This is a genomic window from Longimicrobium sp. (assembly GCA_036377595.1).
In the GTDB taxonomy this organism is placed as follows: domain Bacteria; phylum Gemmatimonadota; class Gemmatimonadetes; order Longimicrobiales; family Longimicrobiaceae; genus Longimicrobium.
Map to the genome: position 1 here is coordinate 1 of DASUYB010000068.1, position 56,350 is coordinate 56,350.

A 56,350-nucleotide genomic window follows, 5' to 3' on the forward strand; every position below is an offset into this window, starting at 1 on the left:
GTCGGGTCCGCTCGGGATCCGACGCACTCATGCACTCACGCACTTCCGCACTTCTGTTCCCTACGGCAACTGGATCTCAGGCTTCTCGGGGTGCCGGCGGTAGAGCACCGCGATGCGGCCGATGGTCTGCACCAGCTGGGCGTCGGCGATGCGCTGCTCCAGCTCGGCGCCGGCCTCGCGCACGTCCAGGGGCGAGGCCTCGAGCACCTTCACCTTGATCAGCTCGCGGGTGTTCAGCGCTTCCTGCACCGAGCGGATGGAGGCGTCGCCCACCCCCTCCTTGCCGATGTAGGCCACCGGCTTCAGGTGGTGCGCCAGGCTCTTCAGGTACGCGCGCTGCTTGGGGGTGATGGCCACGAATGCTCCGGTCAGCGGGGGTCGACAGCCTCGTTGCCGACAGGAAGCCGGATCACCTCGGGGGTGACCGTCGGCGCACGACCATCCGTATCCTTGGCGATGTCGCGGATCGTCTTCTCCGCGACCGCGTGGAATGCCTGCTCGCTCAACGAGTGGAGCCGCCCTTCGAGCACCTTGATCTGTGCAGCCAAGCCGGCGACTTCCTGCACGTGCCGGATCTCCATCGCGTGGAGCCGGTCCTCGAACCGCTGAAGCAGGGTCTTGAAGTCACCGAGTGTGATCGTCGTCGTCCGCTCCAGCGATTCGAACTTCGCGTTGTTCGAGATCACTTCCTGCGCGAGTTCGGCGATCTTGTTTCCCACTCCGCCGAAGACGCCCATCTAGGCACCCGCCGCGCTCGGTGCCGCCTCCAGTCGTTCCGCGACCCATGCGCGCATCTCCGCCAGCGTTCCCGCAAGCCGCTCCATCGCGGCACCGGTCCGCTTCTCGGAATCGATCGCGCAGTCCAGAAGCTCACCCAGCGCAGACTCGAGCTGACCGGCCTCCTCCGAAAGGAGATGCTCGTCCGACAGAGGATCGTCGCCGCCGCAGGAAGTGGACCCGCGTTTTCTCGCAAATACGTACTTCGGTACCAGGGACTTCTTCAGCCGCTCGACCGCCGAGAACCCGTATCGCCGTTCACCCAGGATCATCTCGAACGCAGTATCGCGTGCGCGCGGCAAGCCGACGAACCACCCGTACGTCAGGCGTCGTTCGAGCGCATCCCACACGTAACGATCTCCCTGAGCCTCCACGCTGGACGCGCTCGTCTCCTGGGAGCCACTCTCGGGAGCAGGGCTTTGGCGCGGCATCGATCACACCTCCGTCATGTGTGGCACATCACGAAAGCACGATAACGAATCGGGGCTGGTGAACCAAGTGGCGACGCGTGCTCACAACCAGAGGCCTACGCCTGCTCCACCCGGTTGCGGCCGTTGGCCTTGGCGGTGTAGAGGGCGCGGTCGGCGGCGCGGATGAGGGCGGAGATGTCCTTGCCGTCGTCGGGGAAGGCGGAGACGCCGAAGCTGGCCGTCAGCGAGCGCGGCACCTCGGCGTTGGGCGGGAGCGTCTCGATCAGCACGCGCAGCCGCTCGGCCAAGCGCACCCCCTCTTCCTTCCCGGTCTCAGGGAAGATCAGCGCGAACTCCTCGCCGCCGAAGCGGCAGGCGCTGTCGGTGTTGCGGAAGGTGTGGCGCACCGCGCGGCCGATGCGCTGCAGCGCGTTGTCGCCCACCTCGTGGCCGTACTGGTCGTTCACGGTCTTGAAGTGGTCGATGTCGAGCAGAACCAGCGACAGCGGCCGGCCGTACCGCTTGGCCCGCGCGAACTCCACCCCCAGGATCTCGTCGAAGCCGCGGCGGTTGTGGCAGCCGGTGAGCGGATCGATCGTCGCCTGCGCGCGCAGCCGGTCCAGCAGCTCCGCGTTGCGCAGCGCGATCGCGGACGAGTCGGCCAGCGCGCGCAGCAGCGCCAGGTCGTGCTGCTCGTAGGGCGCCTCGGTCATCCGCCGCCCCAGGATCAGCAGACCCGCGTCGCCGTCGCCGAAGTCGAGCGGGGCCACCACGGCCACCTCGGCGGGGACGTGGTCGCGGATCTCCGCGTCCTGCGGCGGGACGACCGGCGGCTGCCCGGGCATGGCCACGGAGCGGACCACGCGCGCGGGGATGGCGTAGGCCACCGACTCGCCGCGCAGCGAGCGCACCGCGCGGCAGGTGTACTGCTCGCCCTCGGTGTGGTAGAGCGCGGCCCACCAGGCGAAGAACACCTCGCCGACGGAGTCCAGCACCAGCCGCTCCGTCTCTTCCAGGCTGCGCACCACGGCCAGCGTGCGGGCCACCTGCTGCAGCGCGGTGAGGTGGAAGCGCAGCTGGTCGAGCTCCGCCGCCTGCCCGGCGCGCAGCTCCTGCACCTGCCAGACGCGGGTGAGGTGGCGCTCGAGCGCGGTCTTGACCTCGTCCGGCAGCGCGAGGTCCTCGGGCATCCACAGCTCGCCCTCGCCGCCGGGGGCGGGAAAGCGCAGTAGCGGCCGCAACCCCTCGCGCTCGTCGCCCACGGACAGGGGAACGGGGCGGGTGGGGACTGCGAGCGAGCAGCGGCAGCGCGCGACGGTGCGCACCGCCTCGACGCAGGCGCCGGCCACCTCGTCGGTGGGCGCCAGCAGCGGGATGGCGGCGAACAGGTCCGCGATGTCGGACGCGGCCGGCCAGGTTCCGGCGTCGGGCCGGAGCTCGGGGAGCTGCACGCTCGGTTGTGTGGCGACGTGCATGGTGGGTGGGCGTCGGGGCGTGATTATCCGGCGGAGGGCCGGCGCCCCGTAATCGTGCATTCGCTGTTCCAACGGCCATGTTCCCGTACGGGAACACCTGTCCAGCGTCACATCCGGATGGCCGTTACGCACTTCCGGCGCGCCGCGAGAGGCATGTTGGAGTGCGTGGAACCTCATTCCGCGCAAGCAGATCGAACGGGCGGCACCAAAATAACGTTTGCGGTCCGTTCGCGCAGGGGGTGCGCACCGCGAGGCCGAAACGTCGTCCGCCGCCCGTGCATCGCCGCGGGACGGATCGCATCGACTCCGTGCAACTTGCCCGCGGGCGCGCCGATCGCCGTTCGGCGTTTCGTCGTCTCGGGACGGGCGGCTGAAGCCGCGGCTGGAACACTGGGAAGCCTGCTGCGCAGGCTGGCGGCGGTGCGGTCGCTGCTTCAGCCGCCCGTCACCCATGCCATCCCGGGAGACTCAGTCGCCGAAGGAGATTCCGAGCTGGCGGCCGGAGACCACCAGGTCGTCGTCCAGCGGCACGCGCTTGATAGCGGAGATGGCCTCGGCCAGCGGCACGGCGCGCACGTGGGCGCCCTGCAGCGCCACCATCGTTCCCAGGCTCCCCTCCTTGATGCAGCGCACCGCCGCCGCCCCGAAGCGCATGGCCAGGTTGCGGTCGTAGGCGATGGGGCTGCCGCCGCGCTGGATGTGGCCCAGCACCAGCGGGCGCGTCTCCTTTCCCGTGAGCGCCTGGATGTCGGCCGCCAGCCGGTCGGCGATGCCGCCGTAGCGGCCGGTCGCGTCGGCGTAGCTGGGCTGCCCGCCGGCGGGGCTGGCCCCCTCGGCCGCCACCACGATGCTGAAGCGGCGCCCGTGGCGGTCGCGCTCGTGCACCTTCTCGGCGATGCTGTCCAGCTGGTAGGGGATCTCGGGGATGAGGATGACGTCGGCGCCGCCCGCCATCCCGCTCTCCAGCGCGATCCACCCGGTGTGGCGCCCCATCACCTCCACCACCATCACCCGCTGGTGCGACTCGGCGGTGCTGTGCAGGCGGCCGATGGCGTCGGTGGCCACCTCCACCGCGGTCTGGAAGCCAAAGCTGACGTCGGTGGAGCGCAGGTCGTTGTCGATGGTCTTGGGAACGCCGATCACCGGCAGCCCCTTGCGGTGCAGCGCGTGGGCGATGCCCAGCGAGCCGTCGCCGCCGATGGCGATGAGCGCGTCGATCTCCAGGCGGCGGAAGGCCTCGACGATCTCGTCGGAGCGGTCGACCTTGCCCCAGGTGCCGTCGGGCTGGCGGACCTCCAGACCGAAGGGGTTGCCGCGCGTGGTGGTGCCCAGGATGGTGCCGCCCAGGTGGGCGATGCCGCGCACGGCGTGGGCGTTGAGGGGAAAGACGCCGGCCTCGCCGTCGACCTCGGGCTCGAGCACGCCCATGTAGCCGCGGCGGATCCCCAGCACCTCCCACCCCTCGTGCAGCGCCGCCAGCGTGGCGGCGCGGATCACGGCGTTGAGCCCGGGCGCGTCGCCGCCCCCGGTGTTGATCGCGATGCGGCGGATGCCGCGTCCCTCGTTGGCCATCGTCGTTCCGAGCCGTCGGTCCCGATCCCGCCCGGTTGCGGGGTGTCACAAGATCGGCACCCCGCCCCGCGCCTGCAAGCGACGCTCCGCGCCGTTGCCGCTCCTGTCCACGCGGCGTATGCTGCAACCGCGTGCGAAGGGCGTGATCCGCATCGTATCGAGACGCGAGGGCGAGACTGTTCGTTGCGACGATGTCCGCCTTCGCGGACTTCGCCGGGGCCGGCGTCCGCTCCGATCCGCGGATGCGGTGTACAGAGGCCGACCGCGAGACGCACTCTCGCACTCTCGCACTTTCGCACTCACGCACCTGTTTTCGAGATGCCGACCGAAGCCGAGATCCGCAAAGCGCTGCGCACCGTGAAGGACCCGGAGCTGAACCTGGACCTGGTGGTGCTCGGCCTCATCTACGACATGAAGATCGACGGCGGGCGCGTGGAGGTGACCATGTCGCTCACCTCGCCGATGTGCCCCGTCGCCGGCGAGCTGGTCAACCAGGCGCGCGAGGCGGTGGAGGGCGTGCCCGGCGTGGAGAGCGCCGAGGTGGAGCTCACCTTCAGCCCGCCGTGGACGCCGGAGCGCATCCCCGCCACCATCCGGGCCGCGCTGGGGCTGTGACAGAGTGGGGATCTGCCCCGCCCGTGAGCCCGCGCCGGTACGGGTTTTCCCCACGCGGGTGCGGGGAGCTTCGCTGATTGTCGCGCTGGAGGGGGCGTGGTAGATTGGCGGGCTTTCCGGGGGGAATTCCTCCGGAGGTGCAGGACCCAATGAACGCAACTCTCGTGAGGAGACGTAGATGCGGATGACGAACCGGCTCCCGCTGCTCGGCGTCGTGGCGCTGCTGGCCGCGTGCGGCGGTGGGGACAACAACAACGGCGGCAACGCGGGGACCACCGACACCACCACCGCGGCCGCGGCTCCGGCCGCCGCGCCCGCCCCGGCGGCGGCGCCCGCGCCGGCTCCGGCAGGGAACGTGGTCGAGGTGCACATGGTCACCACGCCCGACGGCGCGTCGGGGCACTTCGAGCCCGCCGCGGTGACGGTGAAGAAGGGTGACACCGTGCGCTTCATCACCGACGGCAAGGCGGTGCACAACGTGTCGTTCGTGCCGGCGGAGAACCCGGGCAAGACCGGTCTTCCGCCCGCGCCGGGCACGTACCTGAGCACGGCCGGCCAGAACTTCGACGTGTCGACGGCGGGCATGGACGCCGGCACGTACAACTTCCAGTGCGACCCGCACGCCCCCTCGGGGATGAAGGGCACGCTGACGATCCAGTAAGCACGGATCGGGAAAGATCGTACGAGCCGCCGGAGCGATCCGGCGGCTCTTTTCGTTTATCCCGGCCTCTGAACAACAGGTCTCTCACAGAGGGCACAGAGGTCACGGAGGAGGGCTGGTGCGGCTCCCGTCTTTTTTCTCTGTGCCCTCTGTGAGAGATCAACGGGATGTCCGGCATCTCCCTACATCTCCCTGGCCTTTCGTGGTGGCGCTCCCTGCGGCGCGCGAGGGCTGGACCCACCACGCGTGCCGACGCTTCCCCGACAGATGTGGGGCCGCGCGCTCCGTAGCTTGGGGGCCGTTTGAGCGACCGACCAGCCCGGGCCCGTCCGCCGGGAAGAGACGGCGGCGCGGCCCTTTCAGATTTTCCAACGGAGCAGAGACCGATGTCGGAGACGATCAACCCCGGCCAGAACGAAGCCCCGGTCACGCGCTCGCGCCGCGACTTCCTGCGCGGCGCCGCGGTGGGCCTGGCGGTGCCCGCGGTGGCCAGCGCGCTGGCCGCCTGCAAGAACGCGGAAGGCGGCCGCACCCAGGCCCCCGCGCGGGCCGCGGGCGCCGCGCCGGCGGCCATGCACGACAGCGACGCCAGCGGCGGCACCATGGCGCCGCATCCCAAGAGCCCGGCCGAGATCCGCGCCGCGGCCGACGAGATGGACAAACACCACGAGGCGGGGATCAAGAGCTTTCCCGCGGCGACCAGGGGGAAGGGAAACCAGCCGCTGCAGCCGCGCATCGAGAACGGGGTGAAGGTCTACGACCTGACCGCCGAGAAGCTGCAGTGGGAAACGGCGCCGGGGCAGACGGTGGAGGCGTGGGCGTACAACGGCCAGGTGCCCGGCCCGCAGATCCGCGTGAAGGAGGGCGACCGGGTGAAGATCAACCTCACCAACAAGCTCGAGGAGAGCACCGCCATCCACTTCCACGGCGTGTCGCTGCCCAACGGGATGGACGGCGTGCCCTTCATCACCCAGCCGCCGGTGAAGCCGGGCGAGAGCTTCACCTACGAGTTCACGGTGCCGAACTCGGGGTCGCACATGTACCACTCGCACCACAACTCCTCGAAGCAGGTGCCGATGGGGCTGCTGGGCGCCTTCATCGTGGAGCCCCGCGGCGGCGAGACGCACCACGCCGACGTGGACTACGTGATGATCCTGAACGACGGGTCGCACGGCTACACGCTGAACGGCAAGGGCTTCCCGGCGACGGAGCCGATCGTGGCCAACAAGGGGCAGAAGGTGCGCGTGCGCTTCATGAACGAGGGGATGATGATCCACCCCATGCACCTGCACGGGATGCCGATGCTGGTGACGCACAAGGACGGCTATCCGCAGCCGCAGCCCTGGAAGTGCGACACGCTGAACATCGCCCCCGGCGAGCGCTGGGACGTGATCATCGACTGCGACAACCCCGGGACGTGGGCGTTCCACTGCCACATCCTCCCCCACGCCGAGACCCAGATGGGGATGTTCGGGATGGTGACGGCGCTGGTGGTGAAGTAACGAAGTGCTGAGTGCTGAATGCGGGCCCGCGGACGCATCGTCCGCGGGCCCGCCTGCGTCGTGGCGATCGGGTTCTCGACGGGCGGGTGAACCCGCGGCAACAACCACGAAAAGCCTCGCAAACCGCGCGAGGCTTCACCTGCACCATCGCCAGCCTGCGCAGCAGGCTTCCCAATCTTCCAGCCGCGGGTTTACCCGCCCGTCGCGAAACCCGTCCCGCCCGTCACCCGAGCGCCACTCCCGTCCTATCCCAACCGTCGGGAATCTCCCAATCTCCCTACACCGCCCACCGCCACCGCCCCACACGCATCCACCGAATCCCGATCCCCCATCCTCCCGCATCCTCCGAACGTGAGGGTGCGGCGAGCGCGGATTCTCGCGCACCCTCGCACTGACGCACTCACGCACTTCCCGGGCAGGAGCCGTCCCATGCTTCCGATCCGCACCATCCTGGCCGCCACCGACCTGACCGACGCGTGCGACGAGGTGCTCCGCGCCGCCGCCGCGCTGGCCCGCCGCTCGGGCGCCGCGCTGCACGTGGTCCACGCGTTCGACTTCCCGCAAACGCCGTACTTCGAAGCGCCGGTGGACCCCACCACCTTCCAGGCGCGCATCGACGACAGCGAGCGGGCGATGGCCGAGCAGATCGTGCGCACCGTCCCCGCCGGCGTGGAGGTGGCCTCGACCCGGCTGGACGTCTACGCCGCCTCGCGCGCCATCGCCGACTACGCGGCGGCCGTCAGGGCCGACGTGATCGTCCTGGGCGCGCACACCCGCCGGCGGCTGGAGATCGGGATGCTGGGCACCACCGCCGACCGCGTGATCCGCACCGTCGACGTCCCCGTGCTGATCGTCCGCGCGCCGCTGCGCACGCCGCTCCGGCGCGTCCTGGTGCCCATCGACCTCTCGGAGCGCAGCGGCGCGGTGCTCGACGTGGCGCTGGGGTGGGCCGCGGAGCTCGGCGGCCACGACGGCGCGCTCCCCCTCCCCACGGTGGAGATGGAGATCGTGCACGTGGTGCCGCGCGTCCTCGCGCCCACCGGCCTCCCCTTCGACCGCGCCACCGTGCTGCCGGGGATGAACCGCGAGGTGGAGGCGGCGCTCGGGCGCGCGGGCGGCGCGTCCGGCGTGCAGGTGTCCGAGGAGCTGCTCTTCGGCGACCGGCCGGACCGCGAGATCGTGCGCTGCGCCGGGCAGGGCGGCGCGGACTTGGTGGTGATGGCCACGCACGGCTACGGGATGGTCAAGCGCGCGCTCGTCGGCAGCACCGCCAGCGGCGTCGCCCGCAACGCGCCCTGCCCGGTGCTGCTCGTCCCGCCGCGCGTCTGGCGCGCCGAGCCGGCGGCGAAGCAGTCTCCCGCGGCCACGGCCGAGCCGGCGCTGCCCTGACCCGGCTCGCGGGCCGGTGATATTCTTCGGGGGAGACGATGTGCGTCGCCAGCGCGGGCGTCCGCGCTGGCGACGCGATCTTGCGGCTTCGGGAGATGGCGAGCGGATGACGGAGACGGGGACCGGGCGGGCGGAGATGTCCATCGCCGAGGTGGCGGCGCAGCTGCGGGCGCTGGGCGTGGAGCGCGGCGGCGTGCTTCTCGTCCACACCTCCTTCCGCGCGGTGCGGCCGGTGGAGGATGGGCCGCGCGGGCTGATCGCGGCGCTGCGGGATGCGCTCGGGCCGGACGGCACGCTGGCGATGCCGTCATGGACTGGCGACGACGAGCATCTGTTCGACCCCGCCACGACGCGCGCGGCGGAGGATCTCGGCGTCGTCGCCGACACCTTCTGGCGTCTCCCCGGCGTGCGGCGGAGCGATTACCTCTTCGCCTTCGCGGCGGCGGGCCCGCGCGCGGCGGAGATCGTGCGCGACCCGCTCCCCCTCCCGCCGCACATCCCCGAGAGCCCCGCCGGCCGCGTGCACGAGCTGGACGGGCAGGTGCTCCTCCTCGGCGTAAACCACGACGCGGACACCACGCTCCATCTCGCCGAATTGATCGCCGGCGTCCCCTACCGCGTGCCGAAGGCGTGCACGGTGCTGCGCGACGGGCGGCCCGCGCGCATCGAGTACGGCGAGAACGACCACTGCTGCGAGCGCTTCGCGATGATGGACGGATGGCTGCGCGGGCGCGGCTTCCAGCGCGAGGGGCGCGTCGGCCACGCGCACGCGCGGCTTGCGCGCTCGCGCGAGATCGTGGAGGTTGCGCGCGAGCACCTGGCGCGCGATCGCTCGTCTTCCTCCATCCCCCCGGTCACGGCTGCGAGGAGTGCGACGCGGCACGCCGCAGCATCCCGGGCTGAACCCGGGATTCCGAAACACCTCCCGGTGTCATCCTGAGGGCGCGGAGCACTGAAATCGCGTTCGCACAAGGGCCTGCGCGCCCGAAGGATCTTGCGTGGCGGGCCGGATGTCCGCTCGAAGGGCCAAACTCTCCGCGAGGGTTGAGTAGATCCTTCGGTCGGCGCCCAACTCCCGTGCGGACACGAGCTCGACGCGGCGCCTCCCTCAGGATGACATACGGCTGGATGTCCCATTGATCAATGATGTGATGCCCGATTTCCCCGCCGCGGACTGGCACGCGCTGGAGCCGGCCGACGCGCTCGAGCGCCTCCGCACCGGCCGCGAGGGACTATCCCCGGCCGAGGCGGAGGCGCGGCTCGCCACGCACGGGCCCAACGAGCTGCGCGCCGCGCCGCCCGTCTCCGCGTGGCGCATCCTCGTGGCGCAGCTGCGCGGCGTGGTCATCTGGCTGCTGATCGCCGCGTCGGCCATCGCGCTGGTGATGGGCGACCGCGCGGAATCCATCGCCATCTTCGTCGTCCTGGTCCTCAACGCCGCGCTCGGCTTCGTGATGGAGCTGCGCGCCAACCGGGCGATGGAGGCGCTCCTCTCCCTCGAAGTCCCCCACGCGGTGGTGATCCGCGGCGGGCGCCGCATCGAGCTCGGCGCGCGCGAGGTCGTCCCCGGCGACGTGCTGGCGCTGGAGGCGGGGGCGATGGTCGCCGCCGACGCGTACCTGCTGGACGCGGCGGAACTGGTCACCAGCGAGGCGCCGCTCACCGGCGAGTCGCTCCCCGTCCGCAAGCATCCCGGCCGCGCGCTCCCCCCGAAGACGCCGCTGGCCGAGCGCGCCAACCTCGTCTTCCGCTCCACCTTCGTCGCCGCGGGGAGCGGGCGCGCCGTCGTCTTCGCCACGGGGATGGGCACCGAGGTGGGAAAGATCGGCACGCTCGTGGCCGGCGTCTCCATCGAGCCGACGCCGCTGGAACGCCGGCTCGACGAGCTGGGGAAGCGCCTGGTCTGGATCGCGCTGGCCGCGGCGGCCGCGGTGGCGCTCCTCGACTGGCTGCAGGGCGCGGCGCTGGCGGAAACGCTGGAGACGGGGATCGCGCTCGCCATCGCCGCGGTGCCGGAGGGGCTGCCGGCGGTCTCCACCATCGCCCTGGCCGTCGGCGTGCGGCGGATGGCGCGGCGGCACGCGCTGATCCGCCGCCTTCCGGTGGTCGAATCCCTCGGCTCGGCGACGGTCGTCTGCACCGACAAGACGGGAACGCTCACCCGCGGCGAGATGACCGTCACCGAGCTGCGCGCGCCGGGGCGGCGGTGGGCGGTGACGGGGATCGGCTACGCGCCCGAGGGGGAGATTCAAGGGGATGGGGATGGAGATGCCGACCCCGTCCTCCGCCGCCTCCTCGCAGCCGCCGTGCTCGCGAACCGCGCCGAGCTGGTGCGGGGTGACGAGGGATGGATCGTCCGCGGCGACCCCACCGAAGGCGCGCTCCTGGCCGCCGCCGCGAAGGCCGGCGTCGACCGGCAGGCGCTGCGCGCGGAGACGCCGGAGACGGGCGAGGTCCCCTTCTCCAGCGAGCGCATGCTGATGGCGACGTTCCACCGCCGCGCGGACGGATCGGCGTTCGCCGCGGTGAAGGGCGCGCCGGGGCGGACGCTGGAGCGCTGCACCCGCCTCGCCACGGCGGACGGCGAGCGGGCGGTGGGCGACGACGAGCGGCGCCGCCTCCGCGAGGAGAACGAGGCGATGGCCGCTCAGGGGCTGCGCGTGCTGGCGATGGCGTGGAAGGATGGCGTCGCGGCGCCGGGCGCGGATGCGCTGCGCGAGCTCACCTTCCTGGGCTTCGCGGGGATGATGGACCCGCCGGCCGAGGGCGTCCCCGAGACCATCCGCACCCTGCGCGACGCGGGGATCCGCACGGTGATGATCACCGGCGACCAGCGCGCCACCGCCGAGGCCGTGGGCCGCGAGCTGGGGATCGTCGCGGGCGGCGAGGGGGTGTTCGACGGCGCGGCGATCAGCGCGCTGGAGGGCGACGAGTGGCTGGAGTGCGTGCGCCAGGCCGGCGCGTTCAGCCGCGTGAGCCCCGAGGACAAGCTGCGGCTGGTAGATGGCTACCGCCGCGCCGGCGAGGTCGTGGCCATGCTGGGCGACGGGGTGAACGACGCCGCAGCCCTCCGCCGCGCCGACGTCGGCGTCGCCATGGGGCTGCGGGGGACGGACGTGGCCAAGGAGGCGGCGAGCGTCGTCCTGCAGGACGACCGCTTCGCCACGGTGGCCGCGGCGGTGGAGGAGGGGCGCGTCGTGTACGCGAACATCCGCCGCTTCGTCTTCTACCTGTTCAGCTGCAACACGGCCGAGGTGCTGGTGCTGCTGATCGCGGGGCTCGCGGGATTGCCGGCGCCGCTCCTCGCACTGCCGATCCTGTGGCTGAACCTGGCGACCGACACCTTCCCCGCCCTCGCCCTGGCCGTGGAGCCCGCCGACGCCGACGTGATGCGCCGCCCGCCGCGCGATCCGCGCGCCGCCATCCTGTCGCGGCCGTTCCTCCTCTCCGTCGGCCTCTACGCATTACTGATCACCGCGTGCACGCTCGGCGCGTACTGGATCGCGCTCGGAACACTGCCGGTACCGCACGCGCGAACGGTGGCGTTCCAGACGCTGGCGCTGGGGCAGCTCTTCCACCTGGGCAACGCGCGCAGCAGCTCGCCCGTGCTCACCCGCGACGCCATCACGCGCAACAAGTGGGCGCTGGCGGCGGTGATCGGCGTGCTCGCGCTCCAACTCGCCGCGGCATACGTCCAGCCGTTGCCGTCCATCCTCCGCCTCCCCACCCCGAACGCGGCGGACTGGCTGCTGATCGTCCCCTTCGCCCTCGCCCCCGCCGTCATCGGCCAGGCGATCAAGTTCCTGCGCGGCCGCGCGATCGAGTAGAAGAAATCACACAGAGACACAGAGAGAAAAGAGAGCCACGGAGAACTCCTCCGTGCCTCTCTTTTTGTCTCTGTGCCTCTGTGTGAAACCCTGCCGAATGCAGCCTTTTACACCGGGTCCCAGGCGATGCGTGCGTAGCGGGTGCCGGTAAAGCGCTCGTGCAGCAGGCGGAGCGCGGCGCGGCGGGCATCGGCCTCCGCCTCCACGTCGACCGGGACGGTGGCGCGGAGGCGGTAGCGCACGGCGAACTCCTCCACGATGCGCGGCGCGGGATCGGTGCGCGCCACCTCCACGATCTCCACGCGCGCGCCGGGCCAGATCTCCCCCAGCTCCTTCTCCACCTGGTGCTCCGCGTCGGCGATGCCGTACGCGGCGAGCTCCACCCGTCCCCCGCCCCGCACCGCCACCTCTCGGCGCACGTTCGTCAGCGCGGCGGCGCGATGCGGATGGTGTCGCCCGGCTCGGGCGTCGTGGTGTCGGCGGGCGGCGGCGCCACGGTGTCGACCGGCGGTGGCGGCGGCGCGGGCGGCGCCAGCAGCGCGTCGAGCTTCTGCTGCGCGATGGCGCGGTCGCGCTGGTTGACGCTGATCTGCAGGAACTGCCGGAGCGCGACCACGGCCCCCATGGTGTCGCCCGTGGCCAGCCGCGCGTCGGCCAGGTGGCTGTACGACAGGTCGTAGTTGCGGTCGAGCCGGATGGCGTCCTCCAGCAGCGTGGCCGCCTCCTCGAACCGGCCCAGCTTGATCAGCGCGAACCCCAAGTGGTCCTTGTAGTCGGCGCGCGTGGGATCGAGCTCCATCGCCTGCCGGAAGTAGTCCGCCGCCTGCTCGAACTGGTTCTGCTGCAGCAGCGCGCGTCCCTGCTGGTCCACGCGCGGCGCGTCGGCGGCGGTCAGCGTGTCGGCGTTGGTCGTGTCCTTCTGCGCCGAGTCGGGGAGCCCGGCCAGCGGGTTGTCGTCGGCGCCGCGGCCGCCCTGCGACGACGCGTACCACACGGCCGCGGCCGCGGTCACCAGCGCCAGCACCAGCAGCACCCACACCATCGGGTGCGTCCCCGTCCTCGGCTCGGGCTGGATGCGCCGGCGCGGAGGGGGGATCGCGGGCCCCGAGCGCGGCGGCACGCCCACCGGCGCGGGCGGCAGCGGGCGCGACGCGGCGGCCGCCCCCGCGCCGGCCATCGCCGCCGCGGCGCCGGCGACGGGGCGCGGGGCGAGCACCGTCCCCTCGTCCGCGGCCACGGCGGTGCGGTCGTCGTCCTCGTCCGTCGCGACCACCGGGCCGGACACAGCGGGGACGGCGGATGCGGCCGCGGTGCCCTCGATCCGCCGCAGCGCCGCCTCCACCGCATCGGCGAAGGCGCCGGCGTTGGGGTAGCGCGCGGACGGATCGTGGTCGAGCGCCTGCCGGATCACCGTCTCCACCTCGGCGGGGACGGCCGGGTTGCGCGTGCGCAGCGAGGGGAGCGGCACCGACTGGCCGATGGAGAGTCGGTTGCGGTCCGCCTCGGTGTACGGCTTCTCCCCCGTCAGCAGCTGCCAGCCGACCGCGCCCAGGGAGAAGACGTCCGCCGCGGGGGTGAGGGTGTCGTCGCCGCGCAGCTGCTCGGGGCTGGCGTAGGCGGGGGAGAGGGGCGCGCGGCCGTCGCGGGTGAGCGCGGTCTGCGTGTCTTCCTCGTCCACCACCTTGGCGATGCCGAAGTCCAGCACCCGCACCTGCACCTCGCCGGGGTCGCCGTCCTCGGCCAGGAAGATGTTGCCCGGCTTCACGTCGCGGTGGATGACGCCCAGGCGGTGGCCCACGTTGATGCCGCGCGCGGCCTGCTGCAGGATGCGCAGCGCGAGCGACATGGGCGGCGGGCCGGAGCGCTGCAGGCGGGAGGCCAGGTCGTGGCCGCGCAGCAGCTCCATCACGATGTAGTCCAGCCCCAGCTCGGCGTCGGTGCCGTAGTCGTAGACGGGAACGACGTTGGGGTGATGCGGCAGGCGGGCGGCGGCGGCGGCCTCGCGGCGGAAGCGGGCGCGCATCCGTTCGCGGGTCTCCGCGTCGGCGGCCACGGCGGTGATGACCTTCACGGCCACGGGGCGCCCCAGCCGCTCGTCGGTGGCGCGGTACACGGCGCCCATCCCGCCGCGCCCGATCACCTCCTCCACGCGGTAGCGGTCGCCCAGCACGCGCCCACGGAGCAGCGATTCTATGCCTGCCATCTCACCTGGCTCTGCGAGTCCGAGACGATGTTGTCGTTCCTCTGAGTGTCTGCGACTGCTGAACTGCCCGGATCTACGAAAAACGGCGCGGACGCGGCATCCGCGCCCCCCTCCCCGCGCTTCGCGCGACCCTCCCCCCAAAACCGACTGGGGGGAGGGTGAAGAAACGAGTTTCCCGCGAGCGCCGAAGCCAGTCACCGTGCTGAGGTCTCCCCCTCCCCCAGTCGGTTTTGGGGGAGGGGGCCGGGGGGAGAGGGCTTCCGCGCCGCGTAGGCGCCGGCGTCAGTTCCCCGCGACGATCCCAGTCCCGCCCGGTCGTCACCCGAACCGCGTGGCGTCCGGATCGATCTCCACCTCGCGCTGCCCCGCGTCGTCCGCCGCCTCGCGCGTGTCGACGATGCGCAGCACCGGGCCGTGCTCGCCGATCACCATCTCCGCGCCGGGGGCCACCCACTCGGTGTGGTTCATCATCAGGTCGCCCAGCTCCAGCTCGCCCTTGGCGTTGGCGCCGGGCACCTCGCGCTCGCCCACGTGCAGCGGGTTCAGCCCCACGTTGTACACGGTGAAGCCCACGCGGTCCCCCCGCGGCGCCCAGACCAGCGCCAGCTGGCGGCGGCTCACGTGCGGCGCGTCGGTGATGGCCACGTCGCTGCGCAGCGCGGGGTTGTCCGTCTGACGCCCCACCGTGGTCAGTGGCTTGGGGATGCCGAAGCGCTCCTTCTCCTCGCCCTCCTCGCTCTCGACCACGACCGCGAAGCGATCCGCCACGAAGCGCGTCCCCGCCCCCGCGTCGGCGCCCGGATGCGCGGGCTCGGGCGGCGCCGCGATCCCGTCCAGCCGCGTGGCGTCGGGGTCGATCGACGGCCCGGCCGGCTGCTCGCGCGGCGCGGCGGGCGTGGGCGGCGGCGGCTCGGCGGGGCGCGGGGCGATCACCGTCGCGTTCTCCGCCGCCGCCGCGGCCACGGCGGAGGTGGACGGGCCGCTGGGGACGGAGGCGATCTGCGTGGCCGGCTCCGGCTCGCTCTTCCGGGCGACGAACAGCTCCGGCTCGGGCTCGTCGCCGCGACGGGCGGCCACGCGGAAGAGCGGCGCGCCGGGGTTGGGCGCCGCGCGCAAACGGACCTTGTAGAAGCGGTCGTACAGCGAGCCGTGGCGCATGCAGCTGTCCGTCAGCTCGCGCTCCAGCTCGGCCGCCACCGGCTGCACCGCCTCGGCCGCGTCGGGGCGCAGCGTCACCACCAGCGTGCTCTCGGGGAGCATCTTCTGGTAGCGGTCGGGGATGGCGCGCTGGTTCTCGCGGTCGATCAGGTCGCCCAGCGCCAGCTTGATCTCGGGCACCGCCTCGCGCAGCAGCGTGTCCAGCAGCGGCTCGGTGTCGGCGGCGGCGGAGCCGGGGAGGAGCTCGCTCATCGTCCAGTGGGGGTGCGGGGAGCCGGCGGCGGCGCGGGGGGCGCGGCGGGCGGCGCCGCCTTCGCGCCGCTGTCGGCCGCGGTCACCGGCAGCCGGCCCGCGGTGTCGGGCGGCACGCGCGCCGCCAGCGAGTCCAGCGAGGCGCGCAGCGCGGCCGCCTCGGCGCGCGCGGCGGTGGCCTCGCCCCGCGCCTTCGCGCCGGTCATCGCGCCGTACAGGGCGGCCACCAGCGCCACCACGGCCACCCCGGCGCCGATGGCGCCCAGCGGCGAGCGTCCAGGTCTCACGTCGTCGGGAGGGTTGAAGGGTCCGCGCCGCGTCTCCGCCGCCACGGCGCGCGGGCGATCGACGGTCCGGTCCTCGGACGCCGCCGCGGCGGCCGGGCGGCCGGGGCTGGGAAGCGTGGCCTCGCCGGCGGGCGGTCCGCCGTCGTCCGGGAGCACGCGCACCACCACGGCGGTGTAGTTGTCGTCCGGCCCACGCTCCTCCACCTTGCGCGAGATGGCCTCGCACGCGGCGGAGGAGGAGCCCAGCGCCATCGCGTCGCCCAGCTCGTCCAGCCGCATGGCCTTGGTCACCCCGTCGCTGTGGACCAGGAAGGTCCATCCCGCGCGGACGGGGATCCAGGTCGTGTCGGCCTCGCCGCCGTGGCCCACGGCGCGCTGCAGCCGGTTGGCGCCCGGGCTGTCGGGGATCTCGTCCAGCGCGATGTCGCCCGCCTCCCAGCGCGCGAAGGCCGGCGTGTGGTCGCGCGTCTCCAGCCGCACCACGCCGTCGGGGGAGCGGCTGATCACCCGCACGTCGCCGACGTTGGCCACCAGCCAGCCGACGTCGCCCGCGCGGTCCTGCGTCAGCGCCATCACCGTCAGCGCCGCGCCCATCCCCTCCATCTGCGCGGGATCGCCGCCGGCCGTCTTCGCCACCGCGTCGTCGGCCGAGCGGATGGCGTAGCGCGCCGCGTCGAGCGAGCGGATGGGCGCGGCGCGCGTCACCGCGTCGATCGCCGTCTCCGCCGCGACGCGACCCGCGCGCTGCCCGCCCATCCCGTCCGCGACGGCGACGAGGCCCAGCTGGGGGAATTTCGCGACGGAGTAGGCGTCCTGGTTCTCGGCGCGCGGGCCCTGCGCGGTGGCGCCGGCCACGTCGAACACCATCCCGTACGCCCGCACCGGCCCCGGAGATTCCACGCTCATCGCACCCGTATCCCGTCCGCCTCCGCCCGCGCCCGCTCCTCGGGCGGCGCCAGCACCTCGGCCATGCGCGTCTCCTCCGTCCTCCTGTGGCTGATCCCCGCGATCACCCCCACGCCGAAGGCGCTGGCCAGCAGCTTGGCCCCGCCGTGCGCCGCGAAGGCCGCGGCCACGCCGGTCAGCGGGATGATGCGCATGTCGCCCAGCGCCGCCAGCCAGAACGGCACCGCGATCAGCATCGACAGCCCGGTGACGATGCAGCGCTCGAACGCGCCGCGCTCGCGCACCGCGGCGGTCAGCAGCTCCACCAGAAATACGGTGTAGACGAGCACCAGCGCCACCCCTCCCGCCCATCCCCACTGCGCGGCCACCAGGGTGAAGAAGCCGTCGTCGGCCGCGTTGGGCGCCGTCTCGCCGTGGCCGCGGCCGGGGCCGTCGCCCAGCCAGTCGCCCTCCAGCACGTTGGCGTCGAAGAGCTTGATCTGGTGCACCTTGTCCGCCCACTTCTGCTGCTCCGCCGGCGCCATCGTCGACAGCTCGCGGTAGGGATGGTACGCCAGCCCCGCGCGGATCTGCGAGCGCGTGTCCGTCCGGAACACGAGGAGGACCAGGACGATCCAGACCACCCCCAGCAGCGCCGCCCACCATCCCCGCCGCGTGCCGACCAGCAGCATCGCCGCGAACGACGTGGCCAGCACGATGCTGAGCCCCAGCTCGTGGATCAGCAGGAAGGGGATGATCGGCAGCCCGCCGTACAGCACCAGCATCCCCAGTCTTCGTGGAGAAACCACCGCACCGGGACGCGCGAGGTTGTACGCGTCGTCCGCCAGCACCGCCGCCCAGGTGGCAACGAGGAAGGGGAGGAGGAGCTCCCACGGCGTGGTCCCCGCCACCTTCCCCGTGGCCCGCGCGCTCGGCACCATCGCCAGCCCGAAGAAGAGGAGCATGGCGGGGATGAAGACGATCAGCCTGCGGTCGCGGATCCAGCGCAGGAGCCACGTCTGCCGCGCGATCACCAGGTAGCCCACCAGCACGATCAGCGGGGCGATGAAGACGGGGAAGTAGGTCATCGCCTTGGCGACGAACCCCCGCGTCTCCTGTCCCACCGCCGTCTTGAAGGGATCGGGAAGCGGCGGCGGCGTCCCCTGGTAGACGACCTCCTTGCGCTCCTCCGAGTAGGCGCGGTCGATCGTCGACAGGCGCGAGCGCGTGGCCTTCAAATCGTTCGCGTGCGCCCGCGCGGCGCCGCGCGCCTGGTACGCGGGGTCGGTGAACGCCTGGAACTGCGACGGACGGCTCAGGCAGAAGATGATCACCGGGAGGACCACGATCCCCCACGAGCCGCGGTAGTGCGCCTTGCGGAGGACCAGGATCACGATCCCCCACGCGGCCAGCGCCAGCAGGTCGCGCAGGAGGATGCCGCCCGCGCCGGGGCTCGTCCCATGCACGGGCCAGACGCCCCAGATGATGGAGAGGTGGGAGAGGACGTAGAACACCACCGCCAGCAGCAGCCCCCACCAGATCGGCGCCGGGAACACGCGCCCCGAGGCCTCGGCGCCGGGGACGTTGTGCGGCCTGACGTGCACGGCCACGCCCACCGGTCCGCCGGCCGCGGCCGTGCCGCCGGAGCGGCGGCGGAAGACGTCGCGCAGCGCCATTACCGCCCTCCCCGGGTGAGCACGGAATCGGACTCCTCCGTCGGCCGGACCGGCGTCGCGCGGGGGGACGGCGCGACGGGGGCGGCGGAGTCGCCGCGGGACTGCGCCCGCGCCTGGAGCGCGGTCTGCTGCGCCATCCACCGCGTCATCATGGCGGCCACGGGGGCGGCGGAGTGGCCGCCCTGCCCGCCGTTCCGCAGGTAGACGGTGACGCTGTAGCGCGGCTGCCCGGAGGGGTCGAACATCAGCCCCGCGAACCAGCCGTCGGGGATGTGGCCGCGCTGCACGTCGGCCGTCCCCGTCTTCCCGCCCATCGTCCACCCGCTCCCCTGCAGGATGGGGAGCGCGCGCACGCCGGTCCCCCGCTCCACCACCTCGCGCATCGCCCCCATCAGCTTCTGCGCGGTGGCGGGCTTCATGATCTGCCGCCCCTCGATCCGCCGCCCCTCGCCCACCTCGCGCAGCCGGTCCTGCTCCAGGGTCACGGGGAGCATCACCCCGTTGTTGCCGATGGCCGCCACGAAGCGCGAGATGGCGATGGGGGTCACGTCCACCGGCCCCTGCCCGATGGCCGTCTGCGCCCACTCGAACGCGTTGTAGCGGCGCCCCTGCCGGAGCTTCACCCGCGCCGGCGGGGGAGTCATGCGCCGGATCCACCCCTCGTCTTCCGAGTTCCAGAAGTCCAGCGGCTGCCGCGGCGCCTCGGTGTCGTAGACCGCGAAGCCCATCCGCTCCATCCCGTCGATGTACGCCTCGGGCCCGATCCGGCGCCTGAGCTCCATCGACATCATGATCGCCTCGGTGTTGCACGAGACCACCAGCATCTCGCGCGGCGCCTCGAGGCTGGCGTACTGGTGGCTCTCGAAGTTGTGGATGGGACGGCTGCTGGCCGAGACCTTGATCTCCGACGGGCAGGGCATGCGCTCGTCGGGCTGGCCGCTGTCCCACCAGAGCGCGCTCAACGCGAGCTTGAAGACGGAGCCCGGCGGCGCGTAGCGCTTGATGCCGAACGGCGCCTGGCTGGCCGTGCCGCTGGCCGCGTAGGCGACCAGCGCGCCGCTCTGCACATCCTGCACGATCACCGTCCCCTGGAGCCCGGTCGCCTCGAGGAGGCGGTAGGCCTGGAGGGTGGCCGGCGCGCAGAGGGTGAGCTGCAGGTCGGTTCCCGCGGGGTGCAGCTCGCCGCGCTCGGCGAAGTTCAGCGGCTGGCGCAGGCGCTTCGTGAACACGCGCTCCACGGTGTAGTCGCGCACCTCGGCGCTGTCGCCGCCGCCCACGAGGTTCGCGCCCGCCTCGCCCAGCGGATAGACGCGGCGCACCTCGCCCTCGCGCACGGCGTAGCGGGCGAGGGCGTTGCCGTCGGTGCCGCTGCAGTCGCGGATCCAGCCGCGCACCTCGGCGCGGTTGATCTCGGCGAGGCGGGGATCGCCGAAGCGCGCGTACATCATCCGGCCGCGCTCGATCTCGTCGCGGTTCCACAGCAGCCGCGCGTGGCCGAAGGCGTAGAGGAGCGCCAGGAGCACCATCCCCAGCGAGATGCGCTGCGCCCACTGCTCGCGGCGCTCGCGCGTGGCGGCGATCAGCCAGCGCGCCAGCCCCAGCACGGCCCCCACCCCAAACAGGAAGAAGAGGCCGCGCAGGACGTAGTTGAGCAGGGTGTCGGCGACCACGGCGCTAGTCGACGCGGGCCAGGCGGAGGACGGTGTTCCCCATGCGCACGGTGTCGCCGGGGCGCATCTCCACCTCCTGGTTGGGTGCGATGGGCTGCTCGTTCACGAAGGTGCGGTTCTTCGAGTCCAGGTCGGTCACGTACAGCCGCCCGGCGACGGTGCGGAAGCGCGCGTGGCGGCCGGACATGTAGCGGTCGCCCAGCGCGAACACCCCCGCGTCGGGCTTGCGCCCCACCGTCATCTCGCCGTCGATGCGCAGGGGATCGCGCCACACCTCGGAGCTGACCACCTCCAGCAGCGCGCCGCGGACGCCCGCGCCCGGCTGGGCGAAGGGCGCGGGCTGCGCGAGCGGGGCCGGCTGCGGCGCGTAGGGCTGCGGCGGCGGGGCGCGCGGCGGCTCGGGAACCAGCGCCCGCTCGCCGCCCGCGCTGGCGAAGAGGCGCTCGGCCTGCGGCTGCGCCTCTTCGACCAGGCCCAGCGGCTTGACGAAGGCGAACTCGCGCTTGGTGTCGAGCAGCACCATCTCCACGCGGATCCCCGCGCGGGCGATGCCGTTGTCCTGCGCCCACTGCGCGGCGAAGCGGCGCAGGTGGTCGGCCTCGTCGCGCGCGAACATCCCGGCGCTCATCCCTTCGGGCACCAGGTCGGTGGACACGTACACGCGCAGGTCGGGCGCGGTGCGGCGGTCGGCGTAGCGCCGGAGCGCCTCGCGCACGCCGTCCTCGAGCTGCTGGCGCAGCGTGGGGCGAAGCAGCTTGCGGAGCGAGTTGAACATCGGGTGGTTCCCGTTCGGGTCCGTCCAGAGCCGCGCGGTGGGTGCGCAATTTCAGGACCGGTGCGGACGGCGGCAAGGAGCGGTGAGGGTGGGTACGGCGCGGGGGGTAGCGTTGTTTCGACACAGCCGCAGCGGTTCCGCCCTGCGGCGGGTTACTTGCCCGAACTAGAGTTCCTAACAACCAGCGGGCGTTAGCGGACGCAGCCGGATGGAGAAAAGGTGCCGCCACGATCCTGTGCGATATAGATTTCCTCAGTTCGACAGGCACACCGTAGCCCAACCAATTCTCTGGGATCTCAACATGACCGAGAAACTGAGTGATGCTTTTGGAGTGTCGAATGAAGCGTGGATCGGTGAGGGGGCGTTCGATGCCTTTGTAGAGATAGATTCGCGTTTTCATGTTGATCCCCATCTTCTCGCCGTATCGGCTGTTCCAGAACTGCAAAGTGCCTATACGACCTTTACTCGATACTTTGAAGAAATCATACGACTCTTAGACGCCGCTCAGACGCGAACTGATCCAATGTTCAGAACGGCTGTTCGCAAATTGGTGTTCCGGGAGATACCCGGGGTGGCGCTGGGCTATTCGAAGGGAAACATTTCCGGCAGTGGCATCGGGATTGGCCTCGCGAAAGGCATAGCCGAGACAGCGCAAGAAATCGTTGCGGCTGGCATTAAAGATCCTGCTATTTTCGAACTTGTCGGATTATTTGAGGAGGGAATCGGTGCGGATAGAATTAGCGATATGACTATCCACATCATCTTGTCAAACCTGATAGACTTCTCACAACGCGTCGCTCAAAACTTGGGCCTCCGCACGAAATCTTATAAATGGCGCGATGGTTTGGTCTCCCTCCCGTATCTGCCTCAACGGGGGCAACTTACTATTCTTGTCCCATATGATATTCTGAGCAGCCTTCCCGTTGCCTTGGATTGGGATGATATCGACCTGGTGAGTACCTATAACGAAGCGCTGCGCCAGCAAGTGAACCGGACTATCGGAGAAACTTGGAAGAGAGAATCCAAACGGATCACAAAGCGACAGTTACGCGATGCTCTCCTTCGCAGTCCTCAGACATTGAGATCATTCCTCGACGAATACAAGGGTCGCCCAGCGGATCATTACGACTTCGCTCGAGATCCTGAAGGAGAGTTGGTCTGGCATGAGATAGCGAAGGAGTATTCTAAACGGTTCCCGCTTACGTTTCGTGAACATCGTGTTGCGCCTGAGAATATCCTCAAAGTTGTAACCACGATCTGCGACCACTTTGCAAATCTTATCGAGGCCAACGGTCTGTTCCATGTCTTCTACAATGATGATCAAGAACTTCGTAATGAGCGTTTCGCTCAGTTACTCTTCTACGGGATTGCCGACGCTTATTGTGCCGCGAATAATTTTGATCTGAATCGCGAACCGAATGCTGGGCGGGGACCGGTCGATTTTAAGATCAGCCATGGATATGCGGCGCGGGTCAATGTAGAGGTGAAATACAGCTCTAACCCAAGGCTAGTTACAGGCTATCAAAAACAGTTGCCGATTTATGATGCAGCAGAGCGTACAATGCACAGTATCTATTTAATTATCCGAACTACTCAATCAACGGGAGCGATTGAAGCCGTTCTGCAACTTGAAACAAAGCAACTGAACGCGGGAATGCGTGCACCTAAGGTCATCGTAGTGGATGGACGATTCAAACCCTCGGCGAGCAAGGCTTAAACTGAGGGCACCCAATCTCGTGATGATCGTGCGACACCTCGCGGACGGTGCCTTGTTGCTGATAATGCTTTCCATCGCCCAACGGGCGCCGTGACCCGGTGTCTACCTTCGCACGCCGAAGTAATGCTTGCGCCATGTCGCGACCGCGGAATACTTAGCCGACGCGGGGCAGCCCCGTTCCCCCCGCGTGATGCCGCTGCACCGAAGGAGAAGCGCATGCGCACTCACGCACCCAGCCCACAACTGAGGCCGGGCGATCAGGCACGCGCCGGCGCGGCCGTGGCGCGGGGCCGGGTTGCGCGCACGGACGCGCGCGCAACGTCGGAAGCTGCCGCGCCAGGCGCAAAACTCGACTTCTCCCGCATCCCCGTGTACCCCGGCGGGGCGGCGATCCGGCCGATGCATCCCAGCATCGCGGCGGATCACGCGGAGCTGGAGCAGCCGCCGGTCCGCATCAGCGCGCGCGTGCCCGATTCACTGCCCGCCGCGACGCCCGCGTGGACGCGGAACGGGGAGATCACCCTCGGCCCCGCCGGCCTGTTCCTGCCGCCGCGGGAGCAGCGGCGGATGGTGCGCCACGAAGCCTTCCACCGGCTGCATCAGCGCATCGCACCCGTCAGCGACGCGCCGGACGCGCGCCTCCGGGCCGAGCGGCTCGCGACGCGCGCGGAGACGGGCGCGACCATCCTTCCCATCACGCTGCCGCCCGCGCCCGCGCTGCTGGCCTTTCCGCCGCAGGCGCATGCGCCCTGGGACCGGGTCTGGATCGGCGACAACGAGATCATCGGCGAAGTCACGGAAGGGGGTGTCGCCGCGCGCATCCGGCTGACCTACAGCGACATCGGGATCACCACCGCGCCGGAGTCGCAGACCTACCACTGCGGCAAGCACGATCCGGCGCCGATCCCCGCGCTGGTCAAGCGGATGCGGGGCGCCGCGAAGCAGGCCGCCGCGCTCAACGCCAAGATCCCGCTGGGCACCTACGCGCTGAAGACCTCCGTCATCGCCATCTCGAAGGGCGCGAACAGCTCCTTCCGCGTGTTCGGCGGCCAGGGCGTGCTGGTGATCAAGGAGGAAGATTCCTGGGAGGGCACCATCGCCCACGAGGGATCGCACGGGATCTTCTCCTTCCACATGGGCGATCGTATCAAGGGCGGTGCGCCCGATCTCCTGGCGCAGGGAGTCGCCGAGCTGTTTCTCGAGCTGGAGCAAACCACGCCGGTCTCGATGCCCACGGCCCCGTTCGATGCGAAGCACCTGCCTCCGCTGAAGGACGACGGCATCACCGTGACCAAGCCGGCGGGGCTGCTGATGGTGATGGACACCCTGTGGGCCGGCGGCGGCGGGCATCCGTGGGAGAACGCGGACGAGTTCTTCGCGAGCGCGTACGGCATGTATCAGCAGAAGTCCCTGTTCGACAGGATCGTGGCCCACTACGGCAAGGCAGACGCGAAGATCCCGCCGCTGGCGAAGAAACTGTCCGCGCTGCTCGCCAAGGTTGGTGATCCGAAGGCCCTCGCCGGGCTCAAGGCGCCGGCGAACACGAAGGCGGTGGATGCGGAGCTGAAGCGGATCCAGCCGACGCCGGGAATCACCGCGGGCCTCGACTTCTTCGTCGACCTGCTGCTCGATCCCACCAGGCTGCGCGGACCCACGACGATCTCGTGCCCCGGCGCCAAGCCGGCCGGGACCGGAACGGGGACGGGGACGGGGACGGGGAGCGGGAGCGGGAGCGGGAGTGGGAAAGCGAAGAGCGAGGACGACAAGCCATCGAAGCGTTGACGATCATGGGGAGACACGACCATGCTGCCGATCGAGAATGGGATGCAGGCCACGCTGGTCGCCTTCTACGGACCGAAGCCCGCGGAATTTCTGAAGCTCATCCGCAGCGCGCATGCACGGATCGCGGCAACGCTCGGCGACGCGTTCATTCCGTATGCGCCCGAGCAGGTGCACGCGACCATCGTGGGGCTGGAAGGACGCCGCTTCGCGGACCGGATCATCAACCAGAACTACCTCGACCATCGTGGCGAGATCCGGCTCGTGAACCCCCAGACCGTACTCATGTGGGCGCAGGGCCTAGAGCTGACGGCCATCGTAGTCCGCATCGGCGGGTATGCAGCCGCGCGCGACTACGGGTTCACCAGCCGCGGCCAGCATCCATACGAGCGCTCCTTCGCCATCCGCGGTGGCATCGCCGTGGCGATGGGATGGCCGGCGACCCCGCTTCGGCTCGACGAGATCCGCCGCGAGTTCGGCGGTATCGGCGCTCTCCACAAGGAGCACCGCGCCGAGCAGGACGTCGACGACGACTTCTATTTCGTCCTTGGGCGCGTGGACGAATCCGCCGGCTCCGACCTGATCGAGCGGACGCAGCGGGACATGCGGGAGTGGCTCGCCAGCACGAATATCGCCCTGATAATCGACCCGGCGGCGCTCTCGATCGTGGGCTACACCGATCCATGCCTGCCGCCGGAAACGTCGTGTGCGTTCCGGGTCGCGGACACTGCCCTGTCCGGCGACGTCCTGCTGTGCCTCTACCCGCCAGTATGACTGCCTTCCGCGCAGGATCCGTGGCGAGCCGGGCCCCGGGCGGCGTACGATGCGCTCCGGGTGGTAATTTCCCCGGCCGACGCATTTGACCTGCTCCTGTCGCGGCGACTGATCTCACAGACCTTCGATGAACCCGGATTGCGTGTTCTGCCAGATCGTAGCCGGCCAGAGCCCGGTGAGCGCGTTCTACGAGGACGACCTCGTGCTCGGGCTGATGACGATCGGACCGGTCACCACCGGGCACGCGATGGTGATTCCGAAGGCGCACTTCGCATCCCTCGCCGAGATGGACGAGGCGACGGGGCGGCACCTCTGGACGGTGACGCAGCGGACCGCCGAGGCGCTCCGCCACTCGGGCGTGCGCTGCGAGGGAGTGAACCTGTTCCTCGCCGACGGCGAGGCGGCGTTCCAGGACGTCTTCCACGTGCACATGCACGTCTTCCCGCGTTTCCGGGGCGATCCGTTTCGCCTGGTGGCGGACTGGGACGTCCATCCCCCGCGCGAGGAGCTGGACCGCGTGGCCGGCCAGATCCGCGCGGCTTACGATGCGCTCTGGGCCGGCAGTCCGCCGGGCTGACGGGCGGCATCCCCACCTCCGACTCCATCACTTCTTACGCGAAGGCGATGGTCTGGACGGCCTCGGGATGACGTCGTAGCGGACGATGCACCCGCTGGATCGAACGTACGCTGATCGGCTTCCGTCGAAGCAGTTCGCCACCGAAACGCCCACCAGTCCAACGGCGGTGATCGATGACGAGCCCCATCCGGACACACGCGCAGAAGCCGGCGCAATCCCAACCGGAGACGTCGAAGCAGCCGGAACGCAAGCGCGAGCGGCCGCCGTCCGAGCGCCGCGCCGCCGCGGTGCCGCGCGCGGCCGGCGGCGCCGGTGAGGGCTCCGATCCGCGCGCCGGATCGGCGCCGGCAGGCGGCGCATCGTTCGAGTTCGGCCGCATTCCCGTGCACGCCCGCGCGCCGCTCCGCGTCCAGCCGAAGCTGCGGATCGGCGCGCCGGGCGACGCACACGAGCGGGAGGCGGACCGCGTCGCCGAGCTGGTCGCGCGCATGCCGTCACCCGACGCGCCGGGGAGATCCGGGGAGCGGGGTGATCGGGCGTCCGCGACCTCCGCGCCCCACGCCGCGGGGATCGCGGGCTCGGCGGGGCGGGCGCTGGACGCGGGGAGCCGGGCGTTCATGGAGTCGCGCTTCGGCCACGACTTCAGCCGCGTGCGCGTGCACACCGACGCGGACGCGGCGCGCGCGGCCGACGCGGTGCGGGCGCGCGCCTACACGGTGGGCCGCGACATCGTGTTCGGCCGCGGCGAGTACGCGCCGGCCAGCGCGGAGGGGCGCAGGCTGCTGGCGCACGAGCTGACGCACGTGGTGCAGCAGCGCACGGCGCCGGGGCTTCCGTCCCCCGCCGCGGCGCCGGTGGAGACGCGTACGGCCGGCGCAGAAGCCGTGCTGCAGCGCAGCGCCATCGCCACGTGGACGAACGCGTCCGACGCGGAGCGGCTCGCCACGCTCTCCGAGTCGCGCCAGAAGAAGTACCGGAAGCAGCAGGACCGCATCGCGCAGGGGAAGACGGTGAAGAAGCCCATCTCCCTGCCGCCGCTCGACAAGATCCTCACCCTCACCGCCAACTACCACCACTACGACCAGTATCCCACCCCCGAGGGGCCGATGCTGCTGTTCGACAAGGAGATCATCGAGGGGGTGCGGAAGCAGTTCCGCATCGGCGGCGCGCCGGACTTCTGGCCGGGGATCAAGTGGAAGAAGCAGGACGGGACCCTGGTCGACATCGGCGTGCGGTTCAACATCTCCTTCATCGAGCACAAGCTGAACCCGGGGTCGCCCGACTGGGAGAACTATCTCGGGAAGAGCATGGCGAAGGACCCCGCGGTACAATCCGATCCGAAGGAGAACCTGCTGATGATGCGGTCGATCGACGAGTTGACCGACAAGGACATCGACATCCCCGCGCTCATGGCCAAGGCGAAGAGCATCGGCCTCTCCAACTTCGTCTTCGACCCCTCCACCACCACCGTCATTTACACGCCCTCCGTCAGCGGCGGCGCGGTGCAGACGCTCGCCCTGCCCGACCAGGCCCTCACCGTCATCAAGCTGATCCGCGAGGAGGCCAAGCTGCAGGGCCTGGACGAGAAGCTGAAGAACGACGTGCTCGGCTACGCGGGGGAGTGGGCGGTCACCTTCGACCGGGAGAAGACGGCGCCCGCGGAAAAGAAGTTCAACACCTACGCGCCCGTGAGCCCGACCGCGAAGCTCACCCCGGGCGAGAAGAAGATGCTGGGCCGGACGACCACGCTGCGCTACTCCCTCGACGAGCAGCGCCGGCGCATGGTGGCGGTGGTCACCCACGAGATCGGGCACAACATCGGGATGGCCCACTCGGACTTCGGGATCATGGGAAAGGACGCGGAGACGGAGATGTGGCACCAGCAGCAGGTGACCACGGGGCTGATGGAGGTGAGCGTGGAGACGCGCCTTCCCGACCTGGCGCACGAGAACGTGCAGCTGCTGGTGCACCGCCTCCAGGCGATGACCAACTACGTGCTTCCCGTGCTCGCCGCGAACACCGCCGCCGAGAAGCCGCAGCTGCAGGACTTCACCGACGTGCCGGTGGACAAGGTGAAGGACCTGATGACGAACAAGGACTGGAAGAAGATCTTCGACGACGACCTGTACGCGTCGCTGGTCGCCGTCCCCTACACCAAGGCGCGGCAGGACGAGATGCTGGCCGCGGGGCAGCTCACCGCCACCGACCCGGGGATCATTGACGCCGCGATGAAGGCCCGCGGGCGCCTGACCTACGACGACTGGACGAAGCTTTCCGTGATCGCCCAGACGAACATCGAGGCCGCCACGCTCAAGCTGATCGGCGAGGCCTCCGCCGGCGTCACCTACTTCGCCTCGGCGACGGAGCAGACCGCGTACTGACGGGGGTGATGAAGATTCGCGCGGCGATCGCCCGCTTCGTGCGCGGGTTGCTGCGGTCGTCGAAGGCCGCCAACGCCCGGCGGATGCGGCGCCGCGGCGAGGACCCGTCCGCGTTCGCCATCCGCGACGCGCGCGAGGACGAGATCCCCGCGCTCGCGCGGCTGCACGTAATCACCTGGAACGACACCTACCCCGGCGTCCGCCGCCCGCCGACGGTGGCGCTGCGCGAGCGCCAGTGGCGCGAGAAGTTTGCGGCGGCCGAGCCCGGCTGGTTCTGCCTCGTCGCCGAGCGCGGCGACGGGGAGCTGGTCGGCTTCGCGCAGGGGAACCGCTACTCGTCCGCCGACCAGCCCGACTATGCCGGCCAGCTCAACAAGATCTACCTGCTGCGCGAGTACCAGCGCCTGGGGCTGGGCCGCAGGCTGATGGGCCACGCTGCGCGGCGGTTCCTGGCCGACGGCGTCGGCTCGATGCTCCTGTTCGCGGACGAGGGGAACCCGTCGCTGCGCTTCTACGCGGCGCTCGGCGGCGAGAACCTGGTCGCGCCCGACGGCACCGTCAGCCCCGCCAACTTCGGCTGGAAGGACCTGCGCGCGCTCGCGGAACGATGCCCGGTGGAATTCGATTGATGCATCCACGCCGAACCCAAGCTGACGTCATCCTGAGGCCGGTCAGACCGTAATCAGCGTCTGCGCAATCGTTTGCAGGCCGAAGGATCTATCATCGCGGCAGCACGAGATTCGGGGAGACGCACCAATACTTCACCCGGACTTGGATAACGATGACACCGTCCTCGGCATACACGCGCGTTTCATTACGCGAAGATGTCATTCCGAGTCGTACACCGCGCTGCGCGCGACCACGGAGGATGAAAGTCATAATCGCCTGCGCCACAACGACTTAGGCGATCTACTTTCTATTCAGCGGCGCCGATGCTCCGAGCCTTCAATCGCGCTGATGCCGGCGGCGCCCGAGGAATCTGTGGTATGCGTCCGAGCGACAGGCGGCCTGTGGCTCGGGAGCCGGCCACAGATTCCTCAGGCGCCACGGCTTCGGCATGGAGGACAGGGCGGCGCAGCGCCTTCGGAATGACATGCCTCTGCCTTATTCCTTCCTCCAAATGCACAGTCGATCCAGAGATTCGGTGAGGTACCTGCGCCTGTCCGCTTTTTGTTCGCCGGACGTTGTTGGGGGTGCGAGCCAGCGGACGTCCGCGCCGCGTCCGGACCAGCGCCACGCATCACCCTCCGCTGAACCATGATCTTCCACGCATCGAATCATCGCCGCCGCGGGTCCATCGCGGCGCTGTTCGTTGCGGCGCTCGCCATCGCGGGCTGCCGCGACCTCACCGGCGCGCTGCCGGAGGAGGGGCCGCCGGACGAGCTGGTGTTCTCGTTCGGCGGATTCGGCGTGGGCTCGACAACCATCGAGCTCCACGGCGACTCCGTGGTGATCACCCACACCCCGACGGACTTCCTGCCCACTGTTCCGCCCCCGCGCGTCAGCCGGGTCCCGTCGCCCGACGAGTGGCGCGCCTTCTGGGATGCCGCCCGGCGCGCGGGCGTGCACCGCTGGCGCCACGAGTACAGGGCCGAGGGCGTGGTGGACGGATCGGGGTGGGACCTGCGCATCGTGTCGGACGGGCGGACCCTCGAGTCGAGCGGGAGCAACGCCTATCCCGACCAGCTCGGCCGCGAGCACGAGCTGGAGATGACGGAGGCCTGGTTCGCCTTCCGCCTCGCCCTCGAGACACTGGCCGGGCAACCGTCCATCCTGCCGCGAGACTGACGCGGCGATCTCCGGACGTCGGATCGACAACGGGAGTGCGGGGCCGGCGCGCGAGTCTTGCGCGCGGCCACGCACTCCTGTCACTTTCGCCCCCTGCGGATGCGATCTCCACCCCCCGACGAGGACGGCGACGTGAGCCCGAACAAGCAGACCGTGCAGACCTACATGGAGGCATTCACCCGCACCGACCGCGCGACCATCCTCTCCTGCCTGACCGACGACGTGGAGTGGGTGATCCCCGGGATGGTGCACCTGCATGGCAAGGACGAGTTCAACGGCGAGATCGTGAACGACGCCTTCACCGGCAGCCCGGACATCACCGTCACCCGGATGGTGGAGGAGGACGACGTCGTGGTCGCCGAGGGACGCGTCCGCGCCTCGCGCAAGGACGGCGGCACGCTGCACGCGGTGTTCTGCGACGTGTTCGTGATGTGCGATGCGAAGATCCGCCAGCTCATCTCGTACCTGATGGAGGTGAAGCCGGACGCGGGCTGACCCGCCGTCTGTCCCGGCTCGGCCGGCGCGCCTTTTGTTTGCTTGTGGTGCGGTGGACTCCTCCCTATCTTCGGGACTCCTTCGGGTGTGGACGGCGAAATCGACGGTCGCCGGACGCGCTCTTTCCACTCCCACCCAGCCGGGAAGGACCGATGGCCATCACCCAACGCATCGTCCCCTGCCTCTGGTTCGACGACCAGGCCGAGGAGGCCGCACGGTTCTACACGGGGATCTTCCCCAACTCGCGCATCCGCACGACGACGCACTACGGCCCCGCGGGGTTCGAGATCCACCAGCGGCCGACGGGGAGCGTGATGACGGTGGAATTCGAGCTCGACGGGCAGGCGTTCACCGCGCTCAACGGCGGGCCCATCTTCACCTTCAACGAGGCGGTGTCGCTGCAGGTGATGTGCGAGACGCAGGAGGAGATCGACTCGTACTGGGAGAAGCTGGGCGCCGGCGGCGACCCCAACGCGCAGCAGTGCGGCTGGCTGAAGGACCGCTACGGCCTCTCCTGGAGGTGGTGCCCAGGGGGATGGAGGAGATGCTGGCCGACCCCGAGTCGCCCGGCGCGCAGCGGGCCATGAACGCGATGCTGCAGATGAAGAAGATCGACATGGCCACGCTGCAGCGCGCGTACGACGGCCAGTCGTGAGGGTGAACGAAGGAGGTGCGGGATGAGCGACACGATCCAGCCGCCGGTGGCCACCGCGCAGATGATGATCCGACGCCCCGCCGCGGAGGTGTTCGCGGCGATGGTGGACCCCGCCGTCACCACGCGCTTCTGGTTCTCGCGCGGCAGCGGCCGCATGCAGGCGGGGCGCCGCGTGCGGTGGGACTGGGAGATGTACGGCGCCGGCACGGACGTGGACGTGAAGGAGCTGGAGCAGGACCGGCGCGTCCTGTTCGAGTGGAACGGCCCGGACAATCCCAGCCAGGTCGAGTGGAAGTTCGAGCCGCTGGGCGACGACCGCACGATGGTCTCCGTCCGCAACTGGGGCTTCGGCGGCGACGCGGACGCGCAGGTGCGGGCGGCCGTCGACTCCGCGGGCGGCTACGCGTTCGTGCTCGCCGGCCTCAAGGCGTTCCTGGAGCACGGGATCGAGCTCGACCTGATCGCCGACCACGCCCCCGACGCGCTGGTCGAGGGCTGGGCGTCGCGGTCGCGGGAGTAACGTCGGTTGGCTCCACACGCCCTCCGGATCGACGTCATCCTGAGGCCGGCCACACCGTCGTGTCGTTGTGGACGATGGCGGCAGGCCGAAGGATCTATCGCTTCGGCCGCACGCGAGCCGAGGAGAACGCGCCGAAGCTTGACCCGCATCTGGAATGGGTGAGATCGAGATAAAGGTCGAAGGATGGACCGACCCGCCGCCGGACCGCGAGGTGCGTCGGTGGACGGGCCAGATCGTGCAGGTGATGGTCGATCCGCCGCGCCAGGAGGGGTGGATCCCGCTCGGCGCGTACCTCCGCTTCGCGCGCGTGCTCCGCGTCGAGCGGCGGCCGTGGTGGCGCCCCGAAGCCTGCCCGCGCTGCGAGGCGAAGCGTCCGCGCTTCCGCCTGCACGTGGAGTGGGAGAGCGGCTACGACGAGCCGGATTCCGGCGGCGTGATCTGCGAGGCCTGCACCTCCGGCCGCGTCGTCGAGGGCGGCGAGCTCGTCACCTTCGGCGGCGACGACCTCGGCGAGATGGAGGTCTCGTGGTCGCTCGATCTCCAGCCGTGACGGCCACGGCGGATTCCTGGAGACGCGAGCCGTTCACGAACGGCGTAGCGCTCCGTTACCGTGCCTCGTTCGACGAGGCGGAATTCGCGCGGCTGCGCGAGGGGCTGGTACCGGTGGTGATGGAGGACAAGTGGTTCGTCTACTACGACGAGCCGTACCTGTTCTTCCATCGCAGCTGGACGGGACTGCCGGTCTACCGCATCGAGTTGAAGGTCACGCCCGCCGGCGCCAAGGTCGTGGAAGCGCTCTGGTCGACGCAGCTGGCCGACGCGCCCGGCGCGGACCTGGAGTACGAGGCGAAGCTGCTGGACTTCCTGCTCCGCAATCTCCTGCTCGGCCAGTCACGGCCGTTCCCGCGCCCCGCGGGCCTGGTCGAGCCGATGCCGGGCGTGTTCCAGCATCACGTCTCCGGAACCGGCTACCCGGAGTCGCCGCCGCGGCAGGATAAACGCCTTCACAAGCCTTGGTGGCGTTTCTGGTAGCGGGCCGCGAATCGAATCTCGAGAGGCACGTATGGAGATCCGGGCAGCGGTGCGGAACCGGGGGCTGCAGCACACCGACCGCGTGGCGGAGGTGCACAACACCCTCCGCGCCGGCACCGCCGTCGAGCTGCAGCCCGCCGGCAGCTGACGCGCATGGGCATCCCGCTCACCGTCTTCACCCTCCACTGCTTCGCCGGCGTGAGCTGCGCGCACTATCTGCTGGTTCGCGTAGAGCAGCCTGAGTACAGCAACGCTGACGAGGGCGACTTCCTTCGTGCGGTCCTTGTGGCCGATGCCAAACGGGAGGCGCTGGTGCGCACCTATGAATCCGGCGTGCTGGCGAGCGAGTGCCCTGCGTCGCATGAGATCGGACTGATCGGCGAGCTGCAATCGTATCCGGTCGGTGAGGAGCTCATCGACAGCCCGGGCGGACGCTTCGTGGATCTGTGGGTCGCGGAGACGCGGCACGGCGCGCCGTGGGTGGTGATGGGCACCGCCGCGGATGAGGATGCCTTCTGGCGCGAGGTCGACGCCGACGAGGACCTGGCGAGTCTCGGCCCCCTTCGTCCGGCGGTTAGATGGCGCGCCTTCTTCGTCGCGGAGAGTGATCGCGCGGTGGCGCACGACGAGTGATACTGCATCCATCCCGCAGTTCTCCGCGCCTCCGCGTCTCCGCGTGAGCCAATGCAGTTCTCGGATCTCCGGGGGGAATCGCACGATGCTGGCGCACGAGGAAACAGCGCGTACATTCGTTCCCGGTTCGTCCACCCTCCGCGGTACTCTCCAGCCTGCGAGGTCGCCATGACGAAGCTCGCGCTCCTGCTCCTTCCCGCGCTCGCCGCATGCTCCACGGCCACGACGACGGCCGCCCCGCCCGCACCTCCGCCCGCGATGGCGGCATCGCCCGGCACCTTCCCGGCGGGCACGTACACCGCCACTCTCGTCGACGCCGACGTCCCCGCCTCCGCGCCGGCGGACATGCGCACGGGGATCGTGGGCCCGTGGGAGGTCACGTTCGACGGCAACGGCCACCTGACCGCGCGCTTCAACGGCAACGTGATGGTCGAGGGCCCGTACACGATCAACGGCAGCCAGATCAACTTCGGCGGCGATGACACGGGCGAGTACGCCTGCCACAGCGCGGCTACCTACAACTGGCACGCGGCGGGCAACGAGCTCCACTTCCAGAAGGTCAACGACAGCTGCGACGGCCGCGCCATGGCGATCACGTCGCACGCATGGACGAAGCGTCCATAAGCACTTCCCCGAGCCTCGCGTCCCGACCCGGTGGGACGCGAGGCCGTGATCCCCGCGACATCCTCTCCCCGCAGCCCCTCCCGATCTCCATGCATCGACCGATCACCGCTTCGCTGCTGGTGCTTGCTTCTCTTGCCGCGGCGCCGCGCCTGCGCGCGCAGGACGACGCGCCCGCGTTCCCCACGACGTCCGTGCCGGCGCGCGCTGCGCGGGTGGCGGCGTTCGTGCCGCGCGGCTGGGCCGCCGCCGCCGAGGTTTCCGGCGACCTGAACGGCGACGGCCGCCCCGACCGCGTGGTCCACCTCGTCCCCCAGGGCACGTACTATCGCCCCGGCGCCATCACCGCCGCGCCCGAATCGCAGGCGCTGCTGATCCTGCTGGCGGACGGCGGCAGATACCGGCGCGCGGGGCTGGCGACGCATCTCCTCCAGGAAATCGTGCCGCAGTGGGGGTTCGAGATGAACATCCGGCGCGGCGTGCTGATCATCCGGCAGAACTACGGGATGACGGAGGTGATGGACGTCACCCACCGCTTCCGCCTGGACCCGGCGAACGGGCGGTTCCTGCTGATCGGCGCGGACCGCTTCTTCTACACGCGGCCGCAGGAGGCGGCGGACTCGCGCAAGGTGAGCGAGAACTACCTCACCGGCGTGCGGCTGATCACCATCGGCCACTTCGACGACGCCGGCCGCTACAGCGAGCGCGAGCAGCGCGAGACGATCCCGCGCACGAAGACATACTTCGACGACATCGTCGAGGACGACGAGGGGTGATCGGCGGCGGCGGAGGAGCACCGGATGGAAATCTCATCTCGACGTGAGACGATGAAGTACAGGCTCGCGATCTTCGACTTCGACGGGACGCTGGCGGACTCGTTCCCGTGGTTCCTGCAGGTGCTGAACGAGGCCGCCGACACCTTCGGCTTCCTCCGCGCCTCCGACGTGGCCGACTACGACACGCTGCGCGGCCTCCACGCGCGCGACATCGGCCGGCGGCTGCAGGTGCCCGCGTGGAAGCAGCCGCTCGTCGCGCGCTGGATGCGGCGGCGGATGGCGCGCGACATCGGCACCATCTCCCTCTTCCCCGGCGCCGGCGAGATGCTGCACCGGCTGGACGCGGCGGGCGTGACCATCGCCATCGTCAGCTCCAACTCGGCGGCCAACATCCGCCGCGTGCTGGGGCCCGCGAACGCCGGGCTGGTGCGCTTCTACGGCTGCGGCGCGTCGCTGTTCGGCAAGCGCGTCAAGCTGCGCAAGGTGCTGCGCGACAGCGCGATCACCGCGGCCGAGGCGCTGTGCGTGGGCGACGAGGTGCGCGACCTGGAAGCCGCGCACGCCGAGGGAATCGCGTTCGGTGCCGTGGCGTGGGGATACACGCACGCCGACGCGCTCGCCGCGCACTCGCCCGCGGAGATGTTCACGCGCGTGGAGGAGATCGCCGAGCGGCTGGCGGACCTCCGCGCCTCCGCCGCCTGATCGCCATGGGCGAGATCGAGATCCGCAGGCTGGGAGAAGGTGACGCGGCGGTGCTCGGCCGCGTGCTGCCGGACGTCTTCGACCACGAGATCGATCCCGCGGCGGCCGCGGCGTTCCTTTCCGATCCCCATCATCACCTCGTCGTCGCGATCGAGGACGGCGCGGTGATCGGCTTCGCGTCCGCGATCGACTACTTCCACCCCGACAAGCCGCGGCCGGAGCTGTGGATCGACGAGGTCGGCGTCGCCCCCGAGCGGCACGGGCGCGGTGTCGGCAAGGCGGTGGTGCGTGGGATGCTGGACGTCGCGCGCGCCATCGGCTGCGGCGAGGCGTGGGTGCTGACCGATCGCGACAACGCCGCGGCGATGCGGCTCTACGCCTCCACCGGCGGCGAGGAGTCCGACGCGGTGATGTTCACATTCTCGCTGGACGAGGGCGGCGAGCGCTGAGCATCGGATTGTGCATTTCGAGTTTCGCATTCAGGATCACACGGAGGAAACGGAGGGAACGGAGGACTGACAGAAGTTCCTCCGTTCCCTCCGTTTCCTCCGTGTGATGCCCATTCTGTTGGGGAATTTCGGAGTGCACAGTCAATCGACCGAAGGGTACCAACATTCTCCCGGCGAGAGCGACATGGATGACTGGAGAGGAGCGGTATGGCGGCAGTTCGGCGCCGCCATCGACATGCTGGAGAACGCGGTCACCGCGTGCCCGGACGCGCTGTGGAACGACCGCTCGCGCCGGCCGGAGTTCTGGTATCTCGTCTTCCACACGCTGTTCTACCTGGACCTCTATCTCTCCCCCGCGCTCGAAGGGTGGGCGCCGCCGCCGCCGTTCACGCTCGGCGAGCTGGAGGACGGCATCCTCCCCGAGCGCGTGTACACGAAGGACGAGCTGCTCGGCTACCTCCGCTTCGGCCGCGACAAGTGCCGCGAATCCATCGCCGCCCTGACGGACGAGGCGGCGGGCGCGATTCGTGGCTACGGCTGGCGCGACATGAGCGCGTTCGAATGGCTGATCTACAATCTCCGCCACGTGCAGCATCACACCGCGCAGCTCAATCTCCTCCTGCGGCAGGAGACGGACGCCGCGCCGCGGTGGGTCGGGCAGACGCAGGCGCCGCTGCGCGACGGCGATCCATCCCCGTCCCCTTGACCCGCGAGGACGGGCCGCGCAGGCTGTCACGCTCCACGCAGGCCGCATCACCACTCGACGCGGAGCCGCCATGTCCATCTCCGACCTGCTGCTGCCGGAGCTCGAGAACGAGCTCGCCACCACCCGCCGCGTGCTGGAGCGCGTGCCGACCGAGAAGGGGGAGTGGAAGCCGCACGAGAAGTCCTTCCCCATGGGCCACCTGGCCCAGCTCGTGGCGCGCCTCCCCAGCTGGGTGCCGATGACGATGAGCCGCACCGAGCTCGACATCTCGCCGAAGGAGGGGCCGCGGTTCCCCGGCTACTCATACGAGACCACCGAGACGCTGCTGGCCGAATTCGATCGCAACGCAGCGGCCGCGCGCGAGACGATCGCGAAGGCGCGCGACGAGGACTTCGATGTGCCGTGGACGCTGAAGAAGGGCGGCGAGGTGGTGATGACGCAGAGCCGCTACCAGATCCTGCGCGGGATGGTGCTCAACCACCTGGTGCACCACCGCGCGCAGCTTGGCGTCTACCTGCGGCTGGTCGATCTTCCGGTGCCGCAGATGTACGGCCCGACGGCCGACGAGGGGAAGTAGCGGAGATGACGGAGGTCGCCGCGGGCGACGCGCGCTTCGCAGGCTCGGTCCCGGAGATGTACGACCGCCATCTCGGGCCGATGCTGTTCGCGCCGTACGCGGCGGAGCTGGCGGCGCGGCTGCGTCTCCCGCCCGCGGCCGCCGTGCTCGAGGTGGCCGCGGGGACGGGGATCCTGACCGAGCGGCTCGCCGCACTCCCCGGCGGCGCGTCGCTCACGGTGACGGACCTGAACGCGCCGATGCTGGAGATCGCCCGGCGCAAGCTCGACGGCGCCGCGGCGGGGCGCGAGGTCGCGTGGCGAACGGCGGACGCGCTGGATCTGCCGTTCGCCGACGGCTCGTTCGACGCGGTGGTGTGCCAGTTCGGGGCGATGTTCTTCCCCGACAAGCCGCGGGCAGCACGCGAGACCTTCCGCGTGCTGCGGCCCGGTGGGGAGTGGCTGTTCAGCGTCTGGGGCGCGCTGGGCGACAATCCCCACGGGCACGTGACCTACGAGGTCGGCGCGCGCTTCTTCCCCGACAGCCCGCCGGAGTTCTACCGCGTGCCGTTCAACTTCCACGATCCCGGCGCGCTGCGGCGCGTGGTGATGGAAGCGGGATTCGCGGAGCCGGAGATCGTCACGCTCGATCGCGTCGCCGAAGCCCCGTCCGCGATGGATGCGGCAGTCGGGCTGGTGCGCGGCAATCCGCTGATCGACACGATCCGCGAGCGCGGCACCGTCGCGCCGGAGGAGATCGAGCAGGCGCTGGCCGAGACGTTCGCGCGCGAGTTCGGCGACCACCCGCTGCGCCTCCCCACGCGCGCCCGCGTCGTCTCTACCCGCCGTCCGGGCTGATGCGTCTCCCGCGCGCGCTCACCCTCGCCGCATCCGCGCTGGCGTTCGCGGCGACGTCGGCGTGCGCGCAGCGCGGCGACGGGATGTCGGTCAGTCGGGAGACGTTCGATGGCGCGGAGTGGATCGTCGCGCGCGCGGACATGCATCGCGTGCGGCTGCGGATGCTGTCCGCGGGTGGCGCCATCGGCTCGTATCGCCAGGCAGAGGACGCGCTCCGCCGCCGCGGCGAGCGGATGCTGCTGGCCACGAACGGCGGGCTGTTCGACGGTGGCCCCATCGGCCTGCACGTCGAGGACGGGCGTGTCGTCCGCGCGCTGAACCTCGACACCGTGCCGCCGGCGGGGCAGAAGCCGGGCAACTTCTACTATCTCCCCAACGCGGTGCTGTACCAGGACCGCGCGGGGAACGTGGCCATCCGCGACGCGCGCCGGATGCACGGCCGCGAGTCCTCCGTCCGCGACGGCACGCAGTCCGGCCCCGCGCTGCTGCTGGACGGCGCCGTGCACCGCGTCGCGCGGCCGCCCAACCGCGGCGTGGCGCATCGCAACCGCCTGGCCGCGTGCGTCACCGGCCCGCGCGAGCTGGTGATCGTGTTCGCGCGGCAGCCGACGACGTTTCCGCAGCTCGCCCGCTTCCTGGCCGGCCTCGGCTGCCGCGACGCGGTGTTCCTGGACGCCAACGTCCCCGGGATCTACGTCCCCGGCGAGCGCATCGACGTGGCGCCGCAGAGCTTCGCGGGAATCCTCACCCTCACCGTGCCGAGCGATGACGCCGCGCGCCCGTAGTCATCCGTGCCGACGTCGGTTGCGCGGCCGCCTCCCTCAAGGAGGGCTCTTCCCATGAAGATCCAGCTTTTCGCGATCGCGATCCTCCTCGCCGCGCCGGCGCGGGCGCAGACGCCGCTCGCGGGCGTGTGGGAGGGTACGTCCATCTGCCTGGTGAACCGCGGCGTGTGCCACGACGAGCACGTCGTCTATCACATCGCCGCCGCGGCGCCCGCGGACAGCGCGGATTTCACCATCACCGCGAACAAGCTGGTGAACGGGCGGGAGGAGGATATGGGCACCCTGCGCTGCCGCCTCGCCGGCCATACGCTCACCTGCCCGATGCCGCCGCAGTTCCGCCCCGGCACGTGGTCGTTCACCCGCCACGGTGACGCGCTCGCCGGAGGGCTCACCGCGCCGGACGGCACGCGCATCCGCCGCGTCGACGTCCGCCGCCGCGGCTGAGGCGTCCGATCCCGCGCCGTCATACGTTCATCTCCTCGTCCCCCGTTTCCGACCGAACCATCGATGGAGATGAAGATGCGGCGACTGCTGCTGGCGGCGGCGATCGTGCTCGCGGGATGCGCGCGGACACAGGCCGGCTCCGCGCCCGCGCCGTCCGACGTCTCCGCGCTGGAGCAGGAGCTGGTCGCTGGGGTGAACCGCTATCGCGCGGAGAAGGGGCTGCCGCTGCTGCGGCCGAACGCGCGCATCGCCACCATCGCGCGGCGGCACAGCGAGGCCGCCGCGCGGGGCGAGACGCCGCTTTCCGACGGGCAGGGGCGGCTGCGCGCGCGGGCGGTGTCGGTGAGCATGCCGGTGCAGACGTGGGCGGAGGACGTGGTCGAGGGCCGCATCCCCGCCGCGGCCGACGTGGCGCAGCGGCTGACGGAGCGCCTGATCGCCACCGGCCGCGCGCACCTCGAGGACGCGCAGTTCGAGGACGTCGGCATCGGCATCGCGCGCGACCCGGCGGGCACGTACTACCTCACCCAACTGCTCATCCTCTCGCGCGGCGGCTACCAGCGGCCGTAGCCAGATCAGATCTGTCATTCCGAGTCGTACACCGCGCTGCGCGCGACCACGGAGGATGAAAGTTATAACCGCCTGTACCACAACGACTTAGGCGATCTATTTTCTATTCAGCGGCGCCGCTGCACCACACTCGCGTCTACGCGGTTGCCGGGCGGCGCCCGAGGAATCTGTGGCATGTGTCCGAGCGAAAGGCGGCCTGTCGCCTGGATGCCGGCGATGGATTCCCCGGGCTGCAGCCGACGGAGGGGTCGCATGGTTCGGTCTGGCCGCCCTCGGAATGACAGTCTCCTGTCGGGACGCAACGTCCGTCCGATGAAAGGCGCGCGATGCAACTGCTGCGGCACCTGCTCAGCATTCTCCTGCTGCCGTTCACGGTGACGGTGATCGTGCCCGCGTGGCTCGTTCGGAGCGCAGGTGGGGTGCGTCTCGGGTGGCGCCTTCCGGGCGCGGGAACGGGGCTCGCGGTCGCCGCCGGCGTGCTGCTGATCCTCGGCGGGGTGGCGATGCTGGCGCGCACCATCGCGCTCTTCGCCACGCGCGGGCGCGGCACGCTGGCGCCATGGGATCCGCCGCGGCGCCTCGTCGTCACCGGCGTCTATCGCCACGTGCGCAATCCGATGATCAGCGGCGTCATCGCCATCCTCGCGGGCGAGACCCTGCTCTGGGGGCTGCCGTCCGTCGCCTGGTGGGCGGCCATCTTCGCCGCCAGCAACCTCATCTACATCCCCCTGCTCGAAGAGCCCATGCTGCGCGACCGCTTCGGCGCGCCGTACGACGACTACCGCCGCAACGTCCCGCGCTGGGTCCCGCGGCTGCATCCGTGGACGCAGGACCAGGAGCCCTCATGACGCCACCGACGGACCGCCGTGCGCACCTGCTGCTGATCGAAGGCGTCACGGGCGTGGGGAAGAGCACCGTGCTCGACCACCTGCTCCGGCGCCACGTCACCGGCGCGCCGCAGAGGAAGCTGCGGACGGTGCTGCACCTGACGCAGGCGCACACCTACGGCCCGCTGGCGCCGGCCGAGGACGCCGGCACGCTCACGCGCGAGGCCAGCCTCGCGCACCTGGAGCGCATCGTGGCGATGCTGGAGTGGCTCGCCGCGACGGTGGCGGACGAGGCGGTGCCGAAGTGCTTCGCGCTGGTCGACGCGCTGCACCTGACCCATTGCGTACGCCCCGGCGTGCTCGAGTGGAACGACGTGGCGCCATTCGACGCGCGGCTGGCGGCGGCCGGGTGCCGGCTCCTGCTGCTGGACGCGAGCGACGCCACCATCCGCCGCCGCTCCGTGGCCGACCGCGCGGAGACGGAGTTCATCCGCGGCTACGCGCTGCGCCGCTTCGCGCCCGACCTGGCCGGCCTGGAGCGCTGGTTCATCGGCGAGCGCGACCGGTTCCGGGAGATGTTCGCGCGCTCCGCGATGGAGAAGCGCACCCTCGCCGCGGAGCTCCCCGAAGAGCACCTCGCGGTGGCCGCGTACGAGTTCTGGCTGGGCGACGCGGCGCGATAGGCGCGGCGCTTTTGGAATCATATTACTTCCGGCAATGCAGTTGATCCGGAGATTCAGTTCAGTCCTCCGTTCCCTCCGTTCCCTCCGTGTGAAATAAAAACGCCGAAGAGCCGGGACACCCGTCGTCTCGGCTCTTCATCTTCCTGACGCTTCCGAGAAGCGCGGGACGTGAACGGCAACGAATCTCAGTCCGCCGCCATCGGCTCGGGAAGGCGCGCGTCGTCGGCGGGGGAGAGGGCGCGCGCGGTGTAGGTGTCGTGGAAGGCGCGCGCCTCCTCCAGGTCGGCGGGGCAGAGGAAGGCGGGGCCCAGCGCCTCGGCGCCTTCCAGCGCCAGCGCGAACAGGTCGCGCGCCGCCGCCGCGATGCGCTCGTCGCGCAGGCCGGCGCGGCCGGCGTGGGCGAGCAGCGCGGGGTCGGGCGCGCCCACGATCTCCCGCGCGGCGGCGAACGACGGCTCGTGGTAGCACAGCCCGCCCAGGAGCACCACCGGCGCCGCGTACCACTCCGGCGGCACCGCGTCGGCCGAGCGCACCTCCACGAACCCCTTCGGCCGCACGTCGGGGAAGAGGGTGGTCAGGTGCGTGTGCCAGTCCTCCATCTCCACCACCCCCCGCTCGTTCCACTCGCCGAACGTCGGCCACCCGTCGTGGTCCTGGTGGATCAGGATCGCCGGCGCGTCGAGCGCGAACTGCAGATACTCGGGGACGGGGTCGGCGGCGCACGCGAAGATCCCCGTGCGGCCGCCGTCCAGCTCGCGCCAGACGCGCGCGCGGAAGCTGCGCTCGCCCGTGTCCTCGCCGCGGTAGACGGGCGAGTTGGCGAAGACGGCGACGAGGTACGGCGTCAGCGCGTTCAGGAAGCGCCACCGCGCGGGCGCGTCGGCGCCCCAGTCGAGGTTGCACTGGAAGGCCGCCGTCTGCCGCATCATCCGCGTGCCGCCGGTGCCGCAGTCTTCCAGGAAGCGCGTCAGCCGCACGTAGCGCTCGCCGGGAAGCTGCAGGGGGATGTCGCCCACCGCGTTCACGGGGTCGATCCCCACGCTCAACAGCTCCATCCCCTCGTCGCGCGCGGCGTCGATCAGCGGGCGGACGACGGTGCGCAGGCTCCGCAGCAGCGCACTCGCGGAGCGGAAGGGCGGCGCGCTGAGCTCGATCTGCCCGCCCGGCTCGAAGGTGATCGTCCCCCCGTCCGGCAGCAGCCAGTTGGGCATCCCGTAGACGGAAGCCGTCTCCTTCCACGCGTGCCGCTCCGCGAAGCGGCGGAGGAAGGGGAGGGTGGAGAGGCCTTCGGGCGAGATGATGGGGACGATGGCGCGCGTCTCCGTGTCCACCGGGATCAGCTCCACCTCGGCGCCGATGGACGGTGGGCGGAGCGACCGCCGGCGGCCGCCGAAGGCGTTGTCGCGGAGATCCGCGGCCAAGGCGCCCGGCTCCAGCATCACTCCGCCGCGGCCAGGAGGATGGCGTACAGCCCCTCGCCGTCCGTCTCCCACGCCGTCAGTCGCATCCCCGCGCCGCGCAGCATCTCCTCCACGCTGGCGCGGTCGTGCTTGCAGGAGATCTCGGTGCGGATCGTCTCTCCGGCGTCGACGGTGAACACGCCGGCGCCGGGGATGGTGACGGTCTGCGCCTCGCGCGCCACCAGGTGCATCTCGATGCGGTGCGCGGCGGTGTTGTAGAAGGCCAGGTGGTCGTACGCCGCGGGGTCGAAGTCCGCGCCGGCCAGCGAGTTGACCACGCGCAGCATGTTGCGGTTGAACTCCGCCGTCACCCCCGCCGCGTCGTTGTAGGCCAGCTCGATCACCTGCGGATCCTTGCGCAGGTCCACGCCCATCAGGAACACGTCGCCGCTCCACATGCGGTGGCGCACGCGGCGGAGCAATGCGACGGCCTCGTCCGGCGCGAAGTTGCCAATGGTGCTTCCCAGGAAGGCGTGCAGCACGGGATGCGGCAGCTCCGGCGGCAGCGCGAAGTCCGCCGTCATGTCCGCCACGACGGGGATCACGTCGAGCGTCGGGTACTCGGCCGAGAGGCGGAGCGCCGTCGCCTCGAGGAAGTCCGCGCTCACGTCCACGGGAACGTACGCGGCGAAGCCCACCGCGTCGCGGATGGCGTCGAGCACGATGCGCGTCTTCTCCGCGCTCCCCGCGCCCAGCTCCACCAGCGACTTCGGCTGCAGCGCCCAGATCCACTCGGGCATCCACCGGCGCAGCAGCACGCGCTCGGTGCGCGTCAGGTAGTACTCGGGGAGGCGCGTGATCTCCTCGAACAGCTCGGAGCCGCGCTCGTCGTAGAAGTACTTGGGCGGCAGCTCCTTCTGCGGACGGCCCAGGCCGTCGCGGATCTCCGCCAGCATTCCCGCCGCGGCGGGCGAGAGCGTGTCAGTCATCGCGCACGATCCTGAAGCCGCTGAAGATCTGCCGGCGGATGGGATAGTCCCAGTTGCGGAAGGTGCCGCGGATGGCGCCCGGGCGAGTGGCCCAGCTGCCGCCGCGCAGCACCTTGTACTCCGGCCCGAAGAAGACTTCGGAGTACTCCTTGTACGGAAAGGTCTCGTAGCCGGGATACCCCGCGAAGTCGCTCGACGTCCACTCCCACACGTCGCCGATCATCCCGTAGCAGCCGATGGGGCTGAGGTTGCGGGGATACGCGCCGACCTGCGCCGTCTCGAAGGCGAGCTGGTCGAGGTTGGCGTCGTACGCGGTCGCAGGCTCGTCGCCCCACGGGTAGTCGCGCTTCGCTCCCGTCGCCGGGTCCCACGACGCGGCGGCCTCCCACTCCTGCTCCGTCGGTAGCCGCCCGCCGGCCCAGCGCGCGTACGCGTCGGCCTCGTACCAGCAGACGTGGCAGACGGGGCGCTGGGGATCGACCTCCATCTCCCGGTCCATCGAGCGCGTCATCCACGTTCCGTCGTCCTCGCGCCGCCAGAACTGCGGGGCGAACAGGCCGGCCTCCTGGCGGTGCGCCCACCCGGCCTCGGTCCAAAGCTCCGGGCGGTCGTATCCCCCGTCGTCGATGAAGCGCTGGTACTCGCCGTTGGTCACCGGCCACGCGCCGATGCGGAAGGGGCGGAGGTCGACGGCGTGGCGCGGGCGCTCGTTGTCGTAGGCGGCGCCGCGGTCGCCGGTGCCGATTTCCACCCGCCCGCCGGGGAAGCGCACCATCCCGTCCCCGTCGGCGGCAACGGGGCGGCCCGGCGGCGTGGCGATGGCGCGCGGGGCGCGGTAGAAGGGATCTTCCTTCAGCTGCAGCGCCTGCAGGATCGTCTCGTTGTGCTGGTACTCGTGCTGGAGCACCATGCGGTACACGTAGCCGCCGCGCAGCAGCGGGTCGTCGCCGCGCGGGGCGCCGCCGTTCTCCAGGTGGCTGAGGACGCGCTGCCGCGTCTCGGCCATGTTGTCGAGCGACGCGCCCAGCCCGGGAAGCTGCAGCTGGCCGCGGACGGAGCGGGGGTTCTCGCACGGGTTGAAGATCCCCGGCATCTCGCCGAACTCCACGGGGCCGGAGAGGTTGCGGACCAGCCAGAGCTCCTCGAAGTGCGCGATGTGCCCCAGGTCCCACACGATGGGGCTCATCAGCCGGTTGTGCTGCGCCATCAGCTCCGCCTCGGGCACGGAGCCCACCAGCAGGAGCGTACGCGCGCGCGCATCCAGCAGCAGCTCCGCGATTTCGCGCGGGGAAGGCGCGTGGGTGGGGGTCATCTACGGGCGTGGAGGAGGGTTTCCGCGCGGACCGGCCGGGTGTAAGCTACGTAAGGGCCCACGGGTGCGCCACGAATCCGGCGCGTGCGAATGCCGCCGGTGCAGCGGCCACCGATGCAAGAAGCCCGCCGGGGACCCGAAGGTATGCAGAAGGCTGACACCTTGTTTACCCGACGGTGACGGTTCGCGCGCAGGGTGTTGCGGGCGAATGGATTCGCGGCGACAACTGCACAAAGTTCGCTCTCCGCGGACTCCCGGGCAGAGATCCGCGTGGAGGTGCCGTCCTCCGGCGACCGCGGGTGAAACCCGCGGCTGCAAAATCGGGAAGTCCGCCTTCGCGGACTCGCGAGGGCGGCGTCGTTGTGCTGCTCCGCATCGGTTCACCCGATCTCCACCTCGCGGGTGATGGGTTGCCGATGTTCGTGTTCGCAGCCCGCGAAGGCGGACTTCCCGAGGTTCCAGTGGCAGGCTTCAACCTGCCGGTATGCAGAATCTGCACACATTCACCCGAGGATTCGCGCGATCACCACCCCGCCATCCCCACCCCTGACGCCCTGATCGTATCGTTTGCAGGTTGGAGTCGGCGCGGGCGCTGCTGGTTACACGCGGGATGATACGGAGCTGCGGGCGGCGGCGGATCTCATCTCCAATCCTGGTCTTCCGATGACGGACGGACGGGTGGTGCTGGCGGCGGAGGGCGTGCTCAAGCGCTACGGCGAGGCCGCGGCGCTCGACGGCGTGTCGCTCGAGGTGCGGGCGGGGGAGTGCGTGGCGCTCGTCGGCGAGAGCGGGTCGGGGAAGACGACGCTGCTGCGCTGCTTCAATCGCATGACCGAGGTCGACGCCGGCACCGTGCGCGTGGACGGCGACGACGTGGCCGCGCTCGATCCGGTGGAGCTGCGGCGGCGCGTGGGCTACGTGCCGCAGGAGGGTGGGCTGCTGCCGCACTGGACGGTGCTGCGCAACGCCGCGCTCGTTCCCTGGCTGCGCGGTGACGGGCAGGCGGAGCGGCGCGCGGCCGAGGCGCTGGCGTGGGTAGGGCTGCCGGCGGAGCGCTTCGGCGGAAGATGGCCGCGCGAGCTTTCGGGCGGGCAGCGGCAGCGCGTGGCCATCGCGCGGGCGCTGGCGGCCAGCCCAAGCATCGTGTTGCTCGACGAGCCGTTCGGCGCGCTCGACGCCATCACCCGCGCGGAGCTGCAGACGGCGTTCGACGCGCTGCGCCGGCGCCTGGAGACCACCGCCGTGTTCGTCACCCACGACCTGCACGAGGCCGCGCTCCTGGCCGACCGCATCGCCGTGCTGCGCAGCGGCCGCATCGAGCAGGTGGCCGCGCCAGCCGAGCTCCTCGCCGCGCCCGCGACGGACTACGTGGGCGACCTGCTGGCGCGGGCGCGGATGGTGGCGGCGTGATTCCCTCCCGCGTTTCCGCGCGCCCGGCGATCCCCGGCGCGGCCGCGGCCGGCCCCCTCCCCCGGCCCCTCCCCCGCTCCGCAGGGGAGGGGAGAACTCAGTGCTATCCGCAGCGGATTCTGCGGAGCCCTGCCGCGCGCGCGGGGACTTCGTCGGCGCTGAAGCTGGTAGTCCGCGAAGGCGGACTTCGTGTGGTTGTTGCAGCGATTTCAATCGCCCTGCTAGCCCTCACCGCACCCCTCTCCGCGCAGCCATCATCATCCCCATCCCCCGCGACCTCCCGTCCGGTCGTCGTCGCGTCGAAACCGTTCGGGGAGAGCTACCTGCTGGCGGAGATGTTCGCGCAGGTGCTGGAGGCGCGCGGCATCCGCGCCGACCGCCGCCTGGGGCTGGGCGCGACGGAGATCGCGTTCGGGGCGCTGCGCACGGGGGCGATCGACCTCTACCCGGAGTACACGGGGACCGGGCTGACGGCCATCCTGCACGAGGAGCCGCGCGGCGACGCGGGCGCGGTGTTCGGCCGCGTGTCGCGCGAGTTCGAGGCGCGCTGGGGGGTGCACTGGCTGCCGCCGCTCGGCTTCGAGAACACCTACGCCATAGCCGTGCGGCGCGAGACGGCGCGGAGGTACGGGCTGCGCACGCTCACCGACCTGGCGCGGGCGTCGCCGCGGCTGACGGCGGGGTTCACGCCGGACTTCATCGGGCGGCCGGACGGGCTCCCCGGCCTCACGCGCGCGTACGGGCTGCACCCGCGCGAAGTCCGTTCGCTGGTGCAGGCGGTGAAGTACCGCGCGCTGGCCGAGGGCGCCGTCGACGTGGTGGACGGCTATTCGACCGACGGGCTGCTGGCGAAGTACGACCTCGTGGTGCTGGAGGACGACAAGCGCTTCTTTCCGCCGTACGAGGCCGCGGCGATGGTGGGCCCCCGCCTCTGGCGCGAATCCCCCGCCGCCGTCGCCGAGCTGGCGCGGCTGAGCGGACGGCTGGACGTGGCGCGGATGCGCGAGCTGAACCGCCGCGTGGAGGTCGACGGCCAGCCCGTCGCGCGCGTTGCGTCCGATGCGCTTCGGGAGATGAGACTGCTGCAGGGCGCCGCGTCGCCCCGCGCGGCGGCGGCGGATGCGACGGCGCGCGACGCGTCGCTCGCGGCGTACATGTGGGCGCGGCGCGGGGAGCTGCTGCGGCAGGGGCTGCGGCACCTGCTGCTGGTGCTGCTCTCGCTCGCCGCCGCGGTGGCCGTCGCGGTGCCGCTGGGGGTGATGCTGGAGCGGACGCGCGGCGCGGCCGAGGGCGCCATCCGCGGCGCGGGCGTGCTGCAGACCATCCCCAGCATCGCCCTGCTGGCGTTCATGATCCCGTTGCTGGGGATCGGGGTGGCACCGGCGCTGGTGGCGCTCTGGCTGTACTCGCTCTACCCCATCCTCCGCCACACCTACAGCGGCGTGCGCGACGCCGACCCCAACGCCGTCGAGGCCGCCCGCGCGCTGGGGATGAGCCCCGGCCAGGTGCTGCGCCACGTGCGCCTTCCCCTCGCCGCGCCGGCGATCATGGCCGGCGTCCGCACCGCCGCGGTGATCGACGTGGGCACGGCCACGCTGGCCGCGTTCATCGGCGCGGGCGGCCTGGGCGACCCGATCGTGGCGGGCCTCGCGCTCACCGACACGCGCATGATCCTCTCCGGCGCCATCCCCGCCGCGCTCCTGGCGCTGGGGGTGGACGCCGCGCTGGGCCTCGCCGAGCGCGCCGTCCGCCCGCGAGGGATCGGGTAAGGCCGGGGGACGCATCCCGGCGGCGGCGCGCGATCTCCCGCACGCCGCCGCCGGGATCATCCTAAGTACCGCTGTAGCCGGAGCCGTAGAGGTTGCGGGTCCAGGACTGCGACGTGGAGCAGTACTCCATCGTGGCGGCAGCCCACCAGTAGCTGTTGGTGGAGCAGGTCCACGGCCACTCCTCCCGGAACTCCGAGACCTGCACGGGGAAGGTGGCGGCGCCGTGGAACTCCGTCTCGCCGTCCACCAGCCGCATCCGGACGGTGTAGTCCGCGCCGAGCGGGGCCAGGGGCAGCCCGCCCACGAAGTCCTGGTCGTAGTTGAAGTGGTACACGAACTCGTTGCCGGACCGGTCGTCCCAGACGCGCATGTAGCTGACGGAGTGGTAGGACACGTTCGTGGACATCCGGCTGTACCACGCGTTGGTGAAGGGGAACTCGCCCGTGTGCGTGCACGCCGTCACCAGCACCCCCGTGGCGCCGTCCGAGCCGTAGCCGCAGAGATCGCCGCCGTAGTCGTAGGTGAGCGCCAGCTCGTACGCGCCGGAGACCACGGGCACTCCGCCGGACTCCTCCTCGACCTCCACCCGGGGAAGGCGGCTCATCCCCTTCTGGATGTAGCCGCTGGCCGAGGTGGTGCGGTTGGCGTAAACCGACCGCGTCTCGTCCCCGTATTCGTTGCCGCTCTGGCTTCCCACGCTGTCGCCGAACGTCCAGCTTTCGCGGGAGCGACGGTAGCTGTTCCCCTCGCTTCCGCTCACCACCGCTGAGTAGACCAGCTCGTTGCTGGTCTCGACCTCCACCTCCGCCGACGCGCTGTTGTCGGCCGGGTCGTCGTCGCGCGGCCACGCGCCGCCCAGCCGCACCTCCACGCGGTGGGTGCCCGCGCTACGGAAGGTCGGCCAGAAGAGGCAGGTGACCGCGTCGCCCGCGTCCACCCAGACCCCCTGCGCCCAGTCCTGGGCCACGCCGTCCAGGTACAGCTGGCAGCTGGTCACCGCGCCCAGGTCGCCGTTCGTTTCGGCCACCGTGGCGGTGACGAGCGCCGATCTCCCCTGGCGCACCCGCGCCGGCGCGGAGAGGTCGCGCACCGCCAGGTTGGGGCGCCGCCAGACGGTGCCCGTGATGGTGGGCACGTCGGTGCGGTTGCGGTCCGCGCCCGTGACCGTCGCCATCACCTGGAGCTGCGTTCCGCGCGCCAGCCCGCCGACGGTGGGCGAGGCCACGCTGCTGTCCGTGAGCCCGGGGCCGTACACGCGCGTGCCGATCATCCTCCCGTCGGGGGTGAGCGCCTTCAGCTGCAGGTGGGTGATCACGGGCCGCTGCAGCCAGTCCTGCGCGAACGCCCGCACCTCCATCTCGGTGCTGCCGTCGTGTCCCAGCAGCGCCTGCACGGCGAGCGACACCGAGCCGGAGCGGCCGGTGGCCGGGTGGTGCCCCAGGTCGCGGTACCGGACCGTGTTGGCGATCAGCGCCGGCCGGCGGAGGGTGGATGCCGTGGCGCCGTCGTGCCGCGGGGCGGGCTGCGCGATGCGAGAGGCGGTGGGTGCGTCGCCGCACGCCGCGGCGGCGCACAGGAGCAGGGGCAGGACGGGGGTGCGCCGGAGCGCGGTGCGGAGCGGGAGGTGCATGCTCGTGTTCCATGAAACAGGGGTGGGCAGCGCGTTCCGGGTGGGCCGCCTCGCGGAGCTGCGATGGCGGTGGAACGCGAATTGGCGCCCGGGGCACGGTGCGTGCCGCCACGTGTTTCCCGTCCGTAAGTGCTTCGTGTTGCAGAAGGGTAGAGGATGGAGAGGCGAAGATTGGATGGATCTTCATCCCAACAGATCGGGACGTATGCGCCCCAACTTTTGTTCCTTCGATGGGACAGCCCCCCGGAAAAACGGCGGCGGCGCGGGGGGATGGGACCCCCGCGCCGCCGCTTCTCCTGTCTATCCGCGCGTCAGGCCGCGCTGCGGGCGAAGTACATCAGGCTGCCGCCCTTGATCATGTTGATGACCCGGGTGCGGTTGGCCATCGACGTGGCGGGGCAGCCGTTGCTGCGCCCCTGGATCACCGCCTTGTCGTGCACGTAGTCGGCGCCGTGCACCACCACCGCGCGCACGCGCAGGTTCGAGTTGGTGTCCGACAGCCCGTCCAGCCGCAGCGAGAAGCCGTGCTTCCCCTCGTACGTCTCGGCCGTGCGCACGAATCCCAGCGAGCTGCAGTTGGAGCCCGGCACGTTGCTGAACTTGTGCGCGATGCCGTCGTGGTCCGGCTCCGAGCCCACGCCGTTGGCCATGTGGAACGACTCCACCTGCCCCGTGGCCATGTCGACGATGTGGAAGCGCGCCACGCTGGAGCTCTGCGAGTAGTCCAGCACCGAGATGTGGCCCTTGTTGGGGAACTTGTCCTGGTGCGCCTGGAAGAAGCCCAGCGCCTCGGCCAGCAGCTTCTTCGGAACGACGCCGTTTGGATCGAGATGCGCGAACGGCGTGGCCGCGATCTCCGTGATCCCCACCGCCGCGGCGGGGAACTGGCCGGGGAGCGCCGCGGCCTCGGCGATGCTCTCGGCGGACGCGGCCTCGAGGTCGCCGCCCTCGAGGAAGTCGAACGGATCGGGCAGCTTTTCCATGGTGTGCCTCCGGAAGGGGGGAACGGGGGTGCGATGGTGGGATGACGGACCGTGCGCGGGGACGGTGGAACGCGCGGGCAGCCCCATCAAGATGCACGCACATCCGTTTCCGCGAAATGCTCTTGCGTCGCAGTGGGGGATCGTACCGGCGGGGTGATACGGCCGCGCGCGGCCTCTCCCCTGGACGGGCGCGAAAACTTCCCATCGCCTCGCGCGTAGTCACCCTGCGCGGCGCCGCGGATCCGCTTCCGGGGTATGGAGATGGACGGAAGCTCGGATCTTGCCACGCTGGCGCGCCGAGAATCACCCACGACGAAACGCACCACACGGAGCAGGAATGGCAAACGGCTGGCGTGAGCTGTTCTTCGGGCCGCAGCCCGAGCAGTCGGGGATGGTGGAGCCGGTCGTTCCCCGGCGCACCTTCGCGGACGTGATCCTGCCGCCCAGCACGCGGCGGCAGCTGGACCAGGCGCTGGTGCAGATCCGCAAGCACGACGTGCTGTTCGGCGACTGGGGCCTCGGCGAGCGGCACGACACCGGGCTGGGGCTGGCGTTCAACTTCGCCGGGCCGCCGGGCACGGGAAAGACGATCTGCGCCGAGGCCATCGCCCACGCGCTGGGGAAGAAGCTGCTCGTCGTGCGCTACGCCGAGCTGGAGAGCCAGTGGGCGGGGGTGACGGGGAAGAACGTGTCGGCCGTGTTCATGGCGGCGCACGAGGGCGACTCGGTGCTCTTCTTCGACGAGGCCGACGCCATCGCCAGCCGCCGCTTCACGCAGATGGACCAGGGCTACCAGCGCGAGGCCAACTCCGTCGTGAACGTGCTGCTGCGCGAGGTGGAGGAGTTCCAGGGGGTGGTGATCTTCGCCACCAACCTGGCGGCCAACTTCGACCCGGCCTTCGAGCGGCGAATCCGCACGCACATCCTGTTCGAGATGCCGGGGCCCGAGGAGCGCGAGAAGATCTGGCGCTCGCAGATCCACGCGCGGAAGACGCCGCTGGCCGACGACGTGGACTTCCGCGCGCTGGCCGAGCGCTACCCCGGCAGCGGCGGCGACATCAAGAACGCGGTGCTGAAGGCCGCGCAGGCCGCCATCGCCGAGCCGGGCGAGGACGCGCAGAAGCGCATCACCCAGCACCACTTCCTGCAGGCGATGGACGAGGTGCTGTCGGCCAAGCGGGTGATGGACCAGTCGCTCTTCGGCGCCGCCGCGGCCGCGTCGGGCCTGCCCATGCCCTGGAGCGCGGATGGCGCCTCGGTCGCGGGGGCGGACGAGCTGCGCGACGACGTCTCCGCCCTCGCCGCGCGGCTGGTGGAGGTGGAGGACGCGCTGGTGACGGTGCCCGAAGCGCTCAAGCGGATCGATGCCGGCCGCGGCGAGACGCAGCGCCGCCTGGAGCAGCTCGCCACCACGGCCGAGCAGGAGCGCGAGGCCGCGCGCGCCGTCCTGGCCCAGCACCAGGCCGCCTGGGAGCGCCGCCTGAACATGGTGCTCGCCGCGGCCGCCGTCGCCGTCGTGCTGGCGGTCGTCGCGATCGTGCTGGCGGTGATCGGATAGCCTGCGTGGGTTGATTGCTTCTGCCTTACAACCTCTGCCGTACACGAGGTGTGCGATGCGCCGAGTAGCCGAGGAGTGGTGGACGCTGCAGAACCTGTCTGCGATCGAGTTTCGCAATGGCGTCACCGGCCGGCGTGCTTCCGTGCGCGGTGGTCCCGACGTGTGGGAGACCGTAATGGTGCAGCGCGATTACGGAGACGATCGTGAGGGGCTGTACCAGCACTTCAGCTGGTTAGCTCCTGGAGATGTGGATCAGGCCCTGACCTACGCCGAGAAGTTCGCCGTCAGCATCGACGACCGCATCGCGCAGAACGAGCGTGTAGCGGGTGAGCTTGCGCAGGCGTACTCCACGCGAACGGGCCGTTTGACCGAGTAAGCAGCCGATCGACGCCACGATCGGAGTCTTCCCAAGATCGAGGCTGACAAACCCTACCGCCCGATCTTCTCCTCCTGGGGGATGAGGGACTTGTGGATGCCGATGGCGGCGCGGGTGCCCTCGTACGCGGCGCGGATCACCAGGCGCGTGCCGGGGGTGATGTCGCCCGCGGCGTACACGCCGGGGACGCTGGTGGCGAAGTCCTTGTCCACCTGCACGATTCCCTCGTCGTCCACCTCGCATCCCATGTCCTGCGGCAGCGTCGATCCCGGCCCTGTCGCGACGTGGAAGAAGAGCGCCTCGAACGCCTCGCTGGTGCCGTCGTGGAAGCGCACGCGCTCCAGCTTCCCGTCCGCCCCCTCCAGCGCCGTCACCGCCCTCTGGTTCACCCCGATCCTGTGCTCCCGCAGGGTCTCCAGCGCCTCGGCGGACATGTCCCTGGGATGGCTGTGGGTGAGCACGGTCAGGTCGTCGGTCCACGTCAGGAAGTAGAGCGCGTACTTCGCGATCGACTCGCCCCAGCCGATGATGGCCACCTTCTTCCCGGCGATCGACGGCCCGTCGCAGTCCGGGCAGTGCCAGATGCTGCTGCCGTAGAAGTCGTCGAAGCCGGGGATCTCCGGCTTGATGTCCTTCAATCCCGTCGCGAAGAGCAGACGCCGCGCGCGGAAGACGCGGTCGTCCAGCAGCGTCACGCGGAAGTCGTCCTCCTCGCCCTCCACCGTCCTGACCACCGCCGCTTCGAACTCGGCGCCGGCGTTTGTGGCCTGTTGCCGGCCGATGGCGCGCAGCTCAAGCGGGCCCGGCTCGTCGACGCCGAAGTAGCCGTGCACCGCCCACGTCTCCTTGTTGCGCGGGTCCTGCGCGTCGAACAGGCGCACGCTGTGGCGATAGCGCGCCAGCCAGAGCGCGCCAGCCAGCCCCGCCGGCCCGCCGCCGATCACGATCACGTCGTACTCTGGGGATTCCGGCATCCCGCGATCCGTCGAAGGTGTGACCAAGGTCCGTTCGCCGGGGTGCAATCGCCGCGCCGGGTGGGGAGCGCAATCGGCACGGAAACACGAATCCCCCGGAACGCCTGGGCGGGGACGCGCCGGCGCTCCGGAGGACGGTTCAGCCGCTCGGGACGGTCAGCCTCAGCAGGTGCCCGTGGGACAGTTGAGGGGGGAGCCCGTGGGACAGTAGGTGGTGCAGTTCGGGTCCGTGGGGTTGCACGCCCCGCACGTCTCGTACATGCAGGTCAGACCGTCGAGCGTGGGCATGCACTGCTCTTCGCGGCTGTCGCAGGCCAGGGTGTTGCAGTGGTCGCAGCTTTCGTCGCTGCAGTACAGCGTGATGAAGGCGTGGACGGTGCCGATCTTCTGCTCGTCGGTTCCGGTCACGAACGACTCCACGGACAGTGTTTCCAGCTCCAGGGTCAGCTTTTTCATGGGATCCGTTCCGGATGGCAGGATGGGTGGGCGGCGCGTCCCCGCGATGGAGTCTACGGCAGATCCGTTCCGGCACCAATGCCGCAGGACAATCCGGTGTCGCATCCCCGTCGGTGCGGCGGTGGCGCGACGGTGGCGGCGTCGTAAGTTGTCGGGCGACTCTCATGGAGATGAAGACGGAGGTGCGGGCGTGATCGAAGCGGTGGTGTTCGACTTCGACGGGCTGATCTTCGACAGCGAGACGCACGAGTACGAGACCGTGCTCGAGCTGTTCGCCGAGCACGGGGCCGAGCTGCCGCTGGAGGTGTGGGGCCAGTGCGTGGGCCGCGCGCCGGGGTTCTTCGATCCCTACGCCTACCTGGAGGAGCGCACCGGCGCGCGCGTGGACCGCGACGCGCTGGAAGTGCGGCGGCGATCGCGCTTCCACGAGCGGATCCTGGCGCACGGCGCCATCCCCGGCGTGGAGGAGGCGCTCCGCGCGGCGAAGTCGCTGGGCCTCCGGGTCGGCCTCGCATCGAGCTCCAACCGCGAGTGGGTGGAGCCGCAGCTGCGCCGCCTGGGGCTGTGGCACTACTTCGACTGCGTCCGCACCGGCGACGACGTGGAGCGCTCCAAGCCCGATCCCGAGCTGTACCGCAGCGTGCTGCGCTGCCTGGGCGTGGAGGCCACCCGCGCGGTGGCGTTCGAGGATTCGCCCAACGGCGCGCTGGCCGCCAAGCGCGCGGGGATGTTCTGCGTGGTCGTGCCCAACCGCGTGACCGCCGCGCTGGAGTTCGGCGAGCACGACCTGCGGCTGGAGTCGCTGATGCAGGCCGAGCTGGCGGACCTGCTCGCGCGCATCTCCGCCGCGGCGGCGCGCGGCGATGCCGGCGACGTCTCCTGATCCCCATCACCCCCATCATCCGATCGACCCGATCCGGAGGACCTGACGTGACCCTGCGCATCCGTGCGGCCGCGCTCCCGCTCGCCTTCTCCCTGCTCGCGATCTCCACCCTCTCCGCCCAGCAGCGGCCCGCGGCCACGTCTCCCGGCGCCGCGCCCGGCGGCGAGGACCCGCGCCTGCGCGAGATCGCCGCGGCCACGCAGACCTCGCGCGTGGAGGCCGACATCCGGCGGCTGGCGGGCTTCGGCACGCGCCACACCCTCAGCGACACCGTCTCGCGCACGCGGGGGATCGGGGCCGCGCGGCGGTGGCTGTTCGACGAGTTCACCCGCATCTCCCAGGCGTGCGGCGGCTGTCTCGAAGTGCGCTACGTGGACGACGTCGTTCCCGGCAGCACCGAGCGCGGATCCCGCATCCCCCGCGACACGCGCGTGGTGAACGTCGTCGCCATCCAGCGCGGGCGGACGGATCCCAACCGCTTCGTCCTGGTCCAGGGGCACTACGACTCGCGCGTGAACGACGTGATGGACAGCACCAGCGACGCCCCCGGCGCCAACGACGACGCGTCGGGCGTGGCCGTGGCGCTGGAGAGCGCGCGGGTGCTGTCGAAGTACCAGTTCGACGGCAGCGTCGTCTACGCCGCCATCGCGGGCGAGGAGCAGGGGCTGAACGGGAGCGAGATCTTCGCGCGCTTCGCCAAGGCGCAGGGATGGAAGATCGAGGGGGTGCTGAACAACGACATCGTGGGCAACTCACGGGGGATGCGGGGCGACGTGGACAACACCCGCGCGCGCGTGTTCGGCCCCGGCATCCCCGTCACCGCCTCGCAGGCGGAGCTGCGGAGATACCTGTACTCGGGGGGAGAGCTGGACACCCCGTCGCGCGAGCTGATGCGCTACGTGGACGAGATCGCGCGGCAGTACGTGGCGAATCTCGACGTGATGATGGTCTACCGGCTCGACCGCTTCGGCCGCGGCGGCGACCACACGCCGTTCTTCAACCAGGGCTTCCCGGCGGTGCGCATCACCGAGCTGTGGGAGGACTACACGCGCCAGCACCAGAGCCTGCGCACGGAGAACGGCGTCCGCTACGGCGACACGCCCGACATGGTGGACTACGTGTACGTGGCGAAGATGGCGGCGCTGAACG

General features: G+C 70.7%; 56 protein-coding genes (1 of these 56 cut by a window edge). 37 read left to right on the forward strand and 19 right to left on the reverse strand.

The window, feature by feature from the left end:
- Positions 1-60 precede the first annotated feature (60 nt).
- From yhbY to VF092_09580, 5 genes are all read right to left on the reverse strand, one after another.
- Complete coding sequence (yhbY, locus tag VF092_09560) at positions 61-357, reverse strand: ribosome assembly RNA-binding protein YhbY (protein ID HEX6747521.1); 297 nt, start codon at positions 355-357, stop codon at positions 61-63.
- An 11-nt stretch (positions 358-368) separates the two neighbouring features.
- Positions 369-737 (reverse strand): hypothetical protein, encoded by a 369-nt coding sequence (locus VF092_09565; protein ID HEX6747522.1) that lies wholly within the window; start codon positions 735-737, stop codon positions 369-371.
- A complete protein-coding gene (locus tag VF092_09570) occupies positions 738-1,127 on the reverse strand; it encodes a hypothetical protein (GenBank protein ID HEX6747523.1) in 390 nt (129 codons plus the stop codon).
- 176 nt (positions 1,128-1,303) lie between these two features.
- A complete protein-coding gene (locus VF092_09575) occupies positions 1,304-2,662 on the reverse strand; it encodes a sensor domain-containing diguanylate cyclase (protein HEX6747524.1) in 1,359 nt (452 codons plus the stop codon).
- A 468-nt stretch (positions 2,663-3,130) separates the two neighbouring features.
- Entirely contained in the window at positions 3,131-4,234 is a 1,104-nt protein-coding gene (locus VF092_09580) for an ATP-dependent 6-phosphofructokinase (GenBank protein ID HEX6747525.1), read from the reverse strand.
- A gap of 318 nt (positions 4,235-4,552) precedes the next feature.
- On the opposite strand from VF092_09580, the gene VF092_09585 reads away from it, so the two are divergent.
- From VF092_09585 to VF092_09610, 6 genes are all read left to right on the forward strand, one after another.
- A complete protein-coding gene (locus tag VF092_09585; protein ID HEX6747526.1) occupies positions 4,553-4,849 on the forward strand; it encodes a metal-sulfur cluster assembly factor in 297 nt (98 codons plus the stop codon).
- 178 nt (positions 4,850-5,027) lie between these two features.
- The gene (locus tag VF092_09590; protein ID HEX6747527.1) at positions 5,028-5,510 is read left to right on the forward strand and encodes a plastocyanin/azurin family copper-binding protein; all 483 of its coding nucleotides are present in this window, start codon (positions 5,028-5,030) and stop codon (positions 5,508-5,510) included.
- 386 nt (positions 5,511-5,896) lie between these two features.
- Positions 5,897-7,012, forward strand: a complete 1,116-nt coding sequence (locus VF092_09595) for a multicopper oxidase domain-containing protein (protein HEX6747528.1) — start codon at positions 5,897-5,899, stop codon at positions 7,010-7,012.
- Positions 7,013-7,441: 429 nt separating this feature from the next.
- On the forward strand, positions 7,442-8,401 hold the full coding sequence (locus VF092_09600) for a universal stress protein (GenBank protein HEX6747529.1): 960 nt from the start codon (positions 7,442-7,444) through the stop codon (positions 8,399-8,401).
- Positions 8,402-8,507: 106 nt separating this feature from the next.
- On the forward strand, positions 8,508-9,341 hold the full coding sequence (locus VF092_09605; GenBank protein HEX6747530.1) for an AAC(3) family N-acetyltransferase: 834 nt from the start codon (positions 8,508-8,510) through the stop codon (positions 9,339-9,341).
- 211 nt (positions 9,342-9,552) lie between these two features.
- Positions 9,553-12,228, forward strand: a complete 2,676-nt coding sequence (locus VF092_09610) for an HAD-IC family P-type ATPase (GenBank protein HEX6747531.1) — start codon at positions 9,553-9,555, stop codon at positions 12,226-12,228.
- 107 nt (positions 12,229-12,335) lie between these two features.
- Here VF092_09610 and VF092_09615 read toward each other — a convergent pair whose 3' ends face one another.
- The 7 genes from VF092_09615 to VF092_09645 all read right to left on the reverse strand — a co-directional run bounded on the left by VF092_09615 (position 12,336) and on the right by VF092_09645 (position 21,134).
- The gene (locus VF092_09615; GenBank protein ID HEX6747532.1) at positions 12,336-12,647 is read right to left on the reverse strand and encodes a hypothetical protein; all 312 of its coding nucleotides are present in this window, start codon (positions 12,645-12,647) and stop codon (positions 12,336-12,338) included.
- A gap of 5 nt (positions 12,648-12,652) precedes the next feature.
- Positions 12,653-14,431 carry a protein kinase gene (locus VF092_09620; protein HEX6747533.1) on the reverse strand — a complete coding sequence of 593 codons (1,779 nt, stop codon included), beginning with the start codon at positions 14,429-14,431 and terminating at the stop codon, positions 12,653-12,655.
- Between the two features lie 318 nt (positions 14,432-14,749).
- Positions 14,750-15,841 (reverse strand): hypothetical protein, encoded by a 1,092-nt coding sequence (locus tag VF092_09625; protein ID HEX6747534.1) that lies wholly within the window; start codon positions 15,839-15,841, stop codon positions 14,750-14,752.
- Positions 15,838-17,034 (reverse strand): PP2C family serine/threonine-protein phosphatase, encoded by a 1,197-nt coding sequence (locus VF092_09630; GenBank protein HEX6747535.1) that lies wholly within the window; start codon positions 17,032-17,034, stop codon positions 15,838-15,840. The genes VF092_09625 and VF092_09630 overlap by 4 nt, the downstream gene beginning before the upstream one ends.
- Positions 17,031-18,689, reverse strand: coding sequence for an FtsW/RodA/SpoVE family cell cycle protein (locus VF092_09635; GenBank protein HEX6747536.1), 1,659 nt, complete (start codon positions 18,687-18,689; stop codon positions 17,031-17,033). Before VF092_09635 ends, VF092_09630 begins: the two co-directional genes overlap by 4 nt.
- Complete coding sequence (locus tag VF092_09640; GenBank protein HEX6747537.1) at positions 18,689-20,359, reverse strand: penicillin-binding transpeptidase domain-containing protein; 1,671 nt, start codon at positions 20,357-20,359, stop codon at positions 18,689-18,691. Before VF092_09640 ends, VF092_09635 begins: the two co-directional genes overlap by 1 nt.
- Before the next feature lie 4 nt (positions 20,360-20,363).
- Positions 20,364-21,134 carry an FHA domain-containing protein gene (locus tag VF092_09645; protein ID HEX6747538.1) on the reverse strand — a complete coding sequence of 257 codons (771 nt, stop codon included), beginning with the start codon at positions 21,132-21,134 and terminating at the stop codon, positions 20,364-20,366.
- A gap of 301 nt (positions 21,135-21,435) precedes the next feature.
- Here VF092_09645 and VF092_09650 point away from each other — a divergent pair, with 301 nt between their 5' ends.
- From VF092_09650 to VF092_09770, 25 genes are all read left to right on the forward strand, one after another.
- Complete coding sequence (locus VF092_09650; protein ID HEX6747539.1) at positions 21,436-22,851, forward strand: hypothetical protein; 1,416 nt, start codon at positions 21,436-21,438, stop codon at positions 22,849-22,851.
- Between the two features lie 399 nt (positions 22,852-23,250).
- Positions 23,251-24,633 carry a hypothetical protein gene (locus VF092_09655; protein ID HEX6747540.1) on the forward strand — a complete coding sequence of 461 codons (1,383 nt, stop codon included), beginning with the start codon at positions 23,251-23,253 and terminating at the stop codon, positions 24,631-24,633.
- A 21-nt stretch (positions 24,634-24,654) separates the two neighbouring features.
- Complete coding sequence (locus VF092_09660; protein HEX6747541.1) at positions 24,655-25,404, forward strand: hypothetical protein; 750 nt, start codon at positions 24,655-24,657, stop codon at positions 25,402-25,404.
- Between the two features lie 127 nt (positions 25,405-25,531).
- Positions 25,532-25,981 carry an HIT family protein gene (locus VF092_09665; protein ID HEX6747542.1) on the forward strand — a complete coding sequence of 150 codons (450 nt, stop codon included), beginning with the start codon at positions 25,532-25,534 and terminating at the stop codon, positions 25,979-25,981.
- Positions 25,982-26,154: 173 nt separating this feature from the next.
- Positions 26,155-28,362: a DUF4157 domain-containing protein gene (locus tag VF092_09670; GenBank protein HEX6747543.1), complete on the forward strand. Its 2,208-nt coding sequence runs from the start codon at positions 26,155-26,157 to the stop codon at positions 28,360-28,362.
- 8 nt (positions 28,363-28,370) lie between these two features.
- Positions 28,371-28,991, forward strand: coding sequence for a GNAT family N-acetyltransferase (locus VF092_09675; protein ID HEX6747544.1), 621 nt, complete (start codon positions 28,371-28,373; stop codon positions 28,989-28,991).
- A 628-nt stretch (positions 28,992-29,619) separates the two neighbouring features.
- The gene (locus tag VF092_09680; protein ID HEX6747545.1) at positions 29,620-30,150 is read left to right on the forward strand and encodes a hypothetical protein; all 531 of its coding nucleotides are present in this window, start codon (positions 29,620-29,622) and stop codon (positions 30,148-30,150) included.
- Between the two features lie 132 nt (positions 30,151-30,282).
- Positions 30,283-30,645, forward strand: a complete 363-nt coding sequence (locus tag VF092_09685) for a nuclear transport factor 2 family protein (protein HEX6747546.1) — start codon at positions 30,283-30,285, stop codon at positions 30,643-30,645.
- Positions 30,646-30,797: 152 nt separating this feature from the next.
- Positions 30,798-31,232 carry a VOC family protein gene (locus tag VF092_09690; GenBank protein HEX6747547.1) on the forward strand — a complete coding sequence of 145 codons (435 nt, stop codon included), beginning with the start codon at positions 30,798-30,800 and terminating at the stop codon, positions 31,230-31,232.
- Between the two features lie 90 nt (positions 31,233-31,322).
- Entirely contained in the window at positions 31,323-31,820 is a 498-nt protein-coding gene (locus VF092_09695) for an SRPBCC family protein (protein HEX6747548.1), read from the forward strand.
- Positions 31,821-31,974: 154 nt separating this feature from the next.
- Positions 31,975-32,370, forward strand: a complete 396-nt coding sequence (locus VF092_09700; protein HEX6747549.1) for a hypothetical protein — start codon at positions 31,975-31,977, stop codon at positions 32,368-32,370.
- Positions 32,367-32,852, forward strand: a complete 486-nt coding sequence (locus VF092_09705; protein ID HEX6747550.1) for a hypothetical protein — start codon at positions 32,367-32,369, stop codon at positions 32,850-32,852. Before VF092_09700 ends, VF092_09705 begins: the two co-directional genes overlap by 4 nt.
- Positions 32,853-33,005: 153 nt before the next feature.
- A complete protein-coding gene (locus tag VF092_09710; GenBank protein HEX6747551.1) occupies positions 33,006-33,485 on the forward strand; it encodes a hypothetical protein in 480 nt (159 codons plus the stop codon).
- A gap of 168 nt (positions 33,486-33,653) precedes the next feature.
- A complete protein-coding gene (locus tag VF092_09715; protein ID HEX6747552.1) occupies positions 33,654-34,109 on the forward strand; it encodes a hypothetical protein in 456 nt (151 codons plus the stop codon).
- A gap of 89 nt (positions 34,110-34,198) precedes the next feature.
- Positions 34,199-34,882, forward strand: coding sequence for a hypothetical protein (locus tag VF092_09720; protein HEX6747553.1), 684 nt, complete (start codon positions 34,199-34,201; stop codon positions 34,880-34,882).
- A 51-nt stretch (positions 34,883-34,933) separates the two neighbouring features.
- The gene (locus tag VF092_09725; GenBank protein ID HEX6747554.1) at positions 34,934-35,584 is read left to right on the forward strand and encodes an HAD hydrolase-like protein; all 651 of its coding nucleotides are present in this window, start codon (positions 34,934-34,936) and stop codon (positions 35,582-35,584) included.
- Between the two features lie 5 nt (positions 35,585-35,589).
- The gene (locus VF092_09730) at positions 35,590-36,033 is read left to right on the forward strand and encodes a GNAT family N-acetyltransferase (GenBank protein HEX6747555.1); all 444 of its coding nucleotides are present in this window, start codon (positions 35,590-35,592) and stop codon (positions 36,031-36,033) included.
- Between the two features lie 184 nt (positions 36,034-36,217).
- A complete protein-coding gene (locus VF092_09735) occupies positions 36,218-36,739 on the forward strand; it encodes a DinB family protein (protein HEX6747556.1) in 522 nt (173 codons plus the stop codon).
- A 70-nt stretch (positions 36,740-36,809) separates the two neighbouring features.
- Positions 36,810-37,316: a DinB family protein gene (locus VF092_09740; protein ID HEX6747557.1), complete on the forward strand. Its 507-nt coding sequence runs from the start codon at positions 36,810-36,812 to the stop codon at positions 37,314-37,316.
- Between the two features lie 5 nt (positions 37,317-37,321).
- A complete protein-coding gene (locus tag VF092_09745; GenBank protein ID HEX6747558.1) occupies positions 37,322-38,152 on the forward strand; it encodes a class I SAM-dependent methyltransferase in 831 nt (276 codons plus the stop codon).
- Positions 38,152-38,937, forward strand: a complete 786-nt coding sequence (locus tag VF092_09750) for a phosphodiester glycosidase family protein (protein ID HEX6747559.1) — start codon at positions 38,152-38,154, stop codon at positions 38,935-38,937. Before VF092_09745 ends, VF092_09750 begins: the two co-directional genes overlap by 1 nt.
- 54 nt (positions 38,938-38,991) lie before the next feature.
- A complete protein-coding gene (locus VF092_09755) occupies positions 38,992-39,381 on the forward strand; it encodes a hypothetical protein (protein HEX6747560.1) in 390 nt (129 codons plus the stop codon).
- 69 nt (positions 39,382-39,450) lie between these two features.
- Entirely contained in the window at positions 39,451-39,951 is a 501-nt protein-coding gene (locus tag VF092_09760) for a CAP domain-containing protein (GenBank protein HEX6747561.1), read from the forward strand.
- 326 nt (positions 39,952-40,277) lie between these two features.
- Positions 40,278-40,799, forward strand: a complete 522-nt coding sequence (locus VF092_09765; protein HEX6747562.1) for an isoprenylcysteine carboxylmethyltransferase family protein — start codon at positions 40,278-40,280, stop codon at positions 40,797-40,799.
- Positions 40,796-41,461 (forward strand): hypothetical protein, encoded by a 666-nt coding sequence (locus VF092_09770; protein ID HEX6747563.1) that lies wholly within the window; start codon positions 40,796-40,798, stop codon positions 41,459-41,461. Before VF092_09765 ends, VF092_09770 begins: the two co-directional genes overlap by 4 nt.
- Positions 41,462-41,646: 185 nt before the next feature.
- On the opposite strand, the gene VF092_09775 is transcribed toward VF092_09770, so the two are convergent.
- The 3 genes from VF092_09775 to egtB are packed head-to-tail and all read right to left on the reverse strand — an operon-like array spanning position 41,647 to position 45,162.
- Entirely contained in the window at positions 41,647-42,900 is a 1,254-nt protein-coding gene (locus VF092_09775) for a glutamate-cysteine ligase family protein (protein ID HEX6747564.1), read from the reverse strand.
- Positions 42,900-43,850, reverse strand: a complete 951-nt coding sequence (gene egtD / locus VF092_09780) for an L-histidine N(alpha)-methyltransferase (protein HEX6747565.1) — start codon at positions 43,848-43,850, stop codon at positions 42,900-42,902. The genes VF092_09775 and egtD overlap by 1 nt, the downstream gene beginning before the upstream one ends.
- Positions 43,843-45,162, reverse strand: a complete 1,320-nt coding sequence (egtB, locus tag VF092_09785; GenBank protein ID HEX6747566.1) for an ergothioneine biosynthesis protein EgtB — start codon at positions 45,160-45,162, stop codon at positions 43,843-43,845. Before egtB ends, egtD begins: the two co-directional genes overlap by 8 nt.
- A gap of 663 nt (positions 45,163-45,825) precedes the next feature.
- On the opposite strand from egtB, the gene VF092_09790 reads away from it, so the two are divergent.
- Together VF092_09790 and VF092_09795 are read left to right on the forward strand one after the other, a co-directional pair.
- Positions 45,826-46,572: an ATP-binding cassette domain-containing protein gene (locus tag VF092_09790; protein ID HEX6747567.1), complete on the forward strand. Its 747-nt coding sequence runs from the start codon at positions 45,826-45,828 to the stop codon at positions 46,570-46,572.
- Between the two features lie 191 nt (positions 46,573-46,763).
- Positions 46,764-48,341, forward strand: a complete 1,578-nt coding sequence (locus VF092_09795) for a glycine betaine ABC transporter substrate-binding protein (GenBank protein ID HEX6747568.1) — start codon at positions 46,764-46,766, stop codon at positions 48,339-48,341.
- Between the two features lie 61 nt (positions 48,342-48,402).
- Here VF092_09795 and VF092_09800 read toward each other — a convergent pair whose 3' ends face one another.
- Both VF092_09800 and VF092_09805 read right to left on the reverse strand, forming a co-directional pair.
- Positions 48,403-49,971: a hypothetical protein gene (locus VF092_09800; GenBank protein ID HEX6747569.1), complete on the reverse strand. Its 1,569-nt coding sequence runs from the start codon at positions 49,969-49,971 to the stop codon at positions 48,403-48,405.
- Between the two features lie 311 nt (positions 49,972-50,282).
- Positions 50,283-50,954 carry a murein L,D-transpeptidase catalytic domain family protein gene (locus VF092_09805; protein ID HEX6747570.1) on the reverse strand — a complete coding sequence of 224 codons (672 nt, stop codon included), beginning with the start codon at positions 50,952-50,954 and terminating at the stop codon, positions 50,283-50,285.
- A gap of 337 nt (positions 50,955-51,291) precedes the next feature.
- On the opposite strand from VF092_09805, the gene VF092_09810 reads away from it, so the two are divergent.
- Together VF092_09810 and VF092_09815 are read left to right on the forward strand one after the other, a co-directional pair.
- Positions 51,292-52,512 carry an ATP-binding protein gene (locus VF092_09810; protein ID HEX6747571.1) on the forward strand — a complete coding sequence of 407 codons (1,221 nt, stop codon included), beginning with the start codon at positions 51,292-51,294 and terminating at the stop codon, positions 52,510-52,512.
- 55 nt (positions 52,513-52,567) lie between these two features.
- The gene (locus tag VF092_09815) at positions 52,568-52,888 is read left to right on the forward strand and encodes a hypothetical protein (protein ID HEX6747572.1); all 321 of its coding nucleotides are present in this window, start codon (positions 52,568-52,570) and stop codon (positions 52,886-52,888) included.
- Between the two features lie 53 nt (positions 52,889-52,941).
- Here VF092_09815 and VF092_09820 read toward each other — a convergent pair whose 3' ends face one another.
- Positions 52,942-53,862, reverse strand: a complete 921-nt coding sequence (locus VF092_09820) for an NAD(P)/FAD-dependent oxidoreductase (GenBank protein ID HEX6747573.1) — start codon at positions 53,860-53,862, stop codon at positions 52,942-52,944.
- Between the two features lie 162 nt (positions 53,863-54,024).
- Positions 54,025-54,318: a pinensin family lanthipeptide gene (locus tag VF092_09825; protein ID HEX6747574.1), complete on the reverse strand. Its 294-nt coding sequence runs from the start codon at positions 54,316-54,318 to the stop codon at positions 54,025-54,027.
- A 190-nt stretch (positions 54,319-54,508) separates the two neighbouring features.
- Between VF092_09825 and VF092_09830 the strand changes: the two genes are divergently transcribed.
- Together VF092_09830 and VF092_09835 are read left to right on the forward strand one after the other, a co-directional pair.
- Positions 54,509-55,201, forward strand: a complete 693-nt coding sequence (locus VF092_09830) for an HAD family hydrolase (protein ID HEX6747575.1) — start codon at positions 54,509-54,511, stop codon at positions 55,199-55,201.
- A gap of 47 nt (positions 55,202-55,248) precedes the next feature.
- Positions 55,249-56,350, forward strand: the 5' portion of a protein-coding gene (locus tag VF092_09835; GenBank protein ID HEX6747576.1) for a M28 family metallopeptidase. 305 nt of this gene lie beyond the right edge of the window; the window shows 1,102 of its 1,407 coding nt (coding positions 1-1,102); the start codon lies at positions 55,249-55,251; its stop codon lies off the right edge, out of view.

Excerpts from the sequence above, each read along its gene's own strand:
- VF092_09565 (HEX6747522.1), bottom strand. The coding sequence starts at position 737 with ATGGGCGTCTTCGGCGGAGTGGGAAACAAGATCGCCGAACTCGCGCAG.
- VF092_09575 (HEX6747524.1), bottom strand. The coding sequence starts at position 2,662 with ATGCACGTCGCCACACAACCGAGCGTGCAGCTCCCCGAGCTCCGGCCC.
- VF092_09580 (HEX6747525.1), bottom strand. The coding sequence starts at position 4,234 with ATGGCCAACGAGGGACGCGGCATCCGCCGCATCGCGATCAACACCGGG.
- VF092_09585 (HEX6747526.1), top strand. The coding sequence starts at position 4,553 with ATGCCGACCGAAGCCGAGATCCGCAAAGCGCTGCGCACCGTGAAGGAC.
- VF092_09590 (HEX6747527.1), top strand. The coding sequence starts at position 5,028 with ATGCGGATGACGAACCGGCTCCCGCTGCTCGGCGTCGTGGCGCTGCTG.
- VF092_09595 (HEX6747528.1), top strand. The coding sequence starts at position 5,897 with ATGTCGGAGACGATCAACCCCGGCCAGAACGAAGCCCCGGTCACGCGC.
- VF092_09600 (HEX6747529.1), top strand. The coding sequence starts at position 7,442 with ATGCTTCCGATCCGCACCATCCTGGCCGCCACCGACCTGACCGACGCG.
- VF092_09605 (HEX6747530.1), top strand. The coding sequence starts at position 8,508 with ATGACGGAGACGGGGACCGGGCGGGCGGAGATGTCCATCGCCGAGGTG.
- VF092_09610 (HEX6747531.1), top strand. The coding sequence starts at position 9,553 with ATGCCCGATTTCCCCGCCGCGGACTGGCACGCGCTGGAGCCGGCCGAC.
- VF092_09620 (HEX6747533.1), bottom strand. The coding sequence starts at position 14,431 with ATGGCAGGCATAGAATCGCTGCTCCGTGGGCGCGTGCTGGGCGACCGC.
- VF092_09625 (HEX6747534.1), bottom strand. The coding sequence starts at position 15,841 with ATGAGCGAGCTCCTCCCCGGCTCCGCCGCCGCCGACACCGAGCCGCTG.
- VF092_09630 (HEX6747535.1), bottom strand. The coding sequence starts at position 17,034 with ATGAGCGTGGAATCTCCGGGGCCGGTGCGGGCGTACGGGATGGTGTTC.
- VF092_09635 (HEX6747536.1), bottom strand. The coding sequence starts at position 18,689 with ATGGCGCTGCGCGACGTCTTCCGCCGCCGCTCCGGCGGCACGGCCGCG.
- VF092_09645 (HEX6747538.1), bottom strand. The coding sequence starts at position 21,134 with ATGTTCAACTCGCTCCGCAAGCTGCTTCGCCCCACGCTGCGCCAGCAG.
- VF092_09650 (HEX6747539.1), top strand. The coding sequence starts at position 21,436 with ATGACCGAGAAACTGAGTGATGCTTTTGGAGTGTCGAATGAAGCGTGG.
- VF092_09655 (HEX6747540.1), top strand. The coding sequence starts at position 23,251 with ATGCATCCCAGCATCGCGGCGGATCACGCGGAGCTGGAGCAGCCGCCG.
- VF092_09660 (HEX6747541.1), top strand. The coding sequence starts at position 24,655 with ATGCTGCCGATCGAGAATGGGATGCAGGCCACGCTGGTCGCCTTCTAC.
- VF092_09665 (HEX6747542.1), top strand. The coding sequence starts at position 25,532 with ATGAACCCGGATTGCGTGTTCTGCCAGATCGTAGCCGGCCAGAGCCCG.
- VF092_09670 (HEX6747543.1), top strand. The coding sequence starts at position 26,155 with ATGACGAGCCCCATCCGGACACACGCGCAGAAGCCGGCGCAATCCCAA.
- VF092_09675 (HEX6747544.1), top strand. The coding sequence starts at position 28,371 with ATGAAGATTCGCGCGGCGATCGCCCGCTTCGTGCGCGGGTTGCTGCGG.
- VF092_09680 (HEX6747545.1), top strand. The coding sequence starts at position 29,620 with ATGATCTTCCACGCATCGAATCATCGCCGCCGCGGGTCCATCGCGGCG.
- VF092_09690 (HEX6747547.1), top strand. The coding sequence starts at position 30,798 with ATGGCCATCACCCAACGCATCGTCCCCTGCCTCTGGTTCGACGACCAG.
- VF092_09695 (HEX6747548.1), top strand. The coding sequence starts at position 31,323 with ATGAGCGACACGATCCAGCCGCCGGTGGCCACCGCGCAGATGATGATC.
- VF092_09700 (HEX6747549.1), top strand. The coding sequence starts at position 31,975 with ATGGGTGAGATCGAGATAAAGGTCGAAGGATGGACCGACCCGCCGCCG.
- VF092_09710 (HEX6747551.1), top strand. The coding sequence starts at position 33,006 with ATGGGCATCCCGCTCACCGTCTTCACCCTCCACTGCTTCGCCGGCGTG.
- VF092_09715 (HEX6747552.1), top strand. The coding sequence starts at position 33,654 with ATGACGAAGCTCGCGCTCCTGCTCCTTCCCGCGCTCGCCGCATGCTCC.
- VF092_09720 (HEX6747553.1), top strand. The coding sequence starts at position 34,199 with ATGCATCGACCGATCACCGCTTCGCTGCTGGTGCTTGCTTCTCTTGCC.
- VF092_09725 (HEX6747554.1), top strand. The coding sequence starts at position 34,934 with ATGAAGTACAGGCTCGCGATCTTCGACTTCGACGGGACGCTGGCGGAC.
- VF092_09730 (HEX6747555.1), top strand. The coding sequence starts at position 35,590 with ATGGGCGAGATCGAGATCCGCAGGCTGGGAGAAGGTGACGCGGCGGTG.
- VF092_09735 (HEX6747556.1), top strand. The coding sequence starts at position 36,218 with ATGGATGACTGGAGAGGAGCGGTATGGCGGCAGTTCGGCGCCGCCATC.
- VF092_09740 (HEX6747557.1), top strand. The coding sequence starts at position 36,810 with ATGTCCATCTCCGACCTGCTGCTGCCGGAGCTCGAGAACGAGCTCGCC.
- VF092_09745 (HEX6747558.1), top strand. The coding sequence starts at position 37,322 with ATGACGGAGGTCGCCGCGGGCGACGCGCGCTTCGCAGGCTCGGTCCCG.
- VF092_09750 (HEX6747559.1), top strand. The coding sequence starts at position 38,152 with ATGCGTCTCCCGCGCGCGCTCACCCTCGCCGCATCCGCGCTGGCGTTC.
- VF092_09755 (HEX6747560.1), top strand. The coding sequence starts at position 38,992 with ATGAAGATCCAGCTTTTCGCGATCGCGATCCTCCTCGCCGCGCCGGCG.
- VF092_09760 (HEX6747561.1), top strand. The coding sequence starts at position 39,451 with ATGAAGATGCGGCGACTGCTGCTGGCGGCGGCGATCGTGCTCGCGGGA.
- VF092_09765 (HEX6747562.1), top strand. The coding sequence starts at position 40,278 with ATGCAACTGCTGCGGCACCTGCTCAGCATTCTCCTGCTGCCGTTCACG.
- VF092_09770 (HEX6747563.1), top strand. The coding sequence starts at position 40,796 with ATGACGCCACCGACGGACCGCCGTGCGCACCTGCTGCTGATCGAAGGC.
- VF092_09775 (HEX6747564.1), bottom strand. The coding sequence starts at position 42,900 with ATGCTGGAGCCGGGCGCCTTGGCCGCGGATCTCCGCGACAACGCCTTC.
- egtD (HEX6747565.1), bottom strand. The coding sequence starts at position 43,850 with ATGACTGACACGCTCTCGCCCGCCGCGGCGGGAATGCTGGCGGAGATC.
- egtB (HEX6747566.1), bottom strand. The coding sequence starts at position 45,162 with ATGACCCCCACCCACGCGCCTTCCCCGCGCGAAATCGCGGAGCTGCTG.
- VF092_09790 (HEX6747567.1), top strand. The coding sequence starts at position 45,826 with ATGACGGACGGACGGGTGGTGCTGGCGGCGGAGGGCGTGCTCAAGCGC.
- VF092_09800 (HEX6747569.1), bottom strand. The coding sequence starts at position 49,971 with ATGCACCTCCCGCTCCGCACCGCGCTCCGGCGCACCCCCGTCCTGCCC.
- VF092_09805 (HEX6747570.1), bottom strand. The coding sequence starts at position 50,954 with ATGGAAAAGCTGCCCGATCCGTTCGACTTCCTCGAGGGCGGCGACCTC.
- VF092_09810 (HEX6747571.1), top strand. The coding sequence starts at position 51,292 with ATGGCAAACGGCTGGCGTGAGCTGTTCTTCGGGCCGCAGCCCGAGCAG.
- VF092_09815 (HEX6747572.1), top strand. The coding sequence starts at position 52,568 with ATGCGCCGAGTAGCCGAGGAGTGGTGGACGCTGCAGAACCTGTCTGCG.
- VF092_09820 (HEX6747573.1), bottom strand. The coding sequence starts at position 53,862 with ATGCCGGAATCCCCAGAGTACGACGTGATCGTGATCGGCGGCGGGCCG.
- VF092_09825 (HEX6747574.1), bottom strand. The coding sequence starts at position 54,318 with ATGAAAAAGCTGACCCTGGAGCTGGAAACACTGTCCGTGGAGTCGTTC.